Source organism: Flammeovirga sp. SubArs3 (assembly GCF_947387565.1).
In the GTDB taxonomy this organism is placed as follows: Bacteria; Bacteroidota; Bacteroidia; order Cytophagales; family Flammeovirgaceae; genus Flammeovirga; species Flammeovirga agarivorans.
This window is the reverse complement of record NZ_CANDOA010000009.1, coordinates 60,172-117,842: the sequence shown is the minus strand read 5'-3', so window position 1 is coordinate 117,842 and position 57,671 is coordinate 60,172. Positions and strand designations below refer to the sequence as shown.

General features: G+C 33.8%; 51 protein-coding genes (2 of these 51 only partly in view). 26 read left to right on the top strand and 25 right to left on the bottom strand.

Annotated features, from left to right (window positions below):
- Together QL232_RS21755 and QL232_RS21750 are read left to right on the top strand one after the other, a co-directional pair.
- Window positions 1-2,210, top strand: the 3' portion of a protein-coding gene (locus tag QL232_RS21755) for a S8 family serine peptidase (protein WP_281615758.1). 5,383 nt of this gene lie to the left of the window's left edge; 2,210 of the gene's 7,593 nt are visible here — the last part of the coding sequence; the start codon falls outside the window, past its left edge; it ends in the stop codon at window positions 2,208-2,210.
- 527 nt (window positions 2,211-2,737) lie between these two features.
- Window positions 2,738-3,895 carry a heparan-alpha-glucosaminide N-acetyltransferase domain-containing protein gene (locus QL232_RS21750; protein ID WP_281615757.1) on the top strand — a complete coding sequence of 386 codons (1,158 nt, stop codon included), beginning with the start codon at window positions 2,738-2,740 and terminating at the stop codon, window positions 3,893-3,895.
- 78 nt (window positions 3,896-3,973) lie between these two features.
- Here the strand turns inward: QL232_RS21750 and QL232_RS21745 are convergent, their stop codons facing one another.
- Window positions 3,974-4,627, bottom strand: coding sequence for an NAD(P)H-dependent oxidoreductase (locus QL232_RS21745; RefSeq protein WP_281615756.1), 654 nt, complete (start codon window positions 4,625-4,627; stop codon window positions 3,974-3,976).
- A 97-nt stretch (window positions 4,628-4,724) separates the two neighbouring features.
- Window positions 4,725-5,174, bottom strand: a complete 450-nt coding sequence (locus QL232_RS21740) for a MarR family transcriptional regulator (RefSeq protein WP_168885188.1) — start codon at window positions 5,172-5,174, stop codon at window positions 4,725-4,727.
- 237 nt (window positions 5,175-5,411) lie between these two features.
- On the opposite strand from QL232_RS21740, the gene QL232_RS21735 reads away from it, so the two are divergent.
- The 4 genes from QL232_RS21735 to QL232_RS21720 all read left to right on the top strand — a co-directional run bounded on the left by QL232_RS21735 (window position 5,412) and on the right by QL232_RS21720 (window position 9,640).
- Window positions 5,412-6,221 carry a helix-turn-helix transcriptional regulator gene (locus tag QL232_RS21735; protein ID WP_281615755.1) on the top strand — a complete coding sequence of 270 codons (810 nt, stop codon included), beginning with the start codon at window positions 5,412-5,414 and terminating at the stop codon, window positions 6,219-6,221.
- Window positions 6,222-6,305: 84 nt separating this feature from the next.
- Window positions 6,306-6,500: a hypothetical protein gene (locus QL232_RS21730; RefSeq protein WP_281615754.1), complete on the top strand. Its 195-nt coding sequence runs from the start codon at window positions 6,306-6,308 to the stop codon at window positions 6,498-6,500.
- A 19-nt stretch (window positions 6,501-6,519) separates the two neighbouring features.
- On the top strand, window positions 6,520-7,902 hold the full coding sequence (locus QL232_RS21725; RefSeq protein WP_281615753.1) for an alkyl/aryl-sulfatase: 1,383 nt from the start codon (window positions 6,520-6,522) through the stop codon (window positions 7,900-7,902).
- A gap of 202 nt (window positions 7,903-8,104) precedes the next feature.
- On the top strand, window positions 8,105-9,640 hold the full coding sequence (locus QL232_RS21720; protein ID WP_281615752.1) for an amidase: 1,536 nt from the start codon (window positions 8,105-8,107) through the stop codon (window positions 9,638-9,640).
- A 78-nt stretch (window positions 9,641-9,718) separates the two neighbouring features.
- Here the strand turns inward: QL232_RS21720 and QL232_RS21715 are convergent, their stop codons facing one another.
- The 4 genes from QL232_RS21715 to QL232_RS21700 form a co-directional block, all read right to left on the bottom strand.
- Window positions 9,719-10,522, bottom strand: a complete 804-nt coding sequence (locus QL232_RS21715) for a DUF4249 family protein (RefSeq protein ID WP_281615751.1) — start codon at window positions 10,520-10,522, stop codon at window positions 9,719-9,721.
- A 10-nt stretch (window positions 10,523-10,532) separates the two neighbouring features.
- The gene (locus QL232_RS21710) at window positions 10,533-12,857 is read right to left on the bottom strand and encodes a TonB-dependent receptor (RefSeq protein ID WP_281615750.1); all 2,325 of its coding nucleotides are present in this window, start codon (window positions 12,855-12,857) and stop codon (window positions 10,533-10,535) included.
- 120 nt (window positions 12,858-12,977) lie between these two features.
- The gene (locus tag QL232_RS21705; protein WP_281615749.1) at window positions 12,978-13,739 is read right to left on the bottom strand and encodes a LytTR family DNA-binding domain-containing protein; all 762 of its coding nucleotides are present in this window, start codon (window positions 13,737-13,739) and stop codon (window positions 12,978-12,980) included.
- Entirely contained in the window at window positions 13,736-14,809 is a 1,074-nt protein-coding gene (locus QL232_RS21700) for a histidine kinase (RefSeq protein WP_168885181.1), read from the bottom strand. The genes QL232_RS21705 and QL232_RS21700 overlap by 4 nt, the downstream gene beginning before the upstream one ends.
- Before the next feature lie 160 nt (window positions 14,810-14,969).
- Between QL232_RS21700 and QL232_RS21695 the strand changes: the two genes are divergently transcribed.
- The gene (locus tag QL232_RS21695) at window positions 14,970-15,731 is read left to right on the top strand and encodes an alpha/beta fold hydrolase (protein WP_281615748.1); all 762 of its coding nucleotides are present in this window, start codon (window positions 14,970-14,972) and stop codon (window positions 15,729-15,731) included.
- 249 nt (window positions 15,732-15,980) lie between these two features.
- On the opposite strand, the gene cobC is transcribed toward QL232_RS21695, so the two are convergent.
- The 9 genes from cobC to QL232_RS21650 form a co-directional block, all read right to left on the bottom strand.
- The gene (gene cobC, locus QL232_RS21690; RefSeq protein ID WP_281615747.1) at window positions 15,981-16,544 is read right to left on the bottom strand and encodes an alpha-ribazole phosphatase; all 564 of its coding nucleotides are present in this window, start codon (window positions 16,542-16,544) and stop codon (window positions 15,981-15,983) included.
- Window positions 16,529-17,311 carry an adenosylcobinamide-GDP ribazoletransferase gene (cobS, locus tag QL232_RS21685; protein WP_281615746.1) on the bottom strand — a complete coding sequence of 261 codons (783 nt, stop codon included), beginning with the start codon at window positions 17,309-17,311 and terminating at the stop codon, window positions 16,529-16,531. The genes cobC and cobS overlap by 16 nt, the downstream gene beginning before the upstream one ends.
- Window positions 17,312-17,321: 10 nt before the next feature.
- Entirely contained in the window at window positions 17,322-18,335 is a 1,014-nt protein-coding gene (cobT, locus tag QL232_RS21680) for a nicotinate-nucleotide--dimethylbenzimidazole phosphoribosyltransferase (protein ID WP_281615745.1), read from the bottom strand.
- A gap of 337 nt (window positions 18,336-18,672) precedes the next feature.
- The gene (locus QL232_RS21675) at window positions 18,673-18,978 is read right to left on the bottom strand and encodes a hypothetical protein (RefSeq protein WP_281615744.1); all 306 of its coding nucleotides are present in this window, start codon (window positions 18,976-18,978) and stop codon (window positions 18,673-18,675) included.
- A 5-nt stretch (window positions 18,979-18,983) separates the two neighbouring features.
- Window positions 18,984-19,454, bottom strand: a complete 471-nt coding sequence (locus tag QL232_RS21670; protein WP_281615743.1) for a phosphoribosyl-AMP cyclohydrolase — start codon at window positions 19,452-19,454, stop codon at window positions 18,984-18,986.
- A gap of 137 nt (window positions 19,455-19,591) precedes the next feature.
- Complete coding sequence (gene folE, locus QL232_RS21665; protein ID WP_281615742.1) at window positions 19,592-20,263, bottom strand: GTP cyclohydrolase I FolE; 672 nt, start codon at window positions 20,261-20,263, stop codon at window positions 19,592-19,594.
- On the bottom strand, window positions 20,264-20,677 hold the full coding sequence (gene hisI / locus QL232_RS21660) for a phosphoribosyl-AMP cyclohydrolase (protein WP_281615741.1): 414 nt from the start codon (window positions 20,675-20,677) through the stop codon (window positions 20,264-20,266). It lies immediately after the preceding gene.
- A gap of 9 nt (window positions 20,678-20,686) precedes the next feature.
- Window positions 20,687-21,367 (bottom strand): hypothetical protein, encoded by a 681-nt coding sequence (locus QL232_RS21655; RefSeq protein ID WP_281615740.1) that lies wholly within the window; start codon window positions 21,365-21,367, stop codon window positions 20,687-20,689.
- Between the two features lie 7 nt (window positions 21,368-21,374).
- Window positions 21,375-23,795, bottom strand: a complete 2,421-nt coding sequence (locus QL232_RS21650; protein WP_281615739.1) for a TonB-dependent receptor — start codon at window positions 23,793-23,795, stop codon at window positions 21,375-21,377.
- Window positions 23,796-23,893: 98 nt separating this feature from the next.
- On the opposite strand from QL232_RS21650, the gene QL232_RS21645 reads away from it, so the two are divergent.
- Window positions 23,894-24,397, top strand: a complete 504-nt coding sequence (locus QL232_RS21645) for a transcriptional repressor (protein ID WP_281615738.1) — start codon at window positions 23,894-23,896, stop codon at window positions 24,395-24,397.
- 86 nt (window positions 24,398-24,483) lie between these two features.
- Window positions 24,484-24,882, top strand: a complete 399-nt coding sequence (locus QL232_RS21640; RefSeq protein ID WP_281615737.1) for a MerC domain-containing protein — start codon at window positions 24,484-24,486, stop codon at window positions 24,880-24,882.
- 54 nt (window positions 24,883-24,936) lie between these two features.
- Here the strand turns inward: QL232_RS21640 and QL232_RS21635 are convergent, their stop codons facing one another.
- Together QL232_RS21635 and QL232_RS21630 are read right to left on the bottom strand one after the other, a co-directional pair.
- Entirely contained in the window at window positions 24,937-25,608 is a 672-nt protein-coding gene (locus tag QL232_RS21635) for a response regulator transcription factor (protein ID WP_281615736.1), read from the bottom strand.
- Window positions 25,605-26,651 carry a histidine kinase gene (locus tag QL232_RS21630; RefSeq protein WP_281615735.1) on the bottom strand — a complete coding sequence of 349 codons (1,047 nt, stop codon included), beginning with the start codon at window positions 26,649-26,651 and terminating at the stop codon, window positions 25,605-25,607. Before QL232_RS21630 ends, QL232_RS21635 begins: the two co-directional genes overlap by 4 nt.
- Window positions 26,652-26,811: 160 nt before the next feature.
- Here QL232_RS21630 and QL232_RS21625 point away from each other — a divergent pair, with 160 nt between their 5' ends.
- From QL232_RS21625 to QL232_RS21610, 4 genes are all read left to right on the top strand, one after another.
- Window positions 26,812-29,169 carry a TonB-dependent receptor gene (locus QL232_RS21625; RefSeq protein WP_281615734.1) on the top strand — a complete coding sequence of 786 codons (2,358 nt, stop codon included), beginning with the start codon at window positions 26,812-26,814 and terminating at the stop codon, window positions 29,167-29,169.
- Window positions 29,170-29,228: 59 nt separating this feature from the next.
- Window positions 29,229-30,467, top strand: coding sequence for a DUF4374 domain-containing protein (locus tag QL232_RS21620; RefSeq protein WP_281615733.1), 1,239 nt, complete (start codon window positions 29,229-29,231; stop codon window positions 30,465-30,467).
- Between the two features lie 54 nt (window positions 30,468-30,521).
- Window positions 30,522-31,706, top strand: coding sequence for a PepSY-associated TM helix domain-containing protein (locus tag QL232_RS21615; protein WP_281615732.1), 1,185 nt, complete (start codon window positions 30,522-30,524; stop codon window positions 31,704-31,706).
- A 109-nt stretch (window positions 31,707-31,815) separates the two neighbouring features.
- Window positions 31,816-32,526 (top strand): hypothetical protein, encoded by a 711-nt coding sequence (locus tag QL232_RS21610; protein WP_281615731.1) that lies wholly within the window; start codon window positions 31,816-31,818, stop codon window positions 32,524-32,526.
- A gap of 41 nt (window positions 32,527-32,567) precedes the next feature.
- On the opposite strand, the gene QL232_RS21605 is transcribed toward QL232_RS21610, so the two are convergent.
- From QL232_RS21605 to QL232_RS21595, 3 genes are all read right to left on the bottom strand, one after another.
- Complete coding sequence (locus QL232_RS21605; protein WP_281615730.1) at window positions 32,568-33,479, bottom strand: DUF5996 family protein; 912 nt, start codon at window positions 33,477-33,479, stop codon at window positions 32,568-32,570.
- Window positions 33,480-33,525: 46 nt separating this feature from the next.
- Entirely contained in the window at window positions 33,526-33,960 is a 435-nt protein-coding gene (locus QL232_RS21600) for a cupin domain-containing protein (RefSeq protein WP_281615729.1), read from the bottom strand.
- Between the two features lie 174 nt (window positions 33,961-34,134).
- The gene (locus tag QL232_RS21595; RefSeq protein WP_281615728.1) at window positions 34,135-35,637 is read right to left on the bottom strand and encodes a caspase family protein; all 1,503 of its coding nucleotides are present in this window, start codon (window positions 35,635-35,637) and stop codon (window positions 34,135-34,137) included.
- Between the two features lie 345 nt (window positions 35,638-35,982).
- Here QL232_RS21595 and QL232_RS21590 point away from each other — a divergent pair, with 345 nt between their 5' ends.
- From QL232_RS21590 to QL232_RS21570, 5 genes are read left to right on the top strand one after another with little or no spacing between them, the layout of a single operon-like run.
- The gene (locus QL232_RS21590) at window positions 35,983-36,621 is read left to right on the top strand and encodes an FHA domain-containing protein (protein ID WP_281615727.1); all 639 of its coding nucleotides are present in this window, start codon (window positions 35,983-35,985) and stop codon (window positions 36,619-36,621) included.
- A 29-nt stretch (window positions 36,622-36,650) separates the two neighbouring features.
- A complete protein-coding gene (locus QL232_RS21585; protein ID WP_281615726.1) occupies window positions 36,651-37,331 on the top strand; it encodes a hypothetical protein in 681 nt (226 codons plus the stop codon).
- Between the two features lie 20 nt (window positions 37,332-37,351).
- Entirely contained in the window at window positions 37,352-38,008 is a 657-nt protein-coding gene (locus tag QL232_RS21580; protein WP_281615725.1) for an FHA domain-containing protein, read from the top strand.
- 5 nt (window positions 38,009-38,013) lie between these two features.
- Window positions 38,014-38,850: a protein phosphatase 2C domain-containing protein gene (locus QL232_RS21575; protein ID WP_281615724.1), complete on the top strand. Its 837-nt coding sequence runs from the start codon at window positions 38,014-38,016 to the stop codon at window positions 38,848-38,850.
- A gap of 19 nt (window positions 38,851-38,869) precedes the next feature.
- Window positions 38,870-39,529 (top strand): hypothetical protein, encoded by a 660-nt coding sequence (locus tag QL232_RS21570; RefSeq protein WP_281615723.1) that lies wholly within the window; start codon window positions 38,870-38,872, stop codon window positions 39,527-39,529.
- A 70-nt stretch (window positions 39,530-39,599) separates the two neighbouring features.
- On the opposite strand, the gene QL232_RS21565 is transcribed toward QL232_RS21570, so the two are convergent.
- The 4 genes from QL232_RS21565 to QL232_RS21550 are packed head-to-tail and all read right to left on the bottom strand — an operon-like array spanning window position 39,600 to window position 42,785.
- Window positions 39,600-39,971 carry a hypothetical protein gene (locus tag QL232_RS21565; RefSeq protein WP_281615722.1) on the bottom strand — a complete coding sequence of 124 codons (372 nt, stop codon included), beginning with the start codon at window positions 39,969-39,971 and terminating at the stop codon, window positions 39,600-39,602.
- An 8-nt stretch (window positions 39,972-39,979) separates the two neighbouring features.
- Window positions 39,980-41,077 carry a thioredoxin-like domain-containing protein gene (locus tag QL232_RS21560; protein ID WP_281615721.1) on the bottom strand — a complete coding sequence of 366 codons (1,098 nt, stop codon included), beginning with the start codon at window positions 41,075-41,077 and terminating at the stop codon, window positions 39,980-39,982.
- Window positions 41,078-41,106: 29 nt separating this feature from the next.
- Window positions 41,107-41,994 (bottom strand): hypothetical protein, encoded by an 888-nt coding sequence (locus QL232_RS21555; protein ID WP_281615720.1) that lies wholly within the window; start codon window positions 41,992-41,994, stop codon window positions 41,107-41,109.
- Between the two features lie 14 nt (window positions 41,995-42,008).
- A complete protein-coding gene (locus QL232_RS21550) occupies window positions 42,009-42,785 on the bottom strand; it encodes a caspase family protein (RefSeq protein ID WP_281615719.1) in 777 nt (258 codons plus the stop codon).
- Window positions 42,786-42,937: 152 nt separating this feature from the next.
- On the opposite strand from QL232_RS21550, the gene QL232_RS21545 reads away from it, so the two are divergent.
- From QL232_RS21545 to QL232_RS27210, 7 genes are all read left to right on the top strand, one after another.
- Window positions 42,938-44,893 (top strand): serine/threonine-protein kinase, encoded by a 1,956-nt coding sequence (locus QL232_RS21545; protein ID WP_281615718.1) that lies wholly within the window; start codon window positions 42,938-42,940, stop codon window positions 44,891-44,893.
- Between the two features lies 1 nt (window position 44,894).
- Window positions 44,895-47,300 (top strand): BspA family leucine-rich repeat surface protein, encoded by a 2,406-nt coding sequence (locus tag QL232_RS21540; RefSeq protein ID WP_281615717.1) that lies wholly within the window; start codon window positions 44,895-44,897, stop codon window positions 47,298-47,300.
- A 37-nt stretch (window positions 47,301-47,337) separates the two neighbouring features.
- Window positions 47,338-49,497, top strand: a complete 2,160-nt coding sequence (locus QL232_RS21535) for a protein kinase (RefSeq protein WP_281615716.1) — start codon at window positions 47,338-47,340, stop codon at window positions 49,495-49,497.
- A gap of 247 nt (window positions 49,498-49,744) precedes the next feature.
- The gene (locus QL232_RS21530) at window positions 49,745-51,634 is read left to right on the top strand and encodes a serine/threonine-protein kinase (RefSeq protein ID WP_281615715.1); all 1,890 of its coding nucleotides are present in this window, start codon (window positions 49,745-49,747) and stop codon (window positions 51,632-51,634) included.
- Window positions 51,635-51,755: 121 nt separating this feature from the next.
- Window positions 51,756-52,190 (top strand): energy transducer TonB, encoded by a 435-nt coding sequence (locus QL232_RS21525; protein ID WP_281615714.1) that lies wholly within the window; start codon window positions 51,756-51,758, stop codon window positions 52,188-52,190.
- A gap of 63 nt (window positions 52,191-52,253) precedes the next feature.
- Window positions 52,254-52,478, top strand: coding sequence for a hypothetical protein (locus QL232_RS21520; RefSeq protein ID WP_168885147.1), 225 nt, complete (start codon window positions 52,254-52,256; stop codon window positions 52,476-52,478).
- A gap of 100 nt (window positions 52,479-52,578) precedes the next feature.
- Window positions 52,579-54,390, top strand: coding sequence for a TonB family protein (locus QL232_RS27210; protein ID WP_348646758.1), 1,812 nt, complete (start codon window positions 52,579-52,581; stop codon window positions 54,388-54,390).
- Window positions 54,391-54,441: 51 nt separating this feature from the next.
- Here the strand turns inward: QL232_RS27210 and QL232_RS21505 are convergent, their stop codons facing one another.
- Complete coding sequence (locus tag QL232_RS21505) at window positions 54,442-55,920, bottom strand: sigma 54-interacting transcriptional regulator (protein ID WP_281615713.1); 1,479 nt, start codon at window positions 55,918-55,920, stop codon at window positions 54,442-54,444.
- Between the two features lie 127 nt (window positions 55,921-56,047).
- Between QL232_RS21505 and QL232_RS21500 the strand changes: the two genes are divergently transcribed.
- A protein-coding gene (locus tag QL232_RS21500; protein ID WP_281615712.1) for a hypothetical protein crosses the window boundary here: on the top strand, window positions 56,048-57,671 show its 5' portion. Its footprint extends 812 nt past the window's final position; only the first 1,624 of its 2,436 coding nucleotides appear in the window; the start codon lies at window positions 56,048-56,050; its stop codon lies off the right edge, out of view.

Here is a 57,671-nt window from a genome sequence, read left to right as displayed (position 1 = left end):
TTGAATTAACTGTAAATGGTCGTTCGGATATCATGTTCTCTGAAGATGTAATTGAATTAGGTGATATTGTTTACACACCTTGGATGAGTACTCATTATGAATTTACAATTGAAAACAACGGCACGGCACATCATCAGTTTACGAGTACGGATATTGAAGGTGCTGATAAAGTAGGTTTAGAGATTTATGGTTTATTAGAAGAAATCTTCCCATCGCCATGGCCTGCTATTCGTAGTTGGTATGCTTTTGCTTTGGTGGTTGATCCTTTCTATAAACCAACTTTTGCCAAAGTAGGAGAATCTACTCCAGCAAGGATTCATCTTCGTCCACAAGGACCTGGACAATTCGAGGAAACAGTTATTCTTAACAAAGCAGATGGTTCAACTCAGCAATTATTAGTGAAAGCCAACTTTGTTCTCCCTCCAAAATTTGATATGGATGAAGTAGGAACAATGGAAGTGTATGCTAAAAATACTGATCATAAAGAATCGAAATCTTTTACGATCAAGAATACAGAAGGTAATAACCCTCTAGAATTTGCTTTCCATTTGGATTATCAAAGAGTTGGGGAAACTTCTGTAGCTTTGAATGTGCCTTATAGCAATGTTGCTCCATCGAGCAAACCATTTATTTCTACATATACTTTGGTAGATGAAATCGATCAAAACGACTTCAACAATATATTGTATTATGGCGATTTTGATGCTGAAAATGTAAATCATATTGGTTTCGATGGTGCTCAGAAGTTAACTACAATTACCAAGTTTGTTTCTCCTTCAGAAGGTTTCGATTTATCACATATTGCCACTTGGTACAATCCTGTTGGCAACGACGAAAATGGTACAATTGAATTAACAGTGATGACAGGAACGGCTATAGAACCTGTCGTTATTTATCAAGAAGAACTTTCAGTAGAAGGCAATCAGAATGAAGATATAGGAGTTCAGCTTCTTCAATTAAAAGAGACAGTAGCACTACTACCAAATGAGACGTTCTACATCGGTTTGACGTACGATCAGAAAGCAGAATACCCTCAAGGGATGGTAGAATTGAATGAGAATATTCCTGCAACATTCTATATTCCTTTGAATAATCAGTGGTTCGATTTATCGACGGATGCCAACTTCCAGACATTGGGTTATAATGTGAAAGCATTAGCAAAAGATCCTATTGCTGGCACATGGTTCAGTTTAGATCAAACTGAAGGAGTGATCGAAATGGGTGAAGAATTGGAAATAAATGCCTATTTCGATGCTCAATACCATGTAGGTGAACACTCATTAAAAGTAGATGTGAGTATTACAACAAACGATCCTTCGATGATCGAAGAAGACGCTCAATTCACAGCTGTAATGTTGATCAACGAAGGTCCTCAAATTACAAATGGAGAAGGAGAGCTTAGCCTTCAGGAAAATTCAACGATGGTTTATTCTTATGTAGCAAAAAGTATGGATGGACATGCATTTACGCTTGCTGCAGAAGAGCTACCTGAGTGGGGTAACTTCGAGGTGAATGAGGACAGTATTCACATCACTTTATCTCCAACTTTTGAGGATGAGGGTGAATATATCTTTACCATTATTGCTGAAGATGAGTATGGGGTTCGTACAGAAAAAGCTGTTTCTACATCTGTACTCAACACCAATAGGGCTCCTTTATCAACGACTATTGATCCTATTGAAGTATCTATTTCTGAAGTGATCTACATAGATGCCAACGAATTATTTACGGATGAAGATCAAGATGTTTTGACTTTTGGTATTGCCGATAATAACGATGGTTCGATCTTAACAGGAGTAAACGATCAGGAATTTATTATTACTGGATTAAAAGAGGGAACATCAGAAGTAGCATTTATGGCTACAGACATTCACGGTGCATCTACTTTAATGGTAGTTGAAGTGACTGTAATTGCCAATCAAGAAGATGTGACCTCTATAGATGCTGATTTTGTAGCTTATGAATTAAGTAATTATCCAAACCCTGTAACATCGGAAACAACAATTACCTTCCGTATGCCTACATCGGGTACCGTTGATATCTTAATTCACAACGTTCAAGGTCAGTTAATAGATAACTTACAATTAGGTGGGTTAAATGCGGGACAACATCAATTAGAGTACAACACAGAGAAGCTTACTTCAGGCGTGTATTTATACACCCTAATTATAGATGGTAAACCTATAACATTTAATCGTTTAGTGAAATAAAAACCAAGGTTCTTTACCTAAACCCTAATCTGCTTTATGTGGATTAGGGTTTTTATATTGATTAGTAAAAAGAAAAATCAATATTTTACTCCTTTAAAATCATTAAAAATTCGAACAAAACTATTTTGTACTCTATTTGTCCGCTCATAATTCGGAAATAGCCTTAATACTATTAAAAACGTATATTTTAGGAGGTAGTAAGTTCTGTATCGGTAAGTAATTTACCATCAAAAATATATAAGGAAGAGGCTTTAGGGCCTCTTTTTTTGTTTACTACCCAAACTGATCCGTTAGAGTGGCACTTAATGAAGCAGGAAAAGCACCAATCAAAGTCCTTTTTAAAGCTAAACTAAAATCTGTTACTCATGGACATTTCCAATAGATAGTATCCATCTACGAGTTAGTATTCTTCTTTTTTTCTTATAATAATTCATCAATTAGTAATTATTACCCAAATACTTTCAGTCTTAAGTGAGAAGCAAAAACTATATTTTATTTATTGCGATGGTGTTGCAAAAATTAAGTTTATGAAAGAGAATCAAGGTATGCCCTCAAAGTCATCAAGAATATATTCCATTGATATATTGAGAGGATTAGTGATGTTATTTATGTTGTTAGATCATGTAAGAGAGCGATTCTTCTATCATGTACCAATATCAGATCCTATTGATATTCATGCGATAAGTTCGGAATTATTTTTCACAAGAATATTGGCTCATCTATGTGCTCCAGTATTTGTTTTTCTGACGGGTTTATCAGCTTGGTTATATGCACATCCTGAGGGAAAACCTGAAAGGTCTGCAAGTGGCTTTCTATTTAAAAGAGGACTTTTTATTATTCTAGTAGAGGTTACACTCATCAACTTTTCTTGGTTTGGGGAATATAAAATTCTCTTTTTACAGGTAATGTGGGCCATTGGAGTAAGTATGATCTGCCTTTCGGTATTAAGTAAGCTTCCTCATAGATGGATTGGTATTGTCGGTTTTATCATTGTTTTTGGCCATAATACACTGACCAATTTTATCTTATCACCGTATGAATGGGGTTTTACATTATGGACTATTTTATATCAGAGAGGATACATACTTTCAAGCGATCTTTTATCCATAAAAGCTTCTTACCCAGTTTTGCCGTGGATTGGAGTCATTTTGTTAGGCTATTTTACAGGACCCCTTTTTGGAGAGAAATTTACTAGCGAAAGAAGAATAAAAGCTCTTTTCCAAATCGGTCTAGGTAGTTTATTTTTACTTTGCTTATTAAGAGGATGGAATATTTATGGAGAGACATTGCCTTGGGAGCGACAAGAAACATTTATTCAATCGGTCATGTCATTTTTAAATTTTAAGAAGTATCCACCATCGTTAGACTTTCTGTTATTAACCATTGGATTAGGTATGTTTTTACTTCTCCTATTTGAAAGATTCCACAATAAATTTACTTCTATATTAAAGACCTTTGGTTCGGCTCCTATGTTTTTCTATATCATGCATTTATATGTACTTCTGTCTTTATATAAAATGTGTGTCTATCTTTTTGGTACAAACCAGGGAAACTACTTTGGATTGGATAGTCTCTGGCAAATCTGGTTGGTAACTATCGTTTTATCTGTTTTACTTTATTTTCCGACTAGAGCGTTTTCAAACTATAAGAAGAAAAGTCACTCTCGTTGGATAAAATATTTTTAAAGATTCTCATTCATCTAATTTTTCAAGGTCTCCTCGTTGTTATAAAAACGAGGAGACCTTGTTTATTCTAGACATAAATTATAGAGAGACAGATGTAGATTCAATCATTTCAATGACAAACTCATCTCTATTCTTTCTCACTTTAGGTAGTTTAGAATTTGTATCTTCATCAGATCTATACCCAATTGGAAGAATAACTACAGGTAAAAGGTTCTTCTTATCTAGACCTAACTTTTCTTGATAAGCTTGTGTGTCAAACCCCTCCATTGCACAAGAATCGATATGTAGTTCAGCAGCAGCCGTCATCACAGTACCAAGGGCTATATAAGCTTGTTTTGTGGCCCAGTCTTTTTTTGTCTTCTCATCCATTTGTGAAATATATCCAGACACAGATTGATGATACCCTTCCAGTGAGGAATAAGGCACATTTCTAACATCCATTGCTCTTTGAATGTATTGATCGATACTCTCTTTCCCAATTTCTGTTTCAATAGCAAAAACCAGTAAATGAGATGCATCTCCAACTTGTTGCTGATGATAAGAAAGAGGAACAAGTTCTTGTTGCAGTGCCTCATTTTGTATTACAATTATTTTGAATGGTTGTAACCCCATTGAAGTAGCAGTAAGATTTCCTGCTTCTAAAAGTGTTTCGATGTCTTGAGCATTTACTTTTTTAGAAGTATCAAACTTTCTTACAGCAGCTCTCCATTTTAAAGAATTAATAATAGCCATGATAAATAAATTAATAACATGTAAATATTTTACATGTAAAATAAATAATTAATAAAAAAGACCCATTAAGGTCAATGATGATAGAAGGTTGAAGCATTTAACTTCTAAGCCTATCCAGTAAATCACTGAATTGCTGTGCTTCTTCATCAGTAAATTTATGTAGAATGTCAAAGGGATCTTTGCTTTCGATAATATCAATCTGTTTCAAAAGCTCCAGTCCTTCATCTGTGATTTTAAGATATACAACTCTTCGATCTGTTTGACTTCTCTTTCTTATGATATAATTTTTTTCAATCAGCTTATTTGATAAACGTGTTGTATTGGGAGTTTTGTCTATTAATAATGCCTTCACATCATTCATATTCATCCAATCTTTATTTCCACGTAATATTCTCAATACATTATACTGTTGTGATGATATATTGAAAGGTTTTAAATAGTTCGTATTAATTGTTTCCAGCCATTTTGAAGTATAGATCAAGTTAGTCATAAAGCGGTGTTTATGATTTGCAAATTTCACTTTTAACTCTTGTTCTATTTTAGGCATTTGTACTAAACTATTTGAATAATTAATATCTATGAATCAAATGTAATAAATTTACTTTACATGTAAAATATTTTGATGTAAAATAAAATAATACTCTATTGACCATGCTGATTCTTATACTTTTGATTAATTTATAACCTACTTTGATAAATCTATAACCAATTCAATTGTGAATCATTAAATCAGATAGTATTGGAAAAAATCCCCAACATTCCGTTTAAAACTCAAAAAGCCCAAATGGGAATAGAATTGATCCCTTTAAACGATCTCATTCAACGTTTAAAAAATACTACAGACCATAACCCTTATAAACCACATAAGATTAACTTTTTTATGCTATATGTCATTACAAATGGTAATGGTACGCATCAGGTTGATTTAAATAAATATGAACTGAAAAGAGGTAGCGTATTAAAAATTGCGAAAGGACAGATTCATGCATTTACAGAGGACCAAGATTACAGCGGATATTGCATTGTACTCACTGAAGACTTTTTGTTGAGGTACTTTTCGGCATCATCAATCTATGCTATTTCTCATTTTTACAATTATCATATTTCTCCTCCACTTGTTAAAGATGTGCCTATTAATGATTTTTTTATAGAGCATTTTACAAAAGAGTTTAACCAAGGTAATAATTATTTGAAGCTAGATATACTGGCTAAAATATTAGAGATCTTTTTGTTGAGATTGGAAAGAAGTGTTCATAGTAAAACACCGTTAGAAGCAAATAAAAAACAGTTTATTCTGTTTTCTGAGTTTAAAGATTTAGTGGATCAAGAATATGCTAAAACTAGGAATGTAAAAGATTATGCAAAATTACTTTCAATTTCTACAAAACACCTAAACACTATTGTAAAGGAGTTTACAAAAAATACAGCGAAGTCATTTATTGATCAGTATGTGATATTAGAAATTAAAAGAACCTTATTGAGTTCTGATATATCTTTAAAAGAAGTAGCTTTTAAAGTAGGCTTTGATGAAATCACCAATTTCACGAAGTTTTTCAAGAAACATACAGGAATTACACCAAAAGACTATAAGTAGGTTTCAGATTTACCATTTTTTGAAATGGATTAACCTTTACATTTTTTATAATTGAATGGATCTTTGTTTAAAAAAGAAATTCCTATGAGTAACGTAAAATCTTGCCCTACCTGTGGTGGAGCATCGAAGGTAAAAGAAGTAGATGGTGTTGTGGAGTACGAATCACTACAAAATAGTGAGCTAGAGAAAAAGATTGTGCAATTGAAGAAAGCGATGATGAAATATAAAGAAAAGTCTGAAGCACTAGAAGCAGAACTGAAAGCACTGAAATCAAAATAAAAACCTTCAATTACCTAAAATGAACAATCGCCCTATCAATCCAATTCTTTACACTTTTTTTGCACTATTGATGCTTTTGGTAAGCAGTTGTCAAACATCAAAAGATAATGTTGACGATCAGAAAGCAGAGCATCCCAATATCACAAAATTGAAGGAGCAGTCTAAAGAGTTTCAACCTGAAATCATTCAATTAAATGAGCATGTATATGTTGCTGTCGGATACGATGGTTCTAATACATCGATGATAATAGGGAAAGATGGAATCATTATTATCGATGCTCTTCGAGCATTGGGAGCTGCTGAAATAGTGGCTAATAAGTTCAGAGAAATATCGGATAAACCTATCAAAGTATTAATCTATACACACGGTCACCAAGATCATACCGGTGGTGCTTCTGCATTTATTGGTGATACAAAAGGGGTAACGATTATTGCAAGAAATGGTTTTAAGGAAGAGCTACAGGAAAATTCACCAGTGAAACCCATTCTAAGAAAAAGGAATGCAAGACAATTTGGTAGGGACTTACCAGAAGAGGATATTATCAATAGAGGAGTCACTGCAGGAGTTACTTCTAATGATAGAGTGGGGAAGGGTTATATACAGCCCAATCTAACGTTTGACGATTCGTTGAAGGTAACTTATGCAGGAATAGATTTACATATTTATGCTGTAAATGGTGAAACTAATGATGGCTTGTATGTATGGACTCCTTCTCAGAAAACATTATTTGTTGGTGACAATTACTATCATGCTTTTCCAAATTTATATGCCATTCGAGGTTCTCAATATAGAGATGTACAAGCATGGGGGAAGGCCATAAAAGAGATGAATACTTTTCATGCAGACTATCTTGTTCCTGGACATACAAGACCATTAGCAGGTAGAGAAGCGATTTATAAAAACTTACATAATTATGGGGAGGCGATTCTGTTTGTTTTTAATAAGACAATCGAATGCATGAATAAGGGGTATTCATTAGAACAAACAGTAGAGCATGTCCAACTTCCTGACTCATTAAAAAATAGTCCAAATCTTCAGGAGTTTTATGGTAGTGTACCTTGGGGTGTTCGATCTATTTTTACCCATTATGTTGGGTGGTTTGATGGAAACCCTACCCGCTTATATCCTCTCTCATCTGTACAAGAAGCAAAGAACATAATAAATTTGGCTGGTGGAGAAAGTAAAATGTTAGAAGAATTAAACTTGGCAGTAAAGAAAGGAAATTACCAATGGGGATTACAACTTTCAGATTATCTACTGCAAGTAGCTTCTTCTAAAGAAAAGGTCACTTTACAAAAAATTGAATGTTTGAGAGGATTAGCAGCTCAACAGATTAATGCACCTGCCAGAAATTATTACCTATCGTATGCTAATGAATTAAAAAGGCAATTGTCTGAATAGAAAACTAGCTCAATATATTATCGAGCGTTTGGTTTACTTCAAGTTGCTTTGGACTTTATATAATAGTTTTTTCGATTCTATAAAGGTTGAGATTTGAAAAAATAGATTGGATTTAGAAATTTTTTTAAAAAGGTATAGGGTTTTTTATATCAGTTTGCCCTTCTAAGGTTGAACATTAATTCAACAAAAAACTGTATAAAAAATGAAAAGTTACTTTATCAATCTAAGAATATTTCTCATCACAATAACTTTATTATTTGCGAATCTTACCTATGCTCAAAATTCAAAATATTCTCAGGAAGAATTGGCTTTTATGCCTGCTTCATCATTATTAGAACTGTATAAGCAATTAGCGGTTTCACCTGTAGATGTTGTTGAAGCTCAAAAAGCACAATGGGAGAAAACGAATGGAGAGGTCAATGCAACGACATTTACCTATTGGGATAAAGCCTTAGCACAAGCAGAAATTGCAGAGCAACATTATAAAGATGGAACTTACAGATCATTGGAAGGAATTACAGTAGGTCTTAAAGATGAACATCATGATGTAGGAATGAGAGTGACACAAGGTTCGTTAGTACATAGAAATGATCCTCCAAAAGATTATGCAGATCCGGTAACACAAAAATTGAAAGATGCAGGTGCAATTTTTACTATTCAATGTACTGTTCCTGAATTATACCTTCACTTTTGTACAGACACTCGCGCTTGGGGAACTACACGTAACCCTTGGAATAATAAATATTCGGTAGGAGGTTCTTCAGGAGGTTCTGGTGCGGCTTTAGCTGCAGGATACTGTACAATTGCAACAGGTTCTGATATGGGAGGTTCTGTTCGTATTCCTTCTGCTTTTAATGGTGTTTACGGTTTAAAACCTTCTTTCGGAACTGTGCATACAGATTTACCAATGTCTTATTTCTCAGGTACAGGCCCAATGGCTAGAACTTTCGAAGATATGGCAATGATGTATAATGTAATTGCTGGTCCGACACCTTACTCACCAAACGTAATGGCACACCAACCACTTCCTACTAATTATGAGTCTTTAGAAGGCGTAAAAGTAGCTTATGTTTTAGGATTAGGAATATTAGAGCCAACTAACGAGGTGAAAACTGCCATGAATAATGCAATTGAGGCTTTAAAGAAAAGTGGAGCTCAAGTCGATATTATTGAAATTGATTTTGGTATGGATGCGAAAGAATTACTGACTAATTTCAAGAAAATGGCCTTTGCAGGACCAATGGGAGGACAAATGTCTGTCTATGAAACGTATCAAGATTCATTGACGAAATACGCGTCTAACTTCGTGGATGCAGCAGCGAATGCCGGTTATAATGGAAAAGACTTAGCAGAAGTGGAGTTACTAATCAAAAAGATGTATCATCTATTAGCAGAGGCTACTTTTGAAAACGGTTATGAAGCTGTTATTTTACCAACGCTACCAACAAGTCATATTCCTGCTGATTTTGATCTTGTAGATGGAACAGTGGAAGAAGATGGTAGAGTTTTCCCTGGTATTGTTGGTGGTGCCTACACTATTCCTTTCAACCTTTTAAACTACTGCCCTGTAGCAAGTGTACCGGTTGGGTTGAGCTCACAAAATATGCCTATAGGAATGCAGATCGTAGGTAAACCTTATGATACAGAAAGTGTTTTTAAAGTAGCGTATAACTACAGTCAAAAAGGAATTAAATTATTTGAGGGCAATAATACCCCATCAAAAAAAGTGTCGAAATAATAATATCAGATTAATAGAGTAATAAAATATAAGCTAGGCTGTTTCATTCATGAGTGATGGAACAGCCTAGCTTTTTATTTATTCTGTGATGGTAATATTAGCCGTATCGGAACTATAAGCAGAAAAATAACCTAATGCATTATTTGACCAATTCGATAATGGATTACCTGGTGCAGCAGAACCTCCGCTTGGCCCACCGCCAGAACTAATAATATCATCAAGTGAATTAAAGTAATCATAAGAAGGCTCATCAAAATGGATTAGTTGAAGGTGAATCACATCTCCCAGTTCGAAAGTTTTTGATCGTACTGGAACCTTCACTTGGTTACCATTTGTCTTGCTATCATCAAATACCTGAAGGTCTTTACTTGTATTTTGATAAATACCATTTAGACTATGTGTAATTCTATAGAAGTTGGAGTAGGCTGCAGGGTCAGTGTATTTGATATATACGATATATCCCGCTTCTCTTGGGCCAAAACCTTCTTCATATTCATAGTAGATACTATCAATAGCAATCTTTTCAATTAGAGTAGTGGATGCCGTATAGACTGTTCCATCAACATCCACTTCAAGCGCAAATTCAGTATCCACTTTTGCATCTAAAGGAAATTTGTATTCCCCCTCTCCAACATGTGGAATATCCTTTATTTGATCATCATACTTGAGTGTAATTACAGCGTTTTCTATTTTTTCTGAAGGTGTATTATCAAAGTAAGGGGCAGTTCGAGATACTTTCACAGTGAAATCATGCTCTCCTTCTAAAATCACCGCTTCAATAACCACCTGAGGTGTTGCATCGTTTAGCTCAACATCAATAACTTTTTCACAGGATGTACTCCAAAGTAAAAAAGAGAGCAGTATAAGGTTTATATATTTCATGAGGTCTATTTTAGAATTTAAAGTTGTAAGTCACTGATGGAACCCACTTAAATAATGCTGTTTGTACAGCCTCTGTTTTTGTAGGGTCAGTTTCGTTAGGTTCAAAGTTGATCATGTAAGCATTCTCTCTACCGTAAACATTGTAGATCGAGAAATTCCAACTGGATTCGAACTTATCTGTTTTCTTTCTTATCCAAGTTAATGCTAAATCAAGACGGTGATAGTCGGGCATTCTGTATCCGTTTCTTTCAGTGTAATAGGGAACAATTTTTCCATCTACCTCATACCTTCCAGAAGGGAAAGTTACAGCATCACCTGTGTAATAAATAAAGTTTCCTGATAAGGTTAATTTAGGGTTGATCTTATAAATCCCCACTAAGCTGATATCATGAGTTCTATCTTGTCTAGCAGCAAACCATTGCCCTTGGTTGATTTCATCAAATTGTTGTTCGGTTCTTGATAGCGTATAACTTACCCAACCTGTAAACCTTCCTTTATTTTTTTTGATCATCATTTCTACACCATAAGCTCGGCCTATACCATATACTAAATCACCTTCGTAATATTCATTCTGAAAAACATTGGCTCCCGTCTTATAATCAATGACATTTTGCATGTCTTTGTAATAAGTTTCGATCGATGTTTCAAAAGTGTTGTCTTTAAAATTACGGAAGTAGCCTAATGAAATTTGCTGAGCTTCCTGAGGCTTCACATTATTTGAACTCATAATCCATGTATCTGTAGGTGAAGATGAAGTAGAGTTCGTTAGCATGTGCATGTATTGGTAGTTTTTATTGTATCCAAGCTTAATTGAACTGACCGAATTCAATAAATAATTAGCAGATAGTCTAGGTTCCCAACCACCATAGTATTGCATTAGATCTCTATCTTGGTATTCTTTCATTCCAATGACCTCTCCTTTATCGTTGAACTCAAACTCTGATCCTTCACCAATTTTTTGGAATAGTGAGTAGCGGATACCATAATTTAAACTTAGACGATTGGATACCTTAAATTCATCTTGAATATATACGGCTCCTTCAATACCATATTGATTGGCTTGTTGTTGTGAATTAATGCCAGTGTTTTCACCCGCATATATATTACCGGGCTGAATTGTATGATGAATAGCGTTTAAACCGAATTTGAACGTATGCTTGTTACTGGCGAAGAAAGTGAAGTCTTGTTTTATATTGATATCATTGATCACCGATTCAAGTGCGATAAGGTCTTCATTTTCGCCGATAGCAAATTCATAATTGTAATCGCTATAGATAATGGATGTATTAGAGAAAACTTTACTTGAGAATACATGATTCCAACGAAGCGTACCTGTCTTATTACCATAATTGATCCCCATGTCCGAGCTCATTCCGAACTTGTCATTACCAAAGTATCCTGATAAGAAAATTCTATCTTTATCTGAAATTCGATAATTCGCTTTTAGGTTTAAATCATAAAAGTAAAGGTCTGAATTCTTGTAGGCAGGGTCGTCTAATAATCCTAAAAATAAATCGGCATAGGTTCTTCTACCCGAAATCATAAATGAGCCTTTGTCTTTTACAATAGGACCTTCAACGGTAAGTCTCGATGCAATGGTTCCAATTCCACCAGTGACGTTGTATTCTTTTGCATTTCCCTCTTTCATCCTAATATCTAGAACAGAAGAAGTACGCCCACCATACTCAGGCATCATCCCACCTTTGTACATGGTAGCACCTTTTATTGCATCACCATTAAAAACAGAGAAAAAGCCCATTAGATGTGATGGGTTGTACACCGGTGCTTCATCAAGTAATACAAGGTTTTGGTCCAAGCCTCCACCTCTAACATAGAAACCTGATCCTCCTTCTCCAGAAGTTTTTACTCCGGGTTGTGTTTGCATCACTTTAATGATATCCACTTCACCACCAAATGTGGGTAATTCTTTTATCGCTTTTGTATCTAGTTTAGTGACACTACCTTCATTTTGAGTAATATTTTGATCTTCCCTTTCCGCAGTAATAACAACTTCCTCTAGACTTTGAGCAGTGGGATTTAGTTCAATACTTATATTGGTATCTTTTGTAAGGCTAATTTTTTGCTCAATTTTATCATAGCCTACATAATGGTATATGATGGTATAATTCCCTTCTGCAATGCTCAATGAGTAATACCCATAAAGATTGGCAGTAGTACCTACACCAGGCAATTCTTTAATAGTTACCGTAGCATAAGGTAAATCTTCTCCATTGGAAGCATCTTTTATTTGTCCGTTAATTGCATATTTTGATTGACTAAATAAGAAAGATGAGCTGAGAAGAAACGTTAAGAGTAAGACAGCTTTGAAATTCATATAAATAGATTAATTATTTATACAAATATTATTTAATGCTGTTTTATAGAGGTTGAAAATCTATGTAAGGCGGACAATTTTGCATATGAAACGGACAGCCTATTTTATGTGAAATAAAAACTAGGCTTGAAGCCATCTTAAAAAATCACTGCTTTTTGCTTTACTCACAATAATTTGTTCTTCAGTGTCAAGTTTTACTTCAACAAGAAGTTTTCTTGCAAAGTATTTAGATACATGATGAATGGCTTTTCTATTGATTAAAAATTGACGATTTACTCTATAGAAATCTTGCCCCAAATCATTTTCCAAAGCGTCTAATGTTTGTTCTGTAGCATATTTTTTCCCCTCAAAAGTATAGAGATACGACACCCCATTTTCTAGTTGTACAAGAGCAATATCAGAAGTATTGATAGGGATGATCTTGTCTCCTTTAAAAATAAGGATATTCGTTTTGGTTGTTAATTGGTTCTTATTGGAAAGATCATTCATTACTTGCTTAAAAGTAGTATCGTTATCCGACTTCGTTTTTGTCAGTCGATGTATTTTATCTAATGTTTTAGTGATTGTATCACTGTCAAATGGTTTTAAGATATAATCAATACCGTTGGCTTTAAAAGCTTCTAATGCATATTCATCATACGCAGTACAAAATACTACAGGGGCATGATTATCTATTTCTTGGAAGATTTCAAAACTTAATCCATCTGCCAATTGGATATCAGAGAAGATAAGGTCCGGTTCAGGATGATGATTGAAGTACTCAATGGTTTCATCAATGGTTGTCAGCTTTGCTTCAATAGTATGTTCGGGACTATAGTCTAGAATTAAAGATTCGAGCTCATCTGCCATTAAGTATTCGTCTTCGATAATTACGATTCTCATTTGTTTATCGTCTTAAAGGTTACTTCAAATTGATTAGACAATGTATTCTTGTGAATGGTTGGTGTATCGATTCCAAGAAGTTGAAATCTCTGTTTTAGATTATCTAATCCTGTCCCAGTGGTCGCTTCATTATTTCTTTTCGGAATAATATTATTGATAAAAGAAATCGATTGATCTTCATTTTGCTTAATCTGTATTTTCAGAATATTTTTTGAAGTAAATGCATTGTGTTTAATCGCATTTTCAGCTAACGACTGTAGGGTAACAACAGGCAAGTAAGCTGTTTTTTGAACTGTATTTGGTAAGTCATTTTCGAAGACGATAGCATTTGCAAAACGAATCTTTTGCAATTCAATATAGTTCTGACAGAATTCGATTTCATCTTTAATCAACGCAAGATCTTTTGATGTTTCTGTGATTGAGAATCGGAGGTAGGCAGAAAGCCTTACAAGATACTCTTCGGCTGTTTTCTGCTCTCTTTTGATTAAAATTTTGAGAGTATTAAGTGCATTGAAAATAAAATGAGGGTGTATCTTATTTTTTAGCTGTTCTTGCTGAGTAACGGATTGGGCGAGTTCCAACCTTGTTTTATCTAATTCAAGTTTTGCCTTTTCATATCTACTAGTAATTAGCCAATACATAATCAGAATAAAAGTATTGTTGGCTGTTGCCCCAATAAATGGGTAGTACTTGAATGCCCCAAAATCAATGGGGTTAATTTCAGCTCGCTTTTTTTGAATGATCATCACTACAAGAAACATAAAGGAGTAAGAAATAAAATACTTCCAGTACTGATGAATTCTTCTTTTTAATTGATGATCCATTAAGTGGAACAACCAAATATTCAGCATCCAGTGAATAAAAATAACTACACTTACCCAAAACAGTGCTTTAAAAATCACGGTGTAACTAAAGCGACTAATATACATTTCTACAATCTCCGTTTGAGGTAAAGAAGAAATGAACAGCATCATAGGCATTATGGTATAAATAGCAATCAGAGGGGAAGTCATGATGGCAATTTTTACCAATTGTCGAAGTTGTGATTTTTCAGCATTAAGAGTATTCATACTTTCAAAGTAATTAAAAGAAGACGTATTAAAGTAATAATCTGATTCTAATTTGAATCAAATTAATTTAATAGTCTCGAAACAATAAAGGGTTATAAACGCATCAAGATCTCCATGGTTTATGTGTATATTAATTGAACCAAACCAAAAACTATCTCAAGTGAAATCTATCAATCTTAAAATCAAAAACAGTAAGGGCATTATGCTCTCTTCTAAATTAGAACTACCAGAACAAAATGAAGTAATAGCTTATGCAATTTTCGCTCATTGCTTTACCTGTAGTAAAAACTTAAATGCTGTAGTGAATATTGCCGAAGCTTTAAACTCTATGGGAATTGCCGTATTGCGTTTTGACTTCACAGGTCTTGGGCAAAGTGGTGGAGAGTTTAGTGAAACAGACTTTTCTTCCAATATTCAAGACTTGGTAGATGTTGCTGAGTATCTAAGTGAAGAATATGAAGCACCCAAGTTAATGATCGGACACTCTTTAGGTGGAGCGGCAGCCATTTACGCAGGAAAGAAAATTGAATCGATAGAAGCGATTGCCACAGTAGGAGCACCATCGGCACCTCATCATGTTCAACATCTTTTTCAACACAGTATTGATGAGATTAAAGAAAAAGGGAAAGCATTAGTTCAGCTAGGAGGGAGAGGTTTTACAATCTCAAAACAATTTGTAGAGGATATTACAAATACCAATATGGAAGAGGTAATGAATACATTAAGAAAGCCTATCATTATTCTTCACTCTCCACAAGACACAACTGTCGAAATAAAGAATGCGGCAGAAATTTATGGATATGCACATCATCCCAAAAGCTTTATTTCTTTGAATGGGGCAGATCATTTATTGACAGAAAGTAAATATTCTAATTATGTAGGAAAAATGATTGCTCAGTGGGTAACCATCTATTTAAGTTAGCTTAGAGGTTCTCTTTGAAGAGTTACCTGCTGAAAAACAGACATTATTCAGTTATCAATTTATTTCTGAATTAGATAGTATAGGTATGAATTATATCTACTCTTTTGAAGGGTATCCTTTGAGAGAAATAAAAGGTGAATTCAAAAAAAGATATAACGCTTATATCGAAGAAAATACATTGTAGTCAGATACTAAAAATAGTAAACCACAAGAGTTCCTGATCTTATCAGTAAACGCTTGTGGTTTTATTTATCCTTTTCTTATAATCCCATCCAGCTCTTTGGTGGTACCAAGATTGAAAATAAATTTTTCATGAAAGCCGACGGGAACCTTAAATAGATTTTGTAAAGGCATTTCTAATATTGAAGCCCATAGACATCGAATCACACCACCATGAGTCACCAGTAAAACTTTTTTGTAACCTGCAGCTCTTAAGGTAGTGATAAACTCTTCGACTCTATGAAATATATCTCTTAAAGATTCTCCGTTTGGTGTTTTTTGATTTACAAAATCGTCCATCCAAGGCTGAAGTTTTTCCTGTGGAATATCTTCCCACTTTTTACCTTCCCAATCTCCATAATCAAATTCCATTAATCGCTTATCCAGTCTTACACCTTCTAGATGAAGTGCCTTTGATAACTTTTGGCATCTACTTAATGGACTACAAAAAATAGTGTCGTAATCTGTATCAAGTTGAATGCTAATTTTAGCGACATCATCAACAAAAGTATCAGCCACATCAACATCTAGTTGTCCATAACAAATACCTTTCTGAACAGCAACAGGAGTATGTCGAATTACATGAATTTCCATATTGAGATAAAAGTTAATAGAGACACACATTCTGCAATTTGCTCTACCGCTCCAAGACAATCTCCAGAATATCCATCAATCCATTTTTCGAAGTACTTTTTTGAATAAAGGTAGGTCACAAATAATGGGAGTAGTACAATAAAGAAATGCCATTGACCAAGAAGAAATAAGGGAGTGATACCAAAGAAATATGCACCAATGATTTCTTTCCACCCATGCTGTTTAGCTATAGGTTTTACTTTACTGGTAGCATCTTCTCTTGAGTAGACTGAAGTAAAAACGATATTAATAGCTGTTAGCCTTCCTAACGCATGATAGCTCACAAAATACAAGGCGATAACGTATGGAGGTTGGTTTTCTAATGTTGTAAATAATGACAGAAGGGAAGTGTATTTTATCAAAAATAATAGCACTAAAGCAATAGCTCCATAGGCGCCCACTCGACTGTCTTTCATAATCTCTAGGATTTTGGTTTTTGTCCATCCTCCTCCAAAACCATCCATTACATCTGCCAATCCATCTTCATGAAATGCACCAGTAGTTAAAACACCTGCAATTAAAGAAAAGACGACAGCGATAGAAGTATCAAATAGAAAGGAACTTAACCAATAAACACCAAAAGAGATGAGACCAACGATCCACCCTATTAAAGGAAAGTACCGAGTGGCTTTATTGATATAATCGGGATCATAATCAAATTTAATAGGACTCGGTATCCTTGTATAAAACATTAGTGATGTGAAGAATATTCGGATTTCTTCTTTCATAAACGTAGTATTAATTTTCTTTATCGCTTACTCCAGCGCTTTCAAAGCTAGCCATTTCATTTAAGAAATTAACGGCACTTTCAATAATTGGATACGCAACTGTACACCCTGTTCCTTCGCCTAGTCTCATTCCTAAATTCAAAATAGGAGAGACATTCAATTCATCAAGAAGCACTTTGTGACCACTCTCATTAGATAAATGACAGAAAATAGCATTCTGAATAATGGCAGGGTTCATTTTATAGGCTACTAAAAATGTATTTGAGGCAATAAAGCCATCGACCAAGATGATCATATTTTGTTCATATGCTTCAAGCATAGCACCACACATTTGTGCCATTTCAAAACCACCAAAAGTAGCCATAACTTCCTCTGCAGAGTTTATTGAACCATGGAAGTCTTTTGCTTTCTGTAGGATATCAATCTTATTTTTTAATTGTTCATCGTCTACACCTGTTCCTCTTCCAACACATTTTTCTAATGGTAAGTCTATTAGACTACTCATAATCATGGCAGATGACGACGTGTTTCCAATGCCCATTTCACCAAAGCCAATGACATTTGAACCCTTCTGAGCCATTTCTTTTACTATAGCTTTTCCATTTTGTAAACAAGCTTCAAATTCTTCTTTACTCATGGCTTTTTCTTCAAGGAAATTTTTTGTTCCCTTGCCAACTTTAGCATTTTTAAGCTGATCATTTACTTCAAAATCGAAGTTGACCCCTGCATCTACGATCTTTAAATCGAAGTGGTTTTGTTGGCTAAAAACATTTACTGCAGCACCTCCATTTAAGAAGTTTAGTACCATCTGAAAAGTTACTTCTTGTGGGTAGGCACTTACTCCACTCTTTGCAATACCATGATCTCCAGCAAAGACCACTAACGATGGTTTTGATAATTTAGGGGTTAATGTATTTTGAATTTTTCCGATTTGAAAAGCTAGTTTTTCGAGCATTCCCAAAGCTCCAAGTGGTTTAGTTTTTAAGTCAATTTTTTGTTGAAGTTGTTTTTCAATGTTTTCCATAATCTTCATTGGAGAGAGTTGTTTGTGAATTTTTTACAGGCCAAAGATAGATAATGAATACAATAAAAAATAGGTTTTTGAACACAATAAACCCCTATCAAAATCATACAATATTCTGATAGGGGTTATATGTTTTTCATCAAAAAAGATTATCAGTTGATAGAAAAATATTTGATGTTAAACAGGTCTTGATTGACCTCATTAAATATCCCTTTTTCTCTATGGTAAACTTTTGCGTTGATTGTAATTCCTTCAATAAGCCATTTGTTTATCTTCGGTTTCAACTCAGTTACCTTTTTGTCCAGTAAGTAAGAGATAATTGGAATATGTGTATTCTTTAAAAACACTTTATTTCGCCTTTTTGTCTGATTACATCATAATAGAACCTTTTCATCCCAATCACTAAAGGCTGACTTTCATGCTGAATTGCATCCAAAATCAACTTATTTGTATTGGACAGGATAAATGTGACTTCTTTGATATTATTGGTTTCAATAACGTCATTGATTTCACTGATAATATCTTTTTCAAAAGAGACAGAATTACCCAAAGATGAATAATAATAATTCTCTTCTTTAAAAGTAGCTTCAATAATTGTTTCTAGATGATCTGTCGGACAGACAAAATATAGATGTTTTTGCATTTTAATTAAGCAACCACTGGGTTGTATGGGAATGATGAATGGTGTAGATCAATTTTCAAGGCACCATCTTTCACTTTATAACCAAAAGTATATTCCACTTTTGCTTCGTTACCCTCTAAATCAGTAAAGAAGTAGTTACCCATAACAATAGCTCTATTTTCTTCAAGAATGATATCAGAATTCTCGAATCTTACTTTTGTCCAAGGGTTAATTGCAAAACCTTTGTCTTCTGCACAAGCACGATCTTCACCTGCAATAAAATAAGATAAAGCTTCAGCTTTTGTTGGTCTAAATTGCTCTACAGCACATTTTGTAGGTTTGAACAAAACAGGACCAGCTTCGAAAGAGTAAAGCTTATCAAGAAATTCATTGGCGAAAGCTTCACATTCTGCTCTTTGCTCTTTTAGTGAACCGATTTTCACTACTCCTGCTCCCCATTCGTTTTGGGCACTTACTACTTGTTCTTTAGTTACCATTTTAGATTAATTAGATGTTTTTGAGATGATCCATAGCGGACCATTTTTCTCGATAAATATATAAATAATTTTTGTTTTTGCGATGGCGTCGCATTTAAATTATAGAATTATGCATTTATCAACACTAATAACTTCTTTTATTTTATTTTTAAGTCTAATAATTTGATGAACTCATCTCTTAAAGCGATATCATTAAATTTTCCACCATATTCTAAGGTTACAGTTGAACTGGTTTTATCTTTTACTCCTCGAGAAGACACACAAAGATGTTCAGCATCTACAATAACAATGATATCTTCCGTCTTTAAAGCTTCTTTCAGTTCATTATAAACCTGAAGAGTCATTCTTTCTTGTACTTGAGGACGTTTGCCGTAGTATTCTACTATTCTGTTAATCTTTGATATACCAATGACTTTACCTGAAGAAATATAGCCGATATGTGCTTTTCCGACGATTGGTAAAAAATGGTGTTCACATGCAGAAGAGAAGGTAATATCTTTCTCAATCAGCATTTTATCGTACTGATACTTGTTGTCGAATACTGATAAGGAAGGTTTATTTTTAGGGTCTAAGCCAGAAAAAAGTTCTTTTACATACATTTTTGCAAATCGGTAAGGGGTTCCTTTAAGACTATCATCTGATAAATCTAATCCTAAGGTTTCCATAATACCTGCAAAGTAATCTTGAATGATTTCGATCTTTTCTTTGTCTGTTTTTGCAAAAGCATTAGGTAGCATAGGTGTATCTACACTCGTCATGATATGGTTGTCTCCCTCGGCTTCTATTTTTAATTTCTCTTTCTTTTTCATTTACTCCATTCCTTCGATAAATTTCAATTTCTTTTCTTCAATATCATAGCTTCTGTAGAAGCAAGCTTTTCTATTCTCCCCCTGTTGATCGAATGTATGACAAACGCCACTACCCATCAATTCTACTTGATAGATAATAGCGTCTTGATCACAGTCCATCATAATGTTTTTCATCTGAAGGTAATTGCCAGAAGTTTCTCCCTTGGTCCATAATTTGTTCCGAGAGGTGGACCAAAAAGTGGCTTTTTTACTTTTTAAAGTATAGTTAAAAGCCTCTTCATTGGCGTAACCCAGCATAAGTATTTGTCCGGAGTCATACTCCTGTACAATGACGGGTAACAATCCACCTCTCTTCTCAAATTGGAGTTGGGGGATAAGTTGCTCTTCTAATGCAATTTTTGAACTGTCTTGCATTGTAATGTCTTATTGAATATTTAATACAAAAGTTAAATCAAAATCAGGATCACTAGTTTCAGCAGTAGATGTTTCAGTTTTAAGACCACTAGGTTGGTGCATTAATCTTACTCTGAATTCACCTCTGTTTAAAGCTTCTGAAGTGGTCCAAGTTGTTTGTAAACCTACAGGAAGATCGTTTTCATCTTTATCATCATAGTTGATTGGATCACTAGCATTATCGATGTTACCGTCTCCTGTTGGGTCTGAAAAAGCACCTTCAGTAAATGCATAGAAGAATTGGTGTTCATCATCTTCTTCTAAGATTTCAGCACCGATATCTTCACCATGTTCTTCATGTTCTTCTTCGTCATGGTGCTCTTCTTCCTCCTCCTCTTCATGTTCATCATGATCATGTGCTAATGTGTTTAAGATCTCATAAGTAAGTTTATATGTCTTATTTGCATCTAATGTAATCTCATCTTTGATTTCAAGAGGTTTTACACCTTCACCATCTTCATCTTGAGCAGAAGCAGTTACTACATCATTAGCATCTTGTGTATTAGTGAAAATTAATTTTACATCTGTAATGGTCTCATGATCATGCTCTTCTGGTGGAATATCTTCACTGTCGTCACAACTTGTGAAAGCGAAAGTTGATATTGCAAAAAGTGCAATACTGCTTCTTTTGAAAATGCTTAAAGTTTTCATTTGTTTTTTATTTAGCGTTGAAATTATAATTGATAGAGAAGAGGAAATTTCTTCCCATTTCGTCTGCGAAGTACCTCATGCTGTTGAGGTAATTTCTGTAACGAGTATTAAATACATTATGCACTGCGATGTTGGCAGTAAAATCCTTGATTTTAAACCCATAGGATATATCAAATAAGAAGTATCCTTCTGGTGCATCTTTAAAATCGAATATTTCTGAAGTAGGAGTTATTTCGACTGTTCCATCTATGATACCTTCTGGAGGAACAGTTCTTGGAGCTTGGAATTGTTTGAAAGTAAAACTTGGTCTAAGAGATAAATGAGAAGATTCAACGATCCAAAATGGCTTCAAATTACAATTCAGTTCATAATGTGTTGTAATTGGAGGCTGATTGATGAGAGGTTCATTATCTTCACTATTTTGTGACCATAGGTAGCTAATACCAAATGTGCCTGTTAATGAATTAGACCACTGTCTTTGCCATGTGAAATCACTTCCTATAAAAACAGCATTTGCCTGATCAAAAATAAATCCTGGCATAGGACCTCTGATAGTCCCTAATACTCCGAAAGGTCTTTCAAATACATAGTTTTGGATGTAATGTGAATAAGCAGTAACCGTATAAGTATTATCACCACTTTGGTGCTTTAGTTCATTAATCCACTTATATCCTTTTTCGGGTTTTACATTACTTTCAGCTAAAGGTTTTACTTCATCGGTATTTATACTGCCATTTTCATCGAAACCATATCGAAGCATACCATAAGTAATTTTAAATCCATGCTGACCAAAGCTGTAAAGTTCTTCTACATTTGGAGTACGCCATGCTGTACCCAAGTTTGTTCTGAAAGTAGTATTGTCATTGATCTGACGGATGTATCCTAATGATGAAGTGACATTGACATAACTGTATTCATCTCTAAATACATTTTGGTAAATATCTCTACCTCTTACATTGTTATTTTCATAATCAGCTCGAATACCAACCTCAAAGGTATTTTGATTTCGTTGAAAACTTTCAATGATAAAACCACTCACTCTAGTAGTGTTATAATTAGGAATAAAGGCTGTAGTATTTGTACCAGGGTTGTTGTTGTTATCCTGAGTAAATAGCTGAGCTCCAATGATTCCATCTAATTGAAGCCAATTTTTATGATTCCATTCTAATTGATAATCTGAAGTTGTTAAGTCAAGGTCAATAATGGGAAGGTCAGCATTTCTTCTTACATCAAACTCTTTTCTTTTATTGATTTGTCGACCAACTCTAAACGTAAGTTTTTCATCATCTGAAATCCACCAATTTACTTCACCTTTCAGCAGGTGATGTTGAGTTAACTGATTTGGTTCGTTAATATCATAAGAAAAAGGACGTACAATAAGCGGTACATCAGAATTGATGGCCTTAATAAAAGAATCGCCAGTTTCTGCAACTGAAGCTCTTAATAGTGCTAAGTTCTGATCGATAAAACTATAGTAACCTTTAACATCAAAATTCCCAAATTTATATTTTAATCCAGCGTTGAAAGATTTTTCTTCTTTTCCTGTATTTGTTAAAGAGTAATCAGGAGCATGTCTATCACCAATTCTAGAATAACTACCTCCAACATGATAGCTAAGGTTATCAAAACCTTCATTTATTTCTGTATTAAAATTATATCCTTTACCATTGGTTTGATACCCCGTTCCGGCACCAATATGTAGTGGCCGATTAAAATTTAGTGGGTTTGCATCGATTACAATTGCTCCTCCTAATGCTTCAGGGCCATAACGAACACCAGATGCTCCTTTGATCACCGTTACGCTATTCGCTGAAGTAATATCTATTTCAGGAGCATGGTCTGATCCCCAATTCTGGAAGCCGTGTTTTAAGCCATTATTTAATACTAGAACCCTATTTCCGTACAATCCATGGATAACAGGAAGTTGTACATTATTACCTGCAGAAGTAAAAGAAACTCCATCAATATTGGTAATAGCAGAAGCTAATGTTTGTGTTGGGTTAAGGGCGAGTGATTGTCTATCTACTACATCTTGTGCAATACTAACAGTACCGGTTTTTTCTTCTACATCTGTTACAGTAACCTCATTTAGAGCAACAACATCTGGTTTTAAATAGATAACAGAATTGTTTTTGTGCTCTTTTTGCACAGAACAAGTAGCATCACATGTGGTGTTACAATAGCCATTACAAGTAATTTCTAAACAATTGGTGACCTCACATAATCCAGTTAATTGGAACTTACCCTCGTTGTCTGTAAGGGTATAATGCTTTGTTCCTTTTATACTAACAACTACAAAAGGTAATGCTTCTTTTGTTTCAATATCAAGGATTGTTCCTTGCAATTTATAATCACAATTGCCTGAAGCCTGTGAGAAAACGAGGAGACTTGAAAGTTGAAAGAGAAAAAGAAGAAATAGCTTTTTCATTAAAAAAATTGTTAGGATGATTTATTTATTGAATCATTTGTCAACAAATATTTAAACAAAATTATATATTTGTTTTAAAATGCGATAGTGTCGCAAAAATGGAAAATTATTTTATTAAAGACAACAATGTTGAATTTATTGAGGGTGTTAATGATGAATTATTAATGAAGAAGTTTAGTTCGAAGAAGGAATATCTTTGTAATTATGGGATTAGGAGTACACCATTTAGAACAGAATTGTTAGAGATTTTTATGAACAATTCTTATGGTTTAACTCATAAAGATTTACAACAGAAGATAAAATCAAATCCAGACAAGGCAACAATTTATAGAGCACTTGATATTTTTTTAGAGAAGGGAGTAATACACAAAGTTCCTGGCTTTAATAGTGTTTCAAAATATGCATTGACTCAAGAGGAGGTGAGTTGTCATACTGAAAACCATGCACATTTTTTATGTAAACGATGTAAAAAGACATTCTGTATGAATGATTTAGCATTGCCCGAATATAGCAAGGTGAATGGTTTTAATATTACCTCAGCAAGGCTGGTACTTGAAGGTATTTGTCCAAGTTGTGTCGAAAATGAAGTGGTTGTAGGATAATGATAATTAAATTTATTGCAACAGTATCGCAATAAATAGATTTTTGATTATTTTTGCCCCACAAAATTTAAATTTTTCGATCCTATATGAATACATTAAGTGTTAAATCAGATGTTCTAGGTGCTGCTACAAGCTTTTTATGCTTATTACATTGTATTGCTACTCCTCTTTTCTTTTTGGTAGATAGCTGTGCAACAAATGGGTGTTGTGAAGCCTCTCCAGTTTGGTGGAAACAATTTGATATACTTTTTGTATTGATCTCTTTTGTTGCTGTTTATCGTTCAATTAAAATCAGTAGAAGACGAATCATCCAGATATTGTTCAGTATTAGTTGGATTGTGCTTTTAGGTATTGTTATGAATGAACAATTCCATTGGATGAGTATCCATGAAAATTTTATTTTTGTTCCTACACTTTCACTAATTGCATTACATTTATACAATAGGAAAGATTGTAAATGTGCAGGAGATACCTGTTGCAGTTAACGATTACTGATTAAAAGAGACTTTATAGTCTCTCTTTTTTTGCCCAAAATATAATTAATTACATTTCTCCATAAATTCTTTTTTATACGCTCGGCCGATTGGAATAACTTCTTTATTAGAAAGGTGTACTTTATTTTGAGAGATCTTAAGAAGGTGTTCTAAATTGACAATATACGATCGATGAACCTGACAAAATGTGTTGTCCAATTTATGGTTCCATTCTTTTAAAGAGGAGGAAGAAAGGTACTTTTTAGAAGTGGTAAATATTTCAGTGTAGTCCACATCAGATTTAATGTAGAATATATCTTGATGTTTAATTTTTATAATATCATTTCGTGATTTAATAAAGATCACTTCATTATGACTAGAGTAATTAAGTAAAGACAATGCCTTGTTAATAGATAAAATAAATCGATCATAAGAAAACGGCTTTAACAAATAATCAATCACTCTATATTGATAACTCTCTAATGCATAATCGGAAAAAGCGGTTGTGAGTATCACTAGTGGACTATTTTTTAGAGACTTTAAAAATTCAATACCTGATAATTGAGGTAAATTAATGTCCAAAAACATTAAATCAACAGGATGTTCTTCGATAAATTCTTTTGCCTCGATAGCATCGGAGAATGTATTAAGTAATGAAAGTTGATCTGTTTTTTGAATGTAGTTTTTAAGAATCTTTTGAGCTGGAGCCTGATCTTCTACTATAATGCATGTAATCATATTTCGATGTGTTTTAAGTTTAATGTTAGTGTGACTTTGAATAAATTGTCGATGGATTCTATGGATAATTCATGTTGGTTCGGATATAGTAAATGCAGACGTTTCTTTACATTCTCTAATCCAATTCCAGAGTGTGTACTTTTAGCAAAATGAGGTAAAAAATTATTAATGCAGGTGAAAGTGAGTAAGCCATCTTTATTTACTACTATATCAATATCGATAGTAATATTTTTAATCTGACTTTCGTTGCTGTGCTTGAATGCATTTTCAATAAATACAACCAGGATTAGTGGAGAGATCTTAAAATCACTTGAAAGGATTTCCTCTTTATAATTAACAATACCTCTTTCATGAATTTGTAGTTCATTTAATGCTGTATAGTTTTTTAGATGCATTAATTCTTTAGAAAGCATTACTTCATTCTCCTTACAATCATACAGCATATATCGAAGCACAGAAGATAGCTCTAATATTATTGAAGGTGTTTTCGGTGATTCTTCTAAAGCATAAGCATACAAATTGTTCAGATGGTTAAAAAGAAAATGCGGGTTGATCTGATATTTTAAAAATTGAAGCTCACTTTCATTCATTAAAGATTTTAATTGCTCAATTTCACTTTGTTTTTTATTAAAGTCCCATACAATCTTAAAGGCAACCATGATAAAAATTAATGGGAGCGTCTCTATTAAGGTAAATAAGATTCCAGGGAAATATTGTCCTCTAGTATCAGGATAATAAATCTGTTCGAGGATAAATTCATCTGTTAGAATCACAAAGCTTATTAGAAAGCTGAGAAAAATAATAAACAGTAATGTCTGGTTGCGATAATAAAAATAGGGAAGCAAAAAGTAATTAATAATAATAGCGGCAACTAAGTAATTACCAAAGAAGGCAAATTTATGTATCGAAATAAGAGAATACAGTGATACGTTTTGAGTACCGTCTAATGTATAAGAAAAATAGATAAAAAGTATAAGAATGATGATTCCTTGATAGGTGATTTCATCATAATTATCCTTTAATTTCTGAAGAGAGAAAGTCATAGCAATTAAGACTAAAAATATAGAATTCGATTGTGTATTTAATTGTTTGAATGTTGTTAGCGGTGAAAAAAATGTCGTTCACCGATTTCATCTTTGCAACTTACTAATATTTAATACATTTGTTATTTGTAATTAGTCTAAATAACAAATACTTTCAATCTTGAACAAAAAATTAACACTCTTTCTTTATTTTATTACTGTTACTCTGACTTTTTCTCAAGAAAAAAATACCGTTATTACTGGTTCAGTAATGAGTGAAAAGGGTATGCCTATCGATAATGTAATTGTAGGTATTGAAGGAAAAAATATTGTAACCTTTTCTGATAAAGATGGATACTTTAGTTTAAAGAAAGTAAGGCAAACAAAGTTCAACCTTGTTTTTACTCGTTTAGGCTATAAAAAAATGGTGAAAGCGGTTGATCTTGAAAATCAACCATCTTCTGAATTCAATATTGTTTTAATTGAAGATGTTGTTGCCATCGATGAGGTGGTGATCACTGGAAAATCTAACTCTACTACAGTAGAAGAAAGTGGTTTTGCTGTGCAATCAATAGACTTGGAGGTATTTAAAAACTCTACAATCGATATGAACCAAGTGCTGAATAGAACATCAGGAGTTCGTATTCGAGAATCGGGTGGAGTGGGTTCAGATTATAACTTCTCGTTAAATGGTTTATCTGATTACAGGGTCCGATTTTTTGTTGATGATATCCCAACGGATTATTTAGGTGATGCTTATAAATTAAATAACTTTCCTGTTAACCTGATTGATAGGGTTGATGTATACAAAGGTGTAGTGCCCGTCGATTTAGGAGCCGATGCACTTGGTGGTGCTGTTAATATAATTCCTACAGAAACTTTAGATTCATACTTAGATGCTTCTTATAGCTATGGTTCTTTTAATACCCATCGATTAGCAGTAAACAGTCAGTATAGACATGAAAAGTCTGGTTTTACTGTAAGACCCAAACTATTCTATAATTTTAGTAATAACAATTACACCATGTACGACATGGAAGTGTATGTAGATAAAGAATGGAAAACGGTAGATGTAGAGCGTTTTCATGATGACTTTATGTCTTATACTGCAATGTTGGAAGGTGGTTTTACACAAGTAAAGTGGGCTGATGATTTAATTATTGGTCACTCATTTACAAGAACTGAAGATGATGCACAAACGGATTTTTATGGTAATCCAAGAGGAGAGGTAAGGTCCGAGGAAGATAGTCATATAACTACACTTAAGTATAGTAAATCAAATTTATTAGACGATAGAATGTCTGTGAAGTTATTTGCGGTGTACAACACAAGAAACTTTATCAGTATAGACACCACTTCGAATAGGTACAATTGGCTTGGTGAAGTTACAAGAGTCACAAATGATAACTCTGCGGAATTATTCAATCAGAAAACTCTTTATGAGTTTGAGCAGAAAACATTTATATACAGAGGTAACGTTAAATATAAGCTATTTGAAAACCATACTATTAATGCCAATTACATTGGTTACCAAGTAGAAAGACAAGGCGAAAACCGTTTAGGAACCCCTGAGAATGAACCATTCCGTACTCCAAATAAATTAAGGAAAAACATTTTTGGCATATCGTATAATGCTCACTTAATGAGTAATCGACTAAACTTAAATGTGGCATTAAAGAATTACCATTTCTACATGTATACTAGAAATGCAAAGTACCTGAAAGACCACTCTGTAGAAATCGAAGACCTAAAAACCACTAAAAGTGAGGTGGGGTATGCGGTTAGCGGCCGTTATTTTATACTCCCTCAGTTGCTCATTAAAAGTTCGTTTGAAAGAGGATATAGATTACCAGAACCTGTAGAAGTTTTTGGTGATGGTTTAGCCATTTATGCAAACCCTGAGCTTCAGCCAGAAGTAACTTATAACCTTAATTTTGGCTTCAATTATAACCCTATTTTTGGGAAGAACAAGCTAAAAACGGGTGTTAACTTCTTTAGGAGAGATGTGGATAACTTCACATTTAGAGAATCATTTATTAGAGGTAGTCGGTATGAAAATATCCTAAGTGTTTTGATCTATGGCTATGAATTAGATTTAGAGTGGCAGTGGAACAACAGACTATTTTGGAATGCCAATATCTCTAGACAATATGTTCTAAATAATGAAAAAGTAGATGCTACAGGTGATGAAAGTAGAGTGTACAGAGATCAATTACCTAACACTCCTTACCTATTTGGAAATTTGGGTGCTAGTTACAGCTTACTGCCATCAAAGAAAGTGGGTTTACTCCTAAGTTATAACCTGAATTATGTACATGAGTTTTTCTTAGGTTATGAATCTATTGCTCAAGGAGGAGAGAAGAATATTATACCTACTCAATTATTGCATAATGTTGGTATTACCGCTTCAACAAAAGACAATCGCTACAATATAAGTCTAGAATCAAAGAACATTTTTAATGCTTTGGCTTTCGACAATTTTAATATTCAGAAACCAGGAAGAGCCTTTTATATGAAGGTAAGGTACTTCTTGCGATAGAATATACTCAAAGAGAAACTTTCAACTTTCAATTTAAAATACATTTAATTTTTACTAACATGAAAAATCTAAACAAACTGATTTTTACTTTTTTCTTCTTATCTATTGCCTTAATTGGTTGTGAAACTACCGAAACAGTCGAGGAAGTTATCGAGAATGAAGACGAGGAAACAGTCGAGGATGAACTTAGTGCGAGAGTGCTATTAAGTCTTGACTTGGAAGCACAAGGGTTATATCCTTTACATGTTGTGGATGATGCTGAATCTGGTTCTGCGGATATCGAAGAAGCTCAAGAATTGATGAAGTCGGATGGAGCTGTTTTAGTCACGAATAAAGATGGTTATACTTATGTAAATGACTACACAGGAGAGACTTTCAAGAAGCTAAAGGTAAATGATGAAGGTGTCCTTGAGGATATGGGAGAAATTCCAAACTTAGGTACTAATGGTAACCCTCTATTTACATTTTTAGATGACAATAGAATTTTATTGACATCGAAGCAATTATGGCCAGTAGATGGTGTATATAGCTACCAAATTATCAACGTTTCGACAATGAGCGAAGAGACTAGCGGTACAATTACATTACCTATTAACGCTGATGCTGATGCTGGATACTCTTATATGTGGGCTAATAATTATGTTTTCTTCGAAGGTAAAGTATATATTCCTTATGTTGAGGCAGGTGAAAGCGATGGTGCTATTTATGACGAAGCTCAAGTAGCTGTATATAATGCAGAAACTATGGAGTATGAAAAGAAAATTACTTCTTCAAAAACAGCGTCAGTTTGTAATGGTTTCAACCCATCTTACGGAGTATCGGAATCAGGTGATTTATACTTATGTTCATCAAATACGGCTCTTTATGCCGGAAATGAAAGCGTTCCTTCAGGTATTGTAAGAATAAAAGCAGGTACTTCTGAATTCGACGATTCGTATTTCTTAGATATCACTGAAGCTACAGGTTTCCATACATTAGGTATGCAATATTTAGGTAACAATAAAGCGATTGTTCAAGTATTCAATAGCGATGTTTGGGATAATAGCGATTATTATGTTGAGTATGTTCTTGTTGATTTAGAAACTAAATCAGTAGAGTCTTTAGATATTCCTGCATCAAGAGGTGGGTACTATGGAGCAAGAAGATCAATGGGTCTTTTAGCTAATGGGAAAGGTGTAATACTTACTAACCATGAAGATGGTAATTCTTTATATATCTATGAACCTTCTACAGGAAAAGTATTTGAAGGTTTGAACTACACAGGAGCTGAGGCAATTGTTGGTTTAAAAACATACTAGTTCATTACTATATCAAAAGCGCCAAGGAGTTATTTTCTTGGTGCTTTTTTCTTTATGCAGTTTACGATAAAAAATATCATCGGTAAGTTACACCTTTGGCTAGGATTAGCCTCTGGAATAATAGTATTTATTATTTCTATTACGGGGTGTATTTATGTTTTTAGTGAAGAGATGAAATCTGTCTTTTATAAAGATAGAAATCAGATCACTTTACCTACTTCAGGTACTGAGCGTCTTCCAATAAGTCAATTAACTCAGATCGCAGAAAAAGCAATTGATAATAAGTATACTTTTCAGAATATAGTAATCCCTAATTTTGAAGGTCATACAGTTAGCTTTATTTTTCAGGATACAGATGAGGATAAATTTTTGTATCCCAACTATGTGAAATTTAATAAGACGGTATTTATCAATCCTTATACTGGAGAAGTAGTAAAAGTAGAGAATACTAAATGGGAGTTTTTTAACGTGATTTTTTGGGTACACATCACTTTATTTTTAGGGTATAACCCTGTTAGCCATATTCTGGTGGTTGGTGCTGTATGGATTTTTGTATTCTCTCTCTTGTCGGGACTGTATTTATGGTGGCCTTTTAAGAAAAATCAGCGTAAACAAAGTTTTTCTTTTCGTTGGACGTCATCAACTAAATGGAGGCGGAAAAACTATGACCTTCATAAAATTCTAGGATTTTACTTTTTACCATTTGCTCTATTAGCAGCTTTAACGGGTTTGCTTTGGGCTTCAGAAGACTTTAATAAAGCTGTAAAATGGGTTGCAAATGCTGGTATTGAGCAAGAAGAAAAACCTCTTAAAGAGCCTACAAAAGGAATTTATTCTTTATCTCCGCTCGACGATATCTTGAAGCAAACTTTAAATGAAATCCCTGAAAGTAAATTTCTTCTGATCAGAAGACACCCCAATGATAAAGTTCCCTATATCGTTAGATCTTATGTGGATGAAGCATTGAATTTTACGAGAATAGAAATGTACTACGATCGAAATTCAGCAGAATTGTTAGGTAGACAAACGTTTAAAGATAAAAATAATGGGGACAAGGTTCAGGCCTTAAATTATGATCTACATGTAGGTAGTATTGGTGGTTTACCGACGAAAATAATCATGTTTATTATGAGCCTTACTATGGCGTCTTTACCCATATCAGGTTTTTTGATTTGGAGAGGTAGAAAGAAAAAGTCCTCCAAAAGAAAGAGCAATAAGAAAAGTTTAGTAACTCATTAAAATAAAAGGGTTTTTGACCAAAATATTCACTTCTCCTTTCAGAAGGTGATCCACATAATATTGTTGGACATCTTCTCTAAAAAGAAATTCTTATTGTTCTAATGAATCTATGAAGGAGAAATTAATTATAAGTCTATTGACATTTTGGTCATTTTCACTGTTTGGGCAAGAAAAAATTGACAATAGTAAACCGACAAATCTATATCAGAGGATTAATGCAGTAGCTGAATTTAATGATTCAGGAACCTACGGTACAAGGTTGATATTTAATGGTGTACCCAAGGATAATATCTTATATAGTATTGAGTTGCCATTATTATATAAAGAAGGAGTAGAAGGTCAAAAGGGAAAGTTTGGCGTAGGGAATATACGAGCTAGATTCTTCCATGTTACCCATAAAAATTACGCTAAAACTTTAGGAGCCTTTGGTTATTCTGTAGATGTATTTGTTCCCGGACAGGAAGGCATTGGTGATAATAATCTAATGATTTCGCCAGGGGTATTAGTTGGTGTGATAGCAACAGAAAAAGTACAATTTTTCCCAATCATATCTTATCAATATAGATCCAATATTAATACAGGTGCGGCGCAACACGGTGCAAGTTTTCAGGTGATTACTCCTGTGAAGTTTAATGACAACTGTTTTATTCGATTCACTCCAATTTGGCAAATGCCGGATTTCAGAAGTTCAAGTATTTCTATGGCTTTTGAAACACAGTTTAATTATTTTATTTCTCCAAAAGTACAACTACAGCTTTTCCATCTTGGTCATGAAAAATTCGGAAATACTTTTAGAATAGGCACTACGATATTTTTATAGAAAAGAGCCCCGAACCTTAATTGGATACGGGGCTAAATGTGTTATTTTTCTAAATCTTCTCTGTTCCATTTTGATGTATTGGCAGCAGCTTCATAAGTACTTTGTAAGAAGGTGAGTAATACTTTGTCAGGTTCAGAAGACTTTTGCACATCTTCATATTTTAAGAAAAATTCTCCCATTTCAGAACTCCAAAAAGCTTCTTCAGGAGCTACCTTTTGACTTCCAAAGAGTGCATCACTAGGGTAAGCATAGGCGTAAAATGCGGGATAGGGGAAATCTTTAGACCCTGGCCAAAAACCAGCACTACTTACTTCTTTCGAGTAAGCTTCTTGCATTACATCCAATGGCATATTTGGCATTCCTCCTTGATGTAATGGTGCGTTGTTTCCTGAAAAACGAGTAACGGCCAAATCAAATGCTCCCCAAAAAAGGTGAACGGGACTAGCTTTACCAATAAAACCACTTCGGAATGTATTAAAGACCTCATTTGCTTTTAACATAGCCTTCCAGATAGCTTGAGCGGCGTCTTTATCATAAGCCTTATTAGTAGTGTTTTCTGCAAAAGGAATGGCAGGATCGATTTCATTGGGCTTTGCATGGATCTTTACATGAATTTTTAACTCTGCTAATTTTTCAAAAAGCTCTTGATAGAAATCTGCAACAGTTCTTGCATAAAGCTCCATGGTGACGCTACCTGCATTCGAACACTCAATAGATAGTTGATGTTTCTTAAAATCAAAATCGATCTGAAATACTCTACCATCATAAGGAATAGGATTGGTTGTGAACCCTTTTGGGCTGACATATAACGGGACATGCCAAGAGTGATTTTGCCATGGCATTGTTTTCAAACGTATCTTTCCGACGATTTGAATCCATTGATGAAGTGTAGCTAAAGTATTTTCAATCTCATCGAAATTTAGCACAGGCCATCCGTTGTTTTGGGTACTCATAAAATGGGTTTTTAGGTGGAGGAATGTTTTGAATGATTAGATAGGGTTATTCTTCATAAATATCGAATTCAGCTGAAATGGATTTCATTAGTTCTGCATCTTCAAAGTCTGCATCACTTAGTTTAGATAGCTTTTCTAGGTATTGATCGAACTGACCATTTTTAAAGATGGTCAACATTTTTCCACCGTCTACACATTTTGCAGCATGCCATACATGAGGAGGGACAGTAATAGTATCTCCTGCTTTAGCTACTACCGTTTCATCATCAAAAATAAGTTCTACTTCTCCTTCGAGAATATAGAATACTTCAGTCATGATTTTGTGATGATGCCTCGCCAAATAAAAACCAGGCTTAAGGGTATCCTCTACAAAGCAAAGTTCACCATTGGTTTTGAGAGAGGAAAGCTTTATAAAACAATGGTCTTGTGAATAGTTGTAGTTTTCACCATCTCCTTGTCGGATGAATTCTTTTTCTTTCATTTTAAAATAGTTGTTTAATGAGTTGATGTACTAATAATACCATTAAAATTATTCAACTGAAAGAAAACAAACACCCATCCTAACAAAGTGTAATATTTTGTTGGAAACATGAAAGGTCAGGCAAATTTGAACTGATTTACCTGACCTTTTTATGATAAAATACTTCTTCTATTTTTATTCTGCGAGCATATTGATAAATACAAATTGTCCGCCTTCATCACCTACATTGTGTAGTGTACCAAACTGTGGAGCATTTTCGCTATTATTGGCAACAGCATCATTAAAGCTATAAAACAGTTTAGAGGCTGTAAGATACTTTTGCTTATTCTGCTGAAGGTTTTTCAATAAGTATTTTGCAAAAACACTTTCATCAGGAACAGTTTTCAGTGTACCACTTGTCATACCTTTTCTACTTCTTTTCTCATAGTAGTTGGTAATAGATCTTTCTGCATCAGCAAAAGCACTTCTGGAAGGTTTAAAAATACTTCCACCAAAACAAGAATCAGAAATTAAAAGAATATGTTTAGCATCAATACCTTTCAATTTCGTACTTAAGTTGGCGTTCGCTAACCAGTTGGAATCATCACCAGCAACAGCATCTGATGGTAACCAATATCCCTCTTTTACTTTTTGATCATAGTAACCATGTCCTGCATAAAAAATGACCACATTATCATCATGTTTTACATGTTCTCTTAAGGTATTGAGTGACTTAAGTACTTCCGAGCGAGTCGGGTCTTCTAAGAAAATAATATTCTGAAGTTTAAACCCATATTTTTGAACTAGGATGTCCTTGAAATTATTAGCATCTCTTAGTGGAAACTGTAGGTCTTTTACAGAGTTGTCTTTGTAATTTTGTACTCCAATAATTAATGCATGATATGTTCCAGCTTTTTGTTGCTGATTATTATTTACTGGGTTTGTAATCACCAATGCTCGAGTATCTTTCTTAGGTTGTTGATAGGCTATTTGTTGCTTTGGTGCAGTAGTAGCAGTAGGTTGATACGTCTGTAACTTGTTAGCATTAATACTAGTAACTTTAATGTAATCAATACTAATAGAAGTTCCTTCTGCATAGAACCCAGTGATATCTTGATCTTCAGCTAACGGTTCGTAAGGAAAAGAATATACGTGATTTTGATTGATAAAAAGGTGGTACCAATCACCCACTTTTCTCACCATTAAATCATTGTAATCATCTTCGTACAATAGATCAGAATAAGTCCAATCTACTAAATAACTTTCTATACCATTTTGCATCTGTTGGATACAGTAATATCCACTTTGCGTAAAACTAATAGCATATCCTTTTTGCCCGTCTGAAGACATCCCCCATATTAAGCCATTTCCATGGTCTTTTTGGTAAGCTTCATGTTGAATACTAGTTTCAATTTCGAAGTCTTTTAGATATGGATAACCGAAACCAGACTTGATTTCTACGACAGATTCATCACCGTCATAAGAGGTAAGTCGGTAAGTACTATTTTTGATTTTACTTTCCCTAACATCGTCTTCTAGGTATTTTACAATCGTCCATTCATTTTGGTTATCATCAAATTCATCGATAAAACTGATCTCTTTTGCATAATGAGGTACAGCATCGAATTTTCTGAAATCTTGAGCAAAAATTACTTGGGTAGCCAGTAATAAAGAAAGTAGAAGAGTAATAAGTTTCATTGTCTGGAGTTACAGTTAGATACGAAAGTTTTATTTGATGTTACAAAGTTACAGGAATAAAATGTAAAGTGATAATTCTCAAATTTTTCAAGAGTGAATTGATTAAGGATAACCTCACTGATTTTACGAAAAGTAGTTTCCTCGCCTGTTCAATCATGATTGTTAAGTAATCTGAAAATTGAGTTCTAAATATTTGTATTTTTTTTTAAATAAATATAATTTACATCATTATATTAAAATTGATTCTTTAACAAAACATACATCTATTCAACCTTTAAATTCCCATTTTTTAAACTCATATATTTTCTTGGGACTTAAGGCGTTGACTATAAACACTTCCACTAAATGAAAAAAATATCTTTAGGAAGAGCTCCAGATAATACACTCATACTATCAAACTCTAAAATATCTTCCAAACATTGTGAAATTCATGACGATGGAAATGATTATTTAATATATGATTGTAACAGTACGAATGGTACTTATATCAATGGACATTTAGTAAGAACGTCAATTATTGAAAAAACAGATAGACTAGTATTAGCAGACTATGAAATCGATTTACAGAAAGTATTAAGGGCGTTTGACTATTTGAAAGAAGGAGATAAAATTCCTTACCCAGAATTGAGCAATCATATTGCAGAAAAAGAAAGTAATGCATCGATCAAAGATAAATTTTTGGAATTGGAAAATGTATATGACGATTACATTGCCAAGAAGAAAAAGATCATGTTAGTAGATGCAACGAAGAAAACTGGTATACGAGCGGGCTTAGCCTTTATCCCTGTAGTAGGCCCTGCACTTGGCATCTTATCTTCGAATGTTGGAGGTAATGTTCAACAGAAAATTATGGATTTAGACGAAGAGCATAAGAAAAACTATGTATGCCCTAAATGCTATAAGTTTTTTGGTAATGAACCCTTCGAAAATTTAAAGAAAAGAGGCTTCTGTTTTGCCTGTAAGACAAAATGGTTAGAACAATAACGATAAAGTAAACATAACTGATTAGTATCATGGAAGATCAAAAAAAAGAAAAGATTAATTCTTTGATTAATGATGGCTTAAAGGAACCCTTACCCACAAAAAGTACTACTTCATTAAAGCATGATTTAAATCCCAAACTAAAAGAATTAAAACAATATTCTAAAAAAGCAGCAAAACCTGCAGGCAACATTGCATTGGGAAGTGCCGCAGTTATTGGTGGGGTATTGGGAGCTGAGAAAGTTTCAGATTTGTTATCTGATGATAGTGCTCAAAATGATAATACCGATGAACCGGTAGAATCAGTAGCTCAACCCGATTATAACTGGCAAGAAGCACCAGTTGCACAATCGGTGAATGACGACATGACATTCTCGGAAGCCTTCTCATCAGCTAGAGAAGAGTTAGGGGCAGGTGGTGTTTTCTATTGGAATGGATCTCCTTACCATACTTTTACTGAAGAAGAGTATGATCCTACTACTGGTGAAGTAACTGTTGATGTGGAAGAAGCTGAAGTTGTAGCCATCGAGACAGATGATTTTGAAGAAAATTATACTGAGGAAGATGCTGTAGAAGAAGATGGTAATACATCTGATATAGTTTATGCTTCGGTGGATAATCATGATGATGATCCTACCAATGATGAAACATATACATCAACAGATACAACAGAAGAAGATTTTGGTTATGAAAATCCAGAGGATTACGCTTAATCTCTCATAAAGCTTTAAAAATGAAATTTAAATGTAATAACTGTAAGGTTTTGGTTTCTGTAAAAAACGAGGCCTTTCAGAAGAAAAATCAACTTAAGATTAAGTGCCCAAAATGTTCAACAATTAATGTGGTGAAATTTACTCCACCTCCTCAAGAAATTGAGAAAACTGTTGTACATGAGACAAATAATACGTTTAGCACTTTTAATCAAGTCAACGAAGCACCTCAAAATACTCCAGAGAAGAATGGAGAAAAAGCGGTAGGTTGGTTAATAGTTCATACTGAAGATAAAGAACATCTTTCATTTCCTTTATTCTTAGGAATTAATAAAGTGGGACGTAAATCGGAACAAAATATTCCTGAAGTACCATTAGAAGGAGATAAATATGTAAGCCGTATTCATTGCTACTTAGAAATTATAAAGAGAGGTAATGCCACTCAAATAATCTTGGCAGATAATGGAAAGTTTAGCGGTGGAAGATGCAGTACCAATGGTACATATGTCAATGGGAATGAAAAAAGGCTAAACGAAAAAATGGAAGTGATCATTCAGGAAAATGATACCATCCAAATTGGGCGGACAAAGCTTGTATTTAAAGGTATTTCCAATCAAGATGTACACACTGTGATTGATGAAGTAGCTAATTCAGATTTCCAGAAAACAATAATTCAATAGACATCATGTCATTCCAAAAATTAAATATCTTTACTCCATTAGGACTACATGAATTAGGCAAAAGAAAAAATAATGAAGATTATCTTTACCCAACGTTAGATGATGTATCATTAGATAATCGAGTTTTTCTTGTTTGTGATGGAGTTGGTGGTCATGAAAGAGGAGAAGTAGCTAGTGAAATAGTTGCAAAATCTTTCGCTGAATTAATTCTTAAAAATTACTCAGAAGGTGCGGACGAAGAAGGTGTTGCCATTGTTTTTGAAAAGGTTCAAGGGTTAATAGATAAATATCTAGAAGAAAACCCTGAAGCAAAAGGAATGGGAACTACTATGACATTTCTTCAACTGCATAAAGAAGGGGCAACCGTAGCACATTGCGGAGACAGCCGAGTGTATCTTATTCGTAACGGAAAAATTATTTGGAAAACAAATGATCATTCGTATGTGAATGAGTTGCTACAGAGAGGCTTAATTACAGAAGAGGAAGCCATTGACCACCCCAAAAAGAATGTGATATCAAGAGCTGTAATGGGTAAATCCATGAAAGAAGTAGTTCCTGATGTTGCATTATTCAATGATCTAGAACCATATGATGTATTCTTTATGTGTTCAGATGGAATCTTAGAAAGTATGACAGACAATGGTCTTGAATATCTTTTTTCTTCTCAAATGACTGATTTGGAGAGAATAGAAAAGATAAAAGAAACTTGTGCTGAAACATCAAAAGATAATCATACTTGCTTTTTAATTCGGTTAAATGAAGTAGAAAAAGAAGAAGAGGTTTCTGATGAATCTTATGAAGGCAAAGGGTTGTTTTCTAGATTATTCGAACGAATTTTTTAACACCAAAACACTTTAAACTATGAAAAAATCAACAAAGAAAAGTTCAGAGTATTATGATTTGAATAATGATGGGTACACTGAAACAAGAGTATCTGACACCAATAATGATGGGCAACATGATACGGTCTCTATAGACACCAATGGTGACGGTTACGAGGATAAAGTAGGGTATGATACAGATGGTGACGGGAATATTGATGTAATAAAAACAGATACAGACCATGATGGTATTTATGATGCCGTTGTTGTTGATACGAATAAAGATGGTTCTGCTGATGAATATTATACAGATGAAGACGGTGACGGTTATATAGATACAGTTCAATCAGATACAAACCATGATGGTGTCGTAGATACAGTAGCATATGACACCAACGGTGATGGTACTGTAGATACAAAAACAGAAGATGTTGATCAGGATGGTCATATTGATATTGTTTCGTTAGATACAGATGGTGATGGAGTCTTAGATACCGTAGCTTATGATACCAATGGTGATGGTTATGTTGATGTTGTAACTCACGATACAGATAATGACGGTCAAGCAGACATAGCAGAAGTGGATGTGAATCATGATGGAACTTTTGATTATGCTAATGTAGATACAGACGGAGATGGCGATGCTGATATCACCTATTACGATACAGATGATGACGGTGATTATGATAGTTACGCATAGATAAAAAACTATATTGATCAAAAAAGGCTTCCTATAAAAATAGGAAGCCTTTTTTGGTCTCATTCAATATTTAGAAGCACATTGAGAACCCTTTCTTTTGAGCTTTCTTAATTGTGTTTTCATCCCAAGAATTGAATTTATCACATTTATAAACTCTGTATTTACCACAGTTACCTAAATAACTCCATTTAGTGGCAGCAGACGATTTAATTAATTTGATCGCTTTTTCTTCTGATTCTTCTCCAGCCCAAAGGTTTTGCATTGGGCCAATACCAAACCAATACCCTTTGTCATTCTGCCAAGTAACCATATAATACTTTCCATCATCATAAGCAGATAACATTGTTTTTGTATCCTTTAATGGCTGATCTATTGTATTAAATGAGGGTAAAGAAAGAAGGGTAAAGAGTGTTAAGATAGATGCTATAATAAGCTTTTTCATAGTATAAATTAATTGAAGTGGTCGTTAAGTTTGTTGATTAAAAACTCTTTATCTAAATCTACAGCGATAATTTTACCTTCTGTATTTAGTAAGAAGTTTTTAGGAAGTTCTTCGATCTGATATAGTTCAACAATATCGGACTTCTTATATTTCATGTCTGAAACATGAATCCATTTTTCAGTTTTGTCACTTTCGATTGCTTTTATCCATGAGTCTTTGTCATTTTCAACACCAAAAGCAACAACTTTGAAATTGTCCTTTGCAAACTTTTTGTAAGCCTTATTAAGTTCTGTGACTTGTTCTCTACTTTTTGGATTCCACGATGCCCAGAAAACAACTAATGTAAAAGAACCTTGAGTTTGATCTAATTCAAAGTCATTGCCATTTACTCTTTGAGCTACAAAATGAGGAGCAGTTTCACCTATATCTAATTTTACTACTGTTTCTTCTGTTGCTACAGGTGTTTCAGTAACTGTAGCTGTTCCAAAATCACCTACACCATACCCAATATAGAAGTCATCTACAGTAACTGTATTTTTACTTCCTACTTTAAAGCCGATTTTTGGACCAAAGAAAGGTAAAGCTTTAGTGCTTTTCCAGATCTTATCATTGACTAAAAAGTGTACAGAGTCACCTTGGTGGATAATAGAAAGTTTGTTTTGATTGTAGGCATTGAATCCTGATAATTTAGTCGGAGCAATGACCATAGAACCTTTGCCTTTTATTAGTTTTCTTACCGATAAACTACCATTACCATTGAAGCCGTACTCGTAAGATCCATCTTTTGTGTAACCAAATTTGATAGAGTTGAATGCATTCGTATTTGCACTTTCGTTGAGTGTTAACTTTGCCTCTATGGTATAGTCTTCTTTATAATTGAATTTTACATCACGTAATGCTAGAAACGACCTGTTTCCTTTTGAGGTAATTTGGTAAACACCATTTTTTACTGTTGCATCAGCAACATCATTACTTGCTTCAAGCCATTGATTGGAGTTGGATGAAAAACTATCAGAAAAAACAACCTTATCTTGGGCAGTTACAACACTGATAGGGGTAAGAGCAAGGCTTGCAATTAATAGCGCCTTGTTAAAAAAATTGTTCATAGTGTATTAAATTATTAAAGTTTGAGTGCTTATGACCACTCATCATAACTATCGAAATCATCTTCTAAGTTATTAAGGTCATCGTTATATGCATCCATATCGATATCAGTCACTTCGATAGGGGCATCATCCATCACTTCACCGTCAAATTCGTTGGAGTCATCTTCAATGATACCTACCATACCTTCATCGGTATCCATATCGCCTTCATGGGCAATTTCACCAGCTACGACATCACCTTCCAAACTGTCATCCTCAGTGAGTACCTGACCAGAAACTATATCTTCTTGGTCATCAGCAATTTCACCTGTAACTACGTCTTCTGGATCATCTTTTTCTACTTCAAGGTCATGGTATGGTACAGTATCGTAATCTACAGTTGGGTCACCATTTTCATCCACTTCTTCCGCATAGAAAGTTGCGTAATGTGTTCCATTCCATTCAAAAACTCCACCAGCACCGAGTTCTTTTCTAGCAGCAGCAAATGCTTCATTGAAAGTCATATCGTCTGTAACAGTTCCATCAGATGCCATTGGGGCAGTATGTGGATCAAAAGGATCATTTTCCTCTTCTACAGTAGCAGTTACTTCAGGAGTTTCAGAAGTATCCGAAGGTGTCGCTTCATTTTCACTTGCATTAAGAGCAGTAGGTGGTTGCTCTGTAGCTTCTTCAGAAGCACCTTCAGCAGTTTCTCCAGAATTTTCATCGATAAAAGTTTTTACCATTCTAGCTCCTAAGCCAATGGCAAATGCACCGACAATATGTCCTCCACCGTGTACCAGTACTTCTTTCGCAGTTTCTAGTTTATCTTTATCTAAAATGGGCTTTTGGGTAGAAGACTTTTCTGATATTTCTGTTTTTGCTTCTTTATTTTGTGCTTTAAACTCCTCCTCATTCATGATGAGAGTTTTATCCATACTTTTCTTATGCATTATGATTCATTTAAAGAACTTAAAACTAATTTTCTAGGACTTTTACCTTTTATGGTAGGTGTCTGCTTATTATTTGTGGCTTTTAAAACGTTGGCCTTAACGTATGGGTATAATTCTTCTACAGTAACATAATTATCTTTATTTCTGTCTGCTTTACCTTCTAATCCATTGATAAGAAAATACGAGAAAGCACCTTGTCGAACACTTGCAATTTCTTGTGATACTTCTTGTCCTGTGGAAGACATAAATATTAGAATATTAGTGTCTTGTTGGTTGAATGAAGTAGATACTGAAGTATTTACTCGATTTGATGAGTTGTTTCCAATATTTCCAGCAAAACAGGCGTCGGCATAAACAATCTTATTTTTTACCTTATACCTTTTAAAAACGCTTTTTATCTCGTCAAAAGCAAGTACGTTTCTGGAGATATCATAAGGGTAAAAGACATTATTTTCTCCTCCATGTCCGGAAAAGAAAAATACAATCATATCATTGGGTGATGCCTTAGAATAGATCTTGTGCATAGTGTTAATGATATTTGCTTTATTTGCTGCTTCGTCAATCAGAACAGCCATATTCTCTTTTTTTATTCCTCCTTTATCACTTTTTAGAAAAGAAGAAAAACGATAGGCATCATCGTCACAATAGTTTAAATCATAACCTGAACCTTCATAGTTGGCAACGCCAACAACTACAGCATATTTTTGGGGAGTTTGAGTAAAAGAAAAATATGGTGTAAAGAATAATAGAAGTAAAAAATACGTTGTCCGTAACATTTATATTTTATTTTCATTTAATACAAATGAAATATTTATTTCCAATAAATTCAAAATAAAATTAAAAAAATCATAATTTAGCGATTGATATCTTTATCAACAAAGCTTGTTTACCCCAAGTATACATGCCTTACCCAAATTTTTTAACATTAATGATCGATAATATTATTTTCAATTACCGCCTAACTAAGAAAATAGGAACAGGTGGTATGGCTACCGTTTATTTAGGTATCCATGAAAAATTAGGAACCCCTGCAGCAGTAAAAGTTTTACACAAGAATTTTGTTGAAAACGAAAAAGTAAAGCAGCGTTTTATCAATGAAGCAAAGGCATTGTATTCTTTATCTCATCCATATATCGTAAGACTTTTAAATTATGAAGATGATGGAGAACATCTAATCATGATATTAGAGTATATAGATGGGGTAGATCTTAAAGAATATATTCAGCAGCATCCTGAAATCAAATCTGTAGATAATGCTATTCCGTTCTTCTCAAAGGTTTTGGAAGCGTTTGCTTATGCACATAATAAAGGGTTGGTACATCGAGATATCAAACCTTCAAACATTATGGTGAATAAGGAAGGGAATCCTGTAGTCTTAGATTTTGGTATCGCCAAGTTGCAAGATAATATGGAGGCTTCTTTAACTGGGACAAATGCTTTGATGGGAAGTAGACCGTATATGTCTCCGGAACAGATTAAGAGTGCAAAACATTTGGATCATCGTAGTGATATTTACAGTTTAGGGGTAACATTATATCAATTATTGACAGGGGAAAACGCTTACGATACGACAACATTATCTGAATGGGATGTGATGAATAAAATCGTGACAGAACCTTTACCTAGAGCAAGTGAAAAGAATATCGATGTTACTGAAGGTATTGAAAAAGTAATTGATAAAGCAACAGCAAAAAAAGCAGAAGACCGTTTTCAGAATTGTGATGAGTTTGCTTTAGCACTAGTTAATCATAAAAGCTTTGAGTCTGAAAATATTGTTGATGAATCAACCTTAGTTGAAGAAGAAAACTCTAAACCCTATGATATGGATTCAACTCTAGTAGAAGAAGACATATCTCAGAAGACACAAAAGTTTGAAGAGAATTCTTCAACCGTAGTTCCAAAAACTAAAGAAAACAGAGACAATAAATTACCATTTATTGCAGCAGGTATTACAGGTATTCTACTATTGTCAGGAATCGTTTTTTATTCGTTTATGGGAAGTGATACTTCGATAAAAGAAGAACCGAGTTTAGTATCGGAAGTAGAAGTGGAAAAAGTAGAAGAGAGCGATGATAATGAATGGTTAAAGGCAGAAAACCTTAATACGTCTTCTAGTTATTCAACATTTATTGAAAAGTTTCCAGAAAGCGAGCATAAAAAAAACGCTCTGGAAAATCTTGCAAGAATTCATTTCGATAGCCTTTTAGGTCTTAAGAATAAACATGAACAGGTTGCTAGTTTCTTTAAAACAGAATTATCGAAACATTTGAGTGACTCTATAAGGTCAAACTATGAAAAATTAAAAAAGAAGGAATTTCCTCCAATTGGCATTACTATTAAAAGTGGCAAGACATTCTTGTATAAAAATGTTCCTGAAGTAATTAAAGTAAGCCATACTGGTAACAATAACTACAAGGTTAACGCGAGTAGTAATTCAAAAGTAACAAAAAGAGAAGGGAGGAAAGACGAATATTCTATCATTGCAAAAGATAATAATAAGGTAAATATTAAAATTAATGGATCTGGAAAATCAGCAAACAAATATTTTAAAGTTGTCAATACACCTCAACCGACAATTGAATATAAGTTCGAGGATTTGCAAATATTAGTAAAACCAATTTCCAACAAAAACTTTAAAATTAACTATCCTAATGAAGCAAATTACCGTGTAGTAGATTGGTCCATTGATATTATTGGTGAAAATGATGAGATTATTTATACACACAAAATAAAAGGTGGTAAGCAACAGGTTGATCTTAGAAGGTGGAAAGATAAAGCTATTGAATATCAGGTTAATATTAATACTGTAGTTAGGAAAAACTCATTAGGGACAACAGAAAAAGTGACTATAAAAGGAGATAATAAAATTACCCTATACAACTAATATGCTTAATAACACAATTTTAAACTACAAACTCACCAAAGAGATTGGTGAAGGAGGTATGGCAACTGTTTACCTGGGTATCCATGAAAAATTGGAAACACCTGCTGCCATAAAAGTTTTACATAAGAACTTTACCAAAAATGAAAAAGTCCGTCAGCGTTTTATCAATGAAGCGAAGGCATTGTATTCTTTGTCTCATCCATACATAGTAAGACTTTTAAATTATGAAGATGATGGGGAACATCTAATCATGATTTTAGAGTATATAGACGGGGTAGATCTTAAAGAGTATATTCAGCAACACCCTGAAATCAAATCTGTAGATAATGCTATCCCATTTTTTGCAAAGGTCTTGGAGGCATTTGCCTATGCACATAATAAAGGATTGGTACATCGAGATATTAAACCTTCAAACATAATGGTGAATAAGGAAGGGAACCCAGTTGTCTTAGATTTTGGTATCGCTAAGTTACAAGACAATATGGAGGCTTCTTTAACTGGAACAAATGCTTTGATGGGAAGTAGACCATATATGTCTCCAGAACAGATAAAGAGTGCAAAACATCTAGATCAGCGAAGTGATATCTACAGCTTAGGTGTAACATTATATCAATTGTTGACGGGTGAAAATGCCTATGATACAACAACACTTTCTGAATACGATGTGATCATGAAAATAGTAAATGATCCATTACCAAGAGCTAGTGAAAAGAACACTGAGGTTAGTGTTGGCATTGAAAAAGTAATTGATAAGGCGACAGCTAAAAAAGCAGAAAACCGTTTTCAAAACTGCGATGAGTTTGCTACTTCACTTATTAATTATAAAAGCCTAGACGTTGAAAATATTATTGACGAAGCAACCTTTGTAGAGGAGCATAACGCTCAACCAAATGACTTAGAGTCAACTGTAGTAGAAGAAAATGTTTCCCAAGAAACTAAAACAAGAAAAGTTACAGAAGAGGTTTCCTCTTCAGATGTTCATAATATCAATAAAAAAAGCAATAGTAAACTTCCATTTATTGCCGCTGGTATTGTTGGGATACTTCTAATTACAGGGATTCTTTATTATTCTTTTTCTGATGTAGATAAAACTGTTAAAGAACAAGAACCTGACCTTGTTGAAGTTTTGAAATCTGAAAAGATAGAAGAAAGTCAGAATGTGGAAATAGTAGAAGGTATTGATGACGCTACACAAACAAGCTCATCATTGAATAATGCTAATCCTTCTAAAACTGAAGAAGAACCCTATACACCGCCAACAGATATAGATAATAATCAGAATACTAATAATGAAGAGGTAAACTTTTCCTCAAATAACTCTAGTGATGAAACCTATAAAGCAGGTGATAAGGTAGAAATTGATGGAAATGAATATTTAGTTGTAGATTATTTATCATTAAAAAAATATGTCGAAGACGGTAAGAATCTAACTTATATAATTACTACATACGTTACAGATATGAGCTACTTGTTTTATGGAGCCACTAGTATTAATGGAGATATTTCAAACTGGGATGTGAGTAATGTAACAAATATGGCAGGTATGTTTGAAGGTGCAACAGACTTTAACGATGACCTTTCAAATTGGGATGTAAGCAATGTTGAAAGTATGTATGAGATGTTTAATGGTGCCAAATCATTTAATTCCGATATATCACATTGGGATGTAGGTAATGTTACTAATATGAGTAGGATGTTTGCAGGTGCAGAATCATTTAATTCCGATATATCAAGTTGGGATGTAGGTAATGTTACCGAAATGGAATATATGTTTTTCCAAAAATATATCAAGGGAATGATGGTGACGTCATCTGGAAAAAGTAATACATCTTACTCATTCAATGGAGATATATCTAAGTGGGATGTTTCTAATGTAACTAATATGGGAGGTATGTTTCATGGGGCACATTATTTTAATAGTGATCTTTCAAATTGGGATGTAAGTAATGTCACTAATATGAATTCTATGTTTGAAGGTGCAAAGTCGTTTAATTCAGATATATCACATTGGGATGTAAATAATGTTACTAATATGAATTCTATGTTTGAAGGGGCAGATTCTTTTAATAAAGGTTTTATTAAGACTTGGAGTCAACAACCAATTAAAACCAAAGCTGACATAACAGGTACGATCAAAAGAGTAGAAAAATATGCAATGAAGGTTATCGTTACTGGATTTAACGATAGGATAATTAAGAATGCTAAAATAGAGTTTAGAAATAGGTTAGGAATAACGAAATATACAAGGTATACAAATGACAAAGGAGAGATAATATTTTATGAACCGGAATTTTCTGTTAGTGATTTTGATGGTTTTTCTTATAAACTAACCTATGAAGGGAAAAAGTTTAAGGATTATATTTATATATCATCAGATGATAGAGTACTTAATGTGAATAAGTATTAAAAGCCTTATTTGAAATACTACTATAATTTTTATAGATATGCTTAACCAAACTATTTTTAACTACAAACTCACCAAAGAGATTGGTGAAGGGGGTATGGCAACCGTTTACCTAGGTATCCATGAAAATTTGGAAACACCTGCTGCCATAAAAGTTTTACATAAGAACTTTACCAAAAATGAAAAAGTACGCCAGCGTTTTATCAATGAAGCGAAGGCATTGTATTCTTTATCTCATCCATATATTGTAAGGCTCTTAAATTATGATGATAATGGGGAACATTTAATCATGATTTTGGAATATGTAGACGGTGTAGACCTTAAAGAATATATTCAGAAACATCCTGAAATTAAATCAGTAGATAATGCGATTCCTTTCTTTGCAAAGGTTTTAGAAGCTTTTGCTTATGCACATAAAAAAGGGTTGGTACATAGAGATATCAAACCTTCTAATATTATGGTGAATAAGGATGGAAATCCAGTTATCTTGGATTTTGGTATCGCCAAGTTGCAAGATAATATGGAGGCGTCTTTAACAGGTACAAATGCCTTAATGGGGAGTAGGCCATATATGTCTCCAGAACAGATTAAGAGCGCTAAACATTTAGATCATCGTAGTGATATTTACAGTTTAGGAGTGACATTATATCAATTGCTCACTGGTGAAAATGCTTACGATACAACAACGCTCTCTGAATGGGATGTAATGAATAAGATCGTTACTGAACCACTACCTAGAGCAAGTAGTAAGAATTCAGATGTGACTAGTGCTATTGAAAAAGTAATCGATAAAGCTACAGCGAAAGATGTTACTCAACGTTATCAAAACTGTGTAGAGTTTATTGAAGCGCTTGTCAACTATAAAATGTTAGAGCAAGCAGAAATAGACTATGAAGCGACAGTTTATGAAGAAGCTCTCCCTTCAAAGTCTGTAGAAGACACAATAATTGAAGAGAATTTATCTTCCAATAATACAACTAGTAACATTGTACAGAGTGATAAAAAAAGCGAAAAAAATGTTATTAATGAGGATAAAGAGAGTAAAAATAAACTTCCATTAGTTGCTGCAGGAATTGTAGGTTTCTGTATTTTATTTGGAGTATTATTTTATTCATTTACCACTGACTCTTCTGATCATTTGGAAGGTGAGAATATAACCCTTTCAGAAGCACCAGCTGTCGGAGAGGAAAATACGAGTGAGGAAGTAACTACTCAAAGTAATAATATCACCAAAAGTGAGATAGATGAAAGTTCAGAGGATGAATCTTGGAGTTTAGCACAAAAGGAAAATAGTATAACTTCTTACAAAAGTTATTTATCATCCTATCCTAATGGAGAATATACAATACAAGCAGAGAAGAAAATAAAGACCTTGCGAGAAGAATCGTTATGGGTTTCTTCAAAAAAGAAAAATACAGTATCAGCTTACGAAAATTATTTAAGTTATTACCCTCAAGGGAAATTTAAAACAAGTGCGAGAAGTAGAATAAATAAGTTAAAAGCAGATGCTATAGATGCTGAAGAAGTAAAATATTGGAACTTTGTAAAAGAGCAAAATACAATAACTGCTTACAGCACTTATTTAAGCTATTATCCTCAAGGAAAATATAAAGTGGTTGCACAAAAGAAAATTGAGGAACTAAAGACAAATCAGGCCTCATTTGAAGAACGTGATTTATGGGCATCTACAAAGAGACAAAATACAATATCAGCTTATGAGTATTATCTTAGATCATATCCTTATGGTGTTTATAAAACAGATGCAGAACTTTTTATTTCGACTTTAAAAATTGAAAATGAAGAGATAAATAAAGAAGAGGAAGATTTTTGGGCAAAAGCGATAAGAACAAATACAGAATCTTCTTACAATACCTATTTGCTAAAATATCCCAAAGGAAAACATGTAAATGAAGCAAAAGAATTTCTGAAAAAATTCAAAAAAGTTACTTCAATTAGAGGCCATATTACAGACGAATATGGAAATGCATTACCAGGAGTTACTGTTATTGTACAAGGTACTAATACAGGAACAATATCAGATTTAAAAGGCAATTATTCCTTATCTGTAAAGACAGGTGAAACTATTTATTTTTCGTTTATAGGTTATGAAAAAAAGTATTACACCATCGGTACAGCACAAAATATAACAACAGCATTGAAAGCAACAGAAAGAAAAGGGTTGTTTAAACGTCGAAAATAAATACATGATGAGATATCTCCAGTTTCAATACTGGTGATATCTCTTTCATTGGAAACTACTTATAGTACATATTAAATTGAACCTATTATTAATTCAAAAGAGAACTCTTTTTAACGTAAATTAAATTTTGTATACTTGTGAATCACGCTTCTTTACCGATAATTAGTTCTATAGCAATCAGGATCTAAATACAGAGGCAGATTATTTTTTTTACCTTCTATTCAACAACTTCTACCCTTACCCTAAAATGATAGGAAAGACATTTTTTAACTACAAAATCACCAAGAAAATTGGTGATGGCGGGATGGCCACAGTTTATGAAGCGATACATGAACAATTAGAAACAAAAGCAGCCATCAAAATCTTACATCAGAATTTAACCACTAACGAAAATGTAAGAAAAAGATTTTCCAATGAAGCAAAAGCACTCTATGGATTGTCACACCCAAATATTGTAAGACTTTTAAATTATCATGAATCTGAAGAAGAATTAGTCATGATATTGGATTATGTAGACGGTATAGACCTTAAAACCTATATTGAACAGAATCCATCAATTTCAGAATTAGAGAATGCTATTCCTTTCTTTATTCAAATTTTAGCTGCCTTTAATTTTGCCCATAAAAATAATATTATTCACAGAGATATTAAACCGTCTAATATAATGGTTACGTCTAGTGGAAAACCGATAATATTAGATTTTGGTATTGCCAAAGTAGCCGACGATTTACAGATTTCGTTGACAGGTACTAACGCAATGATGGGTAGTAGACCTTATATGAGTCCAGAACAAATTAAAAGTTCTAAGCATATTGATAAAAGGTCGGATGTTTACAGTCTTGGTATCACTCTTTATCAACTCTTAACAAGAGAAAGTGCTTACAATACCAATACACTTTCAGAATATGATTTAATCATGAAGATTGTCAATGAGCCACTGCCATTGCCTTCTTCAAAAAACACAAATATCACTCCTGCTTTAGATAAAGTTATTCAGAAAGCGACAGCAAAAGACCCTAACGCTCGTTTTGAATCTTGTGAGGAATTCTCTTATGCCTTAAATAACTTGGATGAATTTAATGATTCAACCATTATAGAAGAAGAACCTAACTTTGAAGAGACTAAAATTGATACAACTCCTGTCAATGAAGTCCCTACAGAGAAGGCTTCAATCCCTAAAGAGAATAACCAAAGCTCAGATAATGAAGAAGAACGCAAGAAGAAGATGATCATGTTCGGTGGTGCAGCAGCGGCAGTCGTTCTATTAATTGTTATTCTCACGTTCTCATTATCATCATCAGATGATTCTGTAGTGACAGCAAATGTAGTAGAGGAAACGCCTGAGGAGACATCTATGCAAATCGCAAGTGATAGTTTAGCAGATAGTCTATCTATTGCATCTTTAGAAGAGAACATTGACGAAGAGGAACCAGAAGAAGAAACTCCTATAGAAGTAGTTCAAGAAGAAGCACCAAAACCTAAGCCACGACCTCAGGTTACAAAGCCTGAACCTGTTCGTAAAAAAGAAGAGCCAGTGGTTGTTCAAGAAGTTGTAGTAGAGGAACCTAAAGAATCGAAACAAGAATTTGAAGCAAGACAAGCAAGACTGGCTGCTATTAGTACTGAACTTACAAAATTGACAAAACTTTATGATTCAGAACAGTATTTCGCGAGAAGTGGTCTAAGAAGAGCGTATAAGTTGGAAGTGAATATGAACATGTATATTAAAGAAGGTAAGCTATTTATACATGAACATTGGGAGAAATGGAAAGCCAATCAATTAAGTACAGCTTATGGTTGGGATAGTGAAGGTGATTACTATGATGATTTTGAATTATCTGCATTAAAACCTCTATCTTCTAACAATTTCCAAAAATCGAAAGAAGGATTTAGAATTAGATCTCTTTCATTAAGAGATGGAAATACATCTTACTTTATGTCTTATAATTATGAAACGGTAATACCGTTAGATAGTGAAGGAAATTTAGATTATAATAAAAAAGTGAACATTCCATTTAATTGGGATAATATTAATGAGTATACAGGAAACGTTGATTATAAATTGACTCCTCTTTATCTGGTAGACCTTATTAATGAAGCCATTAAATTATCAGAAGGCAAAAAAGCAGTCTTCTAGTCTATTTTATATAAAACAAGTATTACTCTAGCTTTTAGAAATTTTTCTAAGAGCTAGAATAATTTTCAAGACTTCTCTGTGTTATCATCTGTAGAATGAAACTGCCTTATTAATCTTTACCATGAAATATTTAATTTTTTTTAGTGCTTTATTTTTTATTGCACCTACTGTTTATGGCTCAATATCTGACGAGTTGATACTATCTGATACAACAGTCTATGAAAATCCAGAAGATCCGGCAGGGTATCCAAAGGGTATGGGAGCATTTTACTTGGAAGTACAAAAGCAGATAGATTATCCAATTTCGGCTTTTGAAAGTAAGTTAAATGGGAAGGTGTATATATCATTTGTTGTTGAAAAAGATGGTACGGTATCCAATGTTTTAGTTGAAAGATCTCTAAATGAAGAATGTGATCGAGCAGCGAAAGATATCGTAAAGAAATTAGTTCCATGGATTCCTGCAAAGAATAATGAAAAACTAGTGAGACAAAAAATGATGTTACCTATATCTTTTGACTATAAAGCCAGAAAGAAATTCTTGAATAAGAAATCGTAGCACTGATAATAAAATAGATTCTTACCATTTCTGGGTGATTCACTCAGGAGCAAACTTACAATTATGAAAAAAATAATAGTAGTATTATTACTTACAATCCCCTTTGTTAGTTGTACCTATGAAGAAGACAATTCATTGTATTGTGATTGGGTAAAAGTAATTACTCCAGCAGGTGAAACTCGAGTGCCAAATTATGGTTATTCGGAAGGAGATATTATTTCAACACCTATTGGACAAGGTACTGTTGTAGGATGTACTCATGCAGGTTCTACACCAGGTGCAGTTTAATGTTCAATAAAACCCTATTTATATAGATATAGGTATTTCAATCTTTCAAATTATTTATCACTCTTTTAACTCAACCCTAACTTAAATCCGTCTTAATATCATGTTGGATTCTGTAATTTTTAACTATCGACTTACCAAGAAAATAGGTGAAGGAGGGATGGCTAAAGTATACTTAGGTATACATGAGCAATTAGAAACTCCAGCAGCTATTAAGGTTTTGGACTCGGCTTTTGTTTCTAATGAAACAGTCCGCCAAAGGTTTATCAATGAAGCCAAGGCACTATATAAATTAAGTCACCCATATATTGTTAGGCTTCTCAATTATGAAGATAATGGCAAGCAATTGATCATGATTTTGGATTTTATTGATGGGGTTGATTTAAAGGAACATATTCAACTTCATCCTGAGATAAAATCACCTGATGTAGCAATAACGTTCTTTCAAAAAGTCTTAGAAGCTTTCTCTTTTGCCCATGGACAAGGAGTTGTACATAGGGATATTAAACCATCTAATATAATGGTAAAGAAAGATGGGACACCTATTATTCTAGATTTTGGTATTGCTAAACTACAGGATAATTTAGAACTGTCGTTAACGGGTACAAATGCTTTGATGGGAAGTAGATTGTATATGTCTCCTGAACAGGTAAAAAGTGCAAAGCATTTAGATCATCGCAGTGATATTTATAGTTTAGGAGTTACTTTATATCAATTATTAACGGGTCAGAGGGTTTACGATACCACTACTTTATCAGAGTGGGATGTAATGAATAAAATCGTTTCAGAGCCATTGCCGAGAGCAAGTCAGTTTAATAGCGAAGTAACCCCACGGTTAGAAGCTATAATTGATAAAGCGACCGCTAAAGATTTGGAACAAAGATTTCAATCATGTGAAGAATTCAGTTCAGCTTTATCTGATGTGGATAATTTTCCATTACCTATTTTAGGTGATGATACAGTGATTGAAACGAATCCCAAAAATAGCGAAGCGACCGTTATTGAAGAACGTCCATCTTTACAAAAGTCAGTAGAGGTAAAAGAAGAAAAGAAGGCTATTCCGGTTACAAAAGGTGATGGAGATAACAATAAAAAGATAATTATCGGTGTAGCAGTAGGTATTATAGTATTACTGTCTACAGTCTTTGTTGTTTTTTCTGGAGTAGACGAAAAAACATCATCTTCTGAAACCATTTCAGAAGCAGTGCCAGCTAAAACAGAAGAGGCTAAAGTAGAAACAACAAAACCTCAACTTTCCAAAGAAGAGTTATTAAAGCAACAAGATAAAGAGGCGTATGATACAGCTAGAAAGAAAAATACAGTAAGTGCTTACCAAGCTTACCTTAAAGAATATCCACAAGGAAATTATGTGAAGGATGCAAAAGGTAGAATTAGTGCACTTCGAGCAGCATATGCTAAAGCAAAAGATAAAAAAGCTTGGGATAAGGCTAGAAAAACTAATACAATTTCAGCGTATAAAAGTTATCTCGCCAATTATAAAAAAGGGAAATATAGAACAAATGCTGAACAAGCAATCATAGATCTTGAGATGGCAATAGGTGAAGCTGAAATAGATAATGAACTAGAGGAGGTAGTCGAAGAAATTTTTGAGATTGTTGAAGATCCTGCTGCATACCCTGGGGGTATGGGACAATTTTATAAATGGGTTGGTCAAAATATGAAATACCCATCACAGGCAAAAAGAATGGGAGTAGAGGGTAAAGTATACGTTCAATTTGTAGTAGATAAAGATGGGTCCCTTACTGATGTAAGAGTTGTAAGGGGTATCGGAGCAGGATGTGATGAAGAGGCTGTTAGAGTAATTAGGAAAGCTCCGAAATGGAAACCTGGTACTCAAAGGGGGCGAAAAGTAAAACAGAGAATGGTTTTACCAATAAGCTTTAAATTAGGTTAACATAAAGTATTAAAGAGTAGTGGATTATTTTTCACTACTCTTTTTTAATGTCTAAAAACTCATATTAAAATATTTCTCAAAGGTATTCTGAGATACACCTATCAATTTATAGGCTTTGGCTTTATTTTTATTGACTAAGTGATAGACCTTATGGTAATGTTGATGAAGAATGAAATCTTGCTTTAATGAGTTGACTTGTTTGTCGATAGCATTGCCAATACGTTGTGGGAGTTCTGCAGGCGTAACAGTTTCCCCTTCTTTATTAAAGACATAGAGTCCCATAATAATATTTTCTAGTTCTCTGATATTTCCAGGGAAATGATAATCCATCATCATTTTCTCCGTTTCTGGAGCGAGCTTCATTACTTTTTTCCTTTTGAAATAGCGTTGCTGTGTTTTTAAGAAGTGCTTAATTAATGCTTTTTTACTTTCCTTTGAAATATCTTTCAATGAGGGTAAGTTGAGTTCTACTACTGATAATCTGTAGAAAAGATCCCAACGGAAAGTTCCTTCTTCGCACTTTTTTGATAAGTCTCTATGTGTGGCACAAACTACCCTAACATCTATTTTTTTATCATTGCCGCCAATAGGTGTAATCACTTTTTCTTGTAATACTCTTAGTAGTGTTTGCTGCATTTTGGGAGAAATATCACCGATTTCGTCAAGGAAAATTGTGCCGCCGTTGCATTGCTCAAAAATCCCTTTATTGTTGTCAATAGCTCCTGTAAATGCACCTTTTTTATGCCCGAAGAGTCTACTTTCAAGAAGTTCATCATTTAATGCGGAACAGTTTATGGCTCCAAATTTATTTTCTCTCCTACTGCTAAACAGGTGAATGCTTTTGGCGAGATTTTCTTTACCAGACCCAGTGTCTCCATAAATAAGCGTGGTGACATCTTTACTTTCAGCGACCATTCTTGCTCTAGAGTATACATCTTTTAGGTCATCAATAAGCAAGAAATCTTCTTTATGTTCAACACTATTACTGCTCTCAATATATAAAGACTTACGCTCCACATTTTCAGGGATACCTCCCATTTCAAAATACACCTCTTGAAGACTGGTCTTTTCCTCATTTAAAGGCTTCTTAGTTTGAATAAGTCGGGTATTTAGTTTGATGTTTGGATTTAGGTGAGCGACAATCCAACATGTTTGCATAGCAGGCGTGCCGGGTGAGATAAATAAATCTGCTTGGCTGACGTCTTCACTTTCTAATCCAATTAAAAACTTTCTGATTTCAGATGAAATCTCAGAGTGATTGATAATGTCTCGGATCATCAATTCTGAACGAACAATTTTACCTTTATGTTGAGGGAAATCTTCTTGTAGTGTATTGATTAATAGGTTTTGTCGCACTCTATTTTCATTTCTTGGTGAAGCTATGATTAAGTGGTGCTTGTCATATTTTTCAGACTCAAATACATCTTGATAAAAACTATATGTTGTTCCTTTTTTATTGACTTTTAATTCATGATCTTCAGTATTGATAAAGTCATGTGAAAAAGCGATAAAAGAAATTAAAACCTTCATTTTATATTCAATATTTGAGTGGTAAATTAATTATTGATATGAAAAATAGTTATTTATTGAATTATAGCAAAGGAAATCACGTGGTATTATCTATGCATGTCTTTAGCTAACATACTTAATGATCATCATGAACAAACCTCAGATTATATATAAATTATTCCGTCAGTCAATTTTTGAGACCGAAGCAAAAAAAGAATACCAAAGAGTACGAACAGATCAATTGGTTGGTCTAGCGTATATCTTATTTTTTTTAGAGCTAGAAAGAAGGGATAAAGAGGAAAGAAAGAATAAGTCTGTATCTTTTTCTGGAGATTTTACGGTAAAAGACAGGATTAAAGATTTTCCTTTTTTTGAACTTACTCAGTTGTTGTCCTACATCAAATTGGAGATAACAGGAATTAACGAACTAGATATTTATATGGAGGAAAATGATCTTTATGGAAATGATTATACCCATGTATTAGATAATATCGAGTCAGACGATCATTCTATTTTCTCACTTTTCCAATTTACTATTGAAGAATTGATGCATCGAAAGTTTTCTCATGTTAAAGACAAGGAACTTTTCGAGCAAAAAGTACTCTCTCAGATAATGTCTACCTCAAAAATATTTACTGAAGGGGTGGACCATGCTCTATTGATTTCTGAAAATTATTTGAGTGATCATTTACATTCAAGCATACAGTTCAGAAAGCTTGTCACAAAAGACCAGCTATTTGGAGAACTTGTTTTTATGTATTCTTTTTTATCCAATGAGCATCACGATTTAAAAAAGGAAAAGAGCGATATATTCAAAACAGAAGAGGAAGAGTTAGAAGATGCGATCATCAGTATATATCCTCCTAAAGTAGATGATGAAAATGCAATAGCAGTATCATTGGCCAATGAAAGAGTTCAGCATAAAATTTCCTCAGAAAATACGCATTGGTATCTTGTCGATATCGTCTTACGATTGCTAAAAAATGAAGGGAGGGCAGTAGTGGCTGTGCATTCTTCTTTTCTTGAAAAGCAAGAGTTGAAAAGTTATAGAGAGTATTTCTTGTCGTTTATTTCAGAGTTGGAAATTTATGATCTAGGTGATGAAATACTGAACGGTCTAGATACTCTTTTACTCTTCAAAAAAGGAAAGCAGGATATACCCAATGTGCAATTTTCTGCTAAAACAACTGACTATGGCCTACAATCGATTATAGTGAGTAATAACGAATTGAAAGAAAATCAGTTCAACCTTTCACCTAGAAGGTATTTATTGAAAGCGGATGATACAGAGGAAACATACATCACATTGGGAGATGTACTCACTGTTTTAAACGCTTCAGGTACTAGTGATTATCCTTCAAAGTTTATCGAACTAACCTCCGATGATCTCAGCGAAAGCTTTTTGAACTATGAAATTGAAGCCGATCAGCTGAGAGAAAAGTTCTGGGTTGAAAATGAAGGAACCATTGACCAGAGTTGTTTTATCTGTCACTTAAAGCATTTAAAAAATCAACAGTTGCAATATGGTTGGGTGACGCATCAGGAAGGGGTTGGAATAATAGCAGATACAGGTTTGACGTATTTTCAGGTAGATGAAAATAAAATTTATGTTCCTTATTTGATTAATGAACTGCATTCGGATTATTTCTTAGAACAACTGAAGGCTTATGCCAATGGAAATGTAATAAAGGAAATCACAATAGATGATTTCTTGAAAATAAAGATTCCTCTAATCTCAATTCATGATCAGAAATTAAAAGTGGTTGGTTTTA

Bases quoted from the DNA above. Each gene is read 5' to 3' on its own strand.
- QL232_RS21750 (WP_281615757.1), top strand. From the start codon at position 2,738: ATGAAAGAGAATCAAGGTATGCCCTCAAAGTCATCAAGAATATATTCC.
- QL232_RS21710 (WP_281615750.1), bottom strand. From the start codon at position 12,857: ATGAATTTCAAAGCTGTCTTACTCTTAACGTTTCTTCTCAGCTCATCT.
- QL232_RS21605 (WP_281615730.1), bottom strand. From the start codon at position 33,479: ATGAGTACCCAAAACAACGGATGGCCTGTGCTAAATTTCGATGAGATT.
- QL232_RS21530 (WP_281615715.1), top strand. From the start codon at position 49,745: ATGATAGGAAAGACATTTTTTAACTACAAAATCACCAAGAAAATTGGT.
- QL232_RS21520 (WP_168885147.1), top strand. From the start codon at position 52,254: ATGAAAAAAATAATAGTAGTATTATTACTTACAATCCCCTTTGTTAGT.
- QL232_RS21585 (WP_281615726.1), top strand. From the start codon at position 36,651: ATGGAAGATCAAAAAAAAGAAAAGATTAATTCTTTGATTAATGATGGC.
- QL232_RS21580 (WP_281615725.1), top strand. From the start codon at position 37,352: ATGAAATTTAAATGTAATAACTGTAAGGTTTTGGTTTCTGTAAAAAAC.
- QL232_RS21670 (WP_281615743.1), bottom strand. From the start codon at position 19,454: ATGGTAACTAAAGAACAAGTAGTAAGTGCCCAAAACGAATGGGGAGCA.
- QL232_RS21735 (WP_281615755.1), top strand. From the start codon at position 5,412: ATGGGAATAGAATTGATCCCTTTAAACGATCTCATTCAACGTTTAAAA.
- QL232_RS21565 (WP_281615722.1), bottom strand. From the start codon at position 39,971: ATGAAAAAGCTTATTATAGCATCTATCTTAACACTCTTTACCCTTCTT.
- QL232_RS21555 (WP_281615720.1), bottom strand. From the start codon at position 41,994: ATGGATAAAACTCTCATCATGAATGAGGAGGAGTTTAAAGCACAAAAT.
- QL232_RS21595 (WP_281615728.1), bottom strand. From the start codon at position 35,637: ATGAAACTTATTACTCTTCTACTTTCTTTATTACTGGCTACCCAAGTA.
- QL232_RS21720 (WP_281615752.1), top strand. From the start codon at position 8,105: ATGAAAAGTTACTTTATCAATCTAAGAATATTTCTCATCACAATAACT.
- QL232_RS21545 (WP_281615718.1), top strand. From the start codon at position 42,938: ATGATCGATAATATTATTTTCAATTACCGCCTAACTAAGAAAATAGGA.
- cobS (WP_281615746.1), bottom strand. From the start codon at position 17,311: ATGAAAGAAGAAATCCGAATATTCTTCACATCACTAATGTTTTATACA.
- QL232_RS21740 (WP_168885188.1), bottom strand. From the start codon at position 5,174: ATGCCTAAAATAGAACAAGAGTTAAAAGTGAAATTTGCAAATCATAAA.
- QL232_RS21560 (WP_281615721.1), bottom strand. From the start codon at position 41,077: ATGAACAATTTTTTTAACAAGGCGCTATTAATTGCAAGCCTTGCTCTT.
- QL232_RS21630 (WP_281615735.1), bottom strand. From the start codon at position 26,651: ATGACTTTCTCTCTTCAGAAATTAAAGGATAATTATGATGAAATCACC.
- QL232_RS21650 (WP_281615739.1), bottom strand. From the start codon at position 23,795: ATGAAAAAGCTATTTCTTCTTTTTCTCTTTCAACTTTCAAGTCTCCTC.
- QL232_RS21505 (WP_281615713.1), bottom strand. From the start codon at position 55,920: ATGAAGGTTTTAATTTCTTTTATCGCTTTTTCACATGACTTTATCAAT.
- QL232_RS27210 (WP_348646758.1), top strand. From the start codon at position 52,579: ATGTTGGATTCTGTAATTTTTAACTATCGACTTACCAAGAAAATAGGT.
- QL232_RS21575 (WP_281615724.1), top strand. From the start codon at position 38,014: ATGTCATTCCAAAAATTAAATATCTTTACTCCATTAGGACTACATGAA.
- QL232_RS21645 (WP_281615738.1), top strand. From the start codon at position 23,894: ATGGAAAATTATTTTATTAAAGACAACAATGTTGAATTTATTGAGGGT.
- QL232_RS21745 (WP_281615756.1), bottom strand. From the start codon at position 4,627: ATGGCTATTATTAATTCTTTAAAATGGAGAGCTGCTGTAAGAAAGTTT.
- QL232_RS21540 (WP_281615717.1), top strand. From the start codon at position 44,895: ATGCTTAATAACACAATTTTAAACTACAAACTCACCAAAGAGATTGGT.
- QL232_RS21620 (WP_281615733.1), top strand. From the start codon at position 29,229: ATGAAAAATCTAAACAAACTGATTTTTACTTTTTTCTTCTTATCTATT.
- QL232_RS21725 (WP_281615753.1), top strand. From the start codon at position 6,520: ATGAACAATCGCCCTATCAATCCAATTCTTTACACTTTTTTTGCACTA.
- QL232_RS21705 (WP_281615749.1), bottom strand. From the start codon at position 13,739: ATGAGAATCGTAATTATCGAAGACGAATACTTAATGGCAGATGAGCTC.
- QL232_RS21640 (WP_281615737.1), top strand. From the start codon at position 24,484: ATGAATACATTAAGTGTTAAATCAGATGTTCTAGGTGCTGCTACAAGC.
- QL232_RS21715 (WP_281615751.1), bottom strand. From the start codon at position 10,522: ATGAAATATATAAACCTTATACTGCTCTCTTTTTTACTTTGGAGTACA.
- QL232_RS21655 (WP_281615740.1), bottom strand. From the start codon at position 21,367: ATGAAAACTTTAAGCATTTTCAAAAGAAGCAGTATTGCACTTTTTGCA.
- QL232_RS21600 (WP_281615729.1), bottom strand. From the start codon at position 33,960: ATGAAAGAAAAAGAATTCATCCGACAAGGAGATGGTGAAAACTACAAC.
- QL232_RS21700 (WP_168885181.1), bottom strand. From the start codon at position 14,809: ATGAATACTCTTAATGCTGAAAAATCACAACTTCGACAATTGGTAAAA.
- QL232_RS21525 (WP_281615714.1), top strand. From the start codon at position 51,756: ATGAAATATTTAATTTTTTTTAGTGCTTTATTTTTTATTGCACCTACT.
- QL232_RS21635 (WP_281615736.1), bottom strand. From the start codon at position 25,608: ATGATTACATGCATTATAGTAGAAGATCAGGCTCCAGCTCAAAAGATT.
- QL232_RS21550 (WP_281615719.1), bottom strand. From the start codon at position 42,785: ATGTTACGGACAACGTATTTTTTACTTCTATTATTCTTTACACCATAT.
- hisI (WP_281615741.1), bottom strand. From the start codon at position 20,677: ATGCAAGACAGTTCAAAAATTGCATTAGAAGAGCAACTTATCCCCCAA.
- QL232_RS21615 (WP_281615732.1), top strand. From the start codon at position 30,522: ATGCAGTTTACGATAAAAAATATCATCGGTAAGTTACACCTTTGGCTA.
- QL232_RS21535 (WP_281615716.1), top strand. From the start codon at position 47,338: ATGCTTAACCAAACTATTTTTAACTACAAACTCACCAAAGAGATTGGT.
- cobC (WP_281615747.1), bottom strand. From the start codon at position 16,544: ATGGAAATTCATGTAATTCGACATACTCCTGTTGCTGTTCAGAAAGGT.
- QL232_RS21610 (WP_281615731.1), top strand. From the start codon at position 31,816: ATGAAGGAGAAATTAATTATAAGTCTATTGACATTTTGGTCATTTTCA.
- cobT (WP_281615745.1), bottom strand. From the start codon at position 18,335: ATGGAAAACATTGAAAAACAACTTCAACAAAAAATTGACTTAAAAACT.
- QL232_RS21570 (WP_281615723.1), top strand. From the start codon at position 38,870: ATGAAAAAATCAACAAAGAAAAGTTCAGAGTATTATGATTTGAATAAT.
- QL232_RS21590 (WP_281615727.1), top strand. From the start codon at position 35,983: ATGAAAAAAATATCTTTAGGAAGAGCTCCAGATAATACACTCATACTA.
- QL232_RS21675 (WP_281615744.1), bottom strand. From the start codon at position 18,978: ATGCAAAAACATCTATATTTTGTCTGTCCGACAGATCATCTAGAAACA.
- folE (WP_281615742.1), bottom strand. From the start codon at position 20,263: ATGAAAAAGAAAGAGAAATTAAAAATAGAAGCCGAGGGAGACAACCAT.
- QL232_RS21730 (WP_281615754.1), top strand. From the start codon at position 6,306: ATGAGTAACGTAAAATCTTGCCCTACCTGTGGTGGAGCATCGAAGGTA.